36 protein-coding genes, 1 tRNA gene and 1 pseudogene are annotated in these 40,677 nt (G+C 35.2%); 30 read left to right on the plus strand and 8 right to left on the minus strand.

Going from position 1 to position 40,677, the window contains the following annotated elements:
• Window positions 1-215 precede the first annotated feature (215 nt).
• The 18 genes and pseudogenes from trpS (at window position 216) to HPY74_07190 (ending at window position 17,154) form a co-directional block, all read left to right on the plus strand.
• Complete coding sequence (gene trpS / locus HPY74_07105) at window positions 216-1,214, plus strand: tryptophan--tRNA ligase (GenBank protein ID NSW90432.1); 999 nt, start codon at window positions 216-218, stop codon at window positions 1,212-1,214.
• A gap of 18 nt (window positions 1,215-1,232) precedes the next feature.
• Window positions 1,233-2,065, plus strand: a pseudogene (locus HPY74_07110) (segregation/condensation protein A).
• Window positions 2,066-2,678: 613 nt separating this feature from the next.
• Window positions 2,679-3,338 carry a DUF2953 domain-containing protein gene (locus HPY74_07115; GenBank protein ID NSW90433.1) on the plus strand — a complete coding sequence of 220 codons (660 nt, stop codon included), beginning with the start codon at window positions 2,679-2,681 and terminating at the stop codon, window positions 3,336-3,338.
• The gene (gene ytfJ / locus HPY74_07120; GenBank protein NSW90434.1) at window positions 3,320-3,784 is read left to right on the plus strand and encodes a sporulation protein YtfJ; all 465 of its coding nucleotides are present in this window, start codon (window positions 3,320-3,322) and stop codon (window positions 3,782-3,784) included. Before HPY74_07115 ends, ytfJ begins: the two co-directional genes overlap by 19 nt.
• Before the next feature lie 127 nt (window positions 3,785-3,911).
• Window positions 3,912-4,625: an rRNA pseudouridine synthase gene (locus HPY74_07125; GenBank protein ID NSW90435.1), complete on the plus strand. Its 714-nt coding sequence runs from the start codon at window positions 3,912-3,914 to the stop codon at window positions 4,623-4,625.
• A gap of 129 nt (window positions 4,626-4,754) precedes the next feature.
• Window positions 4,755-5,585: a polyamine aminopropyltransferase gene (gene speE / locus HPY74_07130; protein NSW90436.1), complete on the plus strand. Its 831-nt coding sequence runs from the start codon at window positions 4,755-4,757 to the stop codon at window positions 5,583-5,585.
• A gap of 56 nt (window positions 5,586-5,641) precedes the next feature.
• Window positions 5,642-6,511 carry an agmatinase gene (gene speB / locus HPY74_07135; protein ID NSW90437.1) on the plus strand — a complete coding sequence of 290 codons (870 nt, stop codon included), beginning with the start codon at window positions 5,642-5,644 and terminating at the stop codon, window positions 6,509-6,511.
• Window positions 6,512-6,717: 206 nt separating this feature from the next.
• Entirely contained in the window at window positions 6,718-8,268 is a 1,551-nt protein-coding gene (locus tag HPY74_07140; GenBank protein ID NSW90438.1) for a methylmalonyl-CoA carboxyltransferase, read from the plus strand.
• A gap of 36 nt (window positions 8,269-8,304) precedes the next feature.
• Window positions 8,305-8,724: a biotin/lipoyl-binding protein gene (locus HPY74_07145; GenBank protein ID NSW90439.1), complete on the plus strand. Its 420-nt coding sequence runs from the start codon at window positions 8,305-8,307 to the stop codon at window positions 8,722-8,724.
• Between the two features lie 40 nt (window positions 8,725-8,764).
• Complete coding sequence (locus HPY74_07150; GenBank protein ID NSW90440.1) at window positions 8,765-10,162, plus strand: oxaloacetate decarboxylase subunit alpha; 1,398 nt, start codon at window positions 8,765-8,767, stop codon at window positions 10,160-10,162.
• Between the two features lie 121 nt (window positions 10,163-10,283).
• Window positions 10,284-11,177, plus strand: coding sequence for a MurR/RpiR family transcriptional regulator (locus tag HPY74_07155; GenBank protein NSW90441.1), 894 nt, complete (start codon window positions 10,284-10,286; stop codon window positions 11,175-11,177).
• Window positions 11,178-11,311: 134 nt separating this feature from the next.
• Entirely contained in the window at window positions 11,312-11,863 is a 552-nt protein-coding gene (locus tag HPY74_07160) for a hypothetical protein (protein ID NSW90442.1), read from the plus strand.
• 121 nt (window positions 11,864-11,984) lie between these two features.
• Complete coding sequence (locus HPY74_07165) at window positions 11,985-12,407, plus strand: HutP family protein (GenBank protein NSW90443.1); 423 nt, start codon at window positions 11,985-11,987, stop codon at window positions 12,405-12,407.
• A 78-nt stretch (window positions 12,408-12,485) separates the two neighbouring features.
• Entirely contained in the window at window positions 12,486-12,848 is a 363-nt protein-coding gene (gene aroH, locus HPY74_07170; GenBank protein NSW90444.1) for a chorismate mutase, read from the plus strand.
• A 67-nt stretch (window positions 12,849-12,915) separates the two neighbouring features.
• Entirely contained in the window at window positions 12,916-13,590 is a 675-nt protein-coding gene (locus HPY74_07175; GenBank protein NSW90445.1) for a (d)CMP kinase, read from the plus strand.
• Between the two features lie 18 nt (window positions 13,591-13,608).
• A complete protein-coding gene (locus HPY74_07180; protein ID NSW90446.1) occupies window positions 13,609-14,205 on the plus strand; it encodes a 1-acyl-sn-glycerol-3-phosphate acyltransferase in 597 nt (198 codons plus the stop codon).
• 1 nt (window position 14,206) lies between these two features.
• On the plus strand, window positions 14,207-16,270 hold the full coding sequence (locus tag HPY74_07185; GenBank protein ID NSW90447.1) for a bifunctional 4-hydroxy-3-methylbut-2-enyl diphosphate reductase/30S ribosomal protein S1: 2,064 nt from the start codon (window positions 14,207-14,209) through the stop codon (window positions 16,268-16,270).
• 116 nt (window positions 16,271-16,386) lie between these two features.
• The gene (locus HPY74_07190; GenBank protein ID NSW90448.1) at window positions 16,387-17,154 is read left to right on the plus strand and encodes a protein-glutamate O-methyltransferase CheR; all 768 of its coding nucleotides are present in this window, start codon (window positions 16,387-16,389) and stop codon (window positions 17,152-17,154) included.
• Window positions 17,155-17,185: 31 nt separating this feature from the next.
• Here HPY74_07190 and HPY74_07195 read toward each other — a convergent pair.
• Window positions 17,186-17,272: transfer RNA gene (locus HPY74_07195), tRNA-Leu, on the minus strand.
• Window positions 17,273-17,420: 148 nt separating this feature from the next.
• Here HPY74_07195 and HPY74_07200 point away from each other — a divergent pair.
• The 8 genes from HPY74_07200 (at window position 17,421) to HPY74_07235 (ending at window position 26,220) form a co-directional block, all read left to right on the plus strand.
• Window positions 17,421-18,821 carry a UDP-N-acetylmuramoyl-L-alanine--D-glutamate ligase gene (locus HPY74_07200; GenBank protein ID NSW90449.1) on the plus strand — a complete coding sequence of 467 codons (1,401 nt, stop codon included), beginning with the start codon at window positions 17,421-17,423 and terminating at the stop codon, window positions 18,819-18,821.
• Between the two features lie 83 nt (window positions 18,822-18,904).
• Window positions 18,905-19,954: a M42 family metallopeptidase gene (locus HPY74_07205; GenBank protein ID NSW90450.1), complete on the plus strand. Its 1,050-nt coding sequence runs from the start codon at window positions 18,905-18,907 to the stop codon at window positions 19,952-19,954.
• Entirely contained in the window at window positions 19,948-21,009 is a 1,062-nt protein-coding gene (locus HPY74_07210; protein ID NSW90451.1) for a M42 family metallopeptidase, read from the plus strand. The genes HPY74_07205 and HPY74_07210 overlap by 7 nt, the downstream gene beginning before the upstream one ends.
• Window positions 21,002-21,979 carry a M42 family metallopeptidase gene (locus HPY74_07215; protein NSW90452.1) on the plus strand — a complete coding sequence of 326 codons (978 nt, stop codon included), beginning with the start codon at window positions 21,002-21,004 and terminating at the stop codon, window positions 21,977-21,979. The genes HPY74_07210 and HPY74_07215 overlap by 8 nt, the downstream gene beginning before the upstream one ends.
• 137 nt (window positions 21,980-22,116) lie before the next feature.
• Complete coding sequence (gene iorA, locus HPY74_07220) at window positions 22,117-23,868, plus strand: indolepyruvate ferredoxin oxidoreductase subunit alpha (GenBank protein ID NSW90453.1); 1,752 nt, start codon at window positions 22,117-22,119, stop codon at window positions 23,866-23,868.
• The gene (locus tag HPY74_07225) at window positions 23,855-24,427 is read left to right on the plus strand and encodes an indolepyruvate oxidoreductase subunit beta (GenBank protein NSW90454.1); all 573 of its coding nucleotides are present in this window, start codon (window positions 23,855-23,857) and stop codon (window positions 24,425-24,427) included. Before iorA ends, HPY74_07225 begins: the two co-directional genes overlap by 14 nt.
• Before the next feature lie 32 nt (window positions 24,428-24,459).
• Window positions 24,460-25,761: a phenylacetate--CoA ligase gene (locus HPY74_07230; protein ID NSW90455.1), complete on the plus strand. Its 1,302-nt coding sequence runs from the start codon at window positions 24,460-24,462 to the stop codon at window positions 25,759-25,761.
• Between the two features lie 27 nt (window positions 25,762-25,788).
• Window positions 25,789-26,220, plus strand: a complete 432-nt coding sequence (locus HPY74_07235) for an ACT domain-containing protein (protein NSW90456.1) — start codon at window positions 25,789-25,791, stop codon at window positions 26,218-26,220.
• Between the two features lie 9 nt (window positions 26,221-26,229).
• Here HPY74_07235 and HPY74_07240 read toward each other — a convergent pair whose 3' ends face one another.
• The 4 genes from HPY74_07240 to HPY74_07255 form a co-directional block, all read right to left on the minus strand.
• On the minus strand, window positions 26,230-28,758 hold the full coding sequence (locus HPY74_07240; protein ID NSW90457.1) for a transglutaminase domain-containing protein: 2,529 nt from the start codon (window positions 28,756-28,758) through the stop codon (window positions 26,230-26,232).
• Window positions 28,759-28,760: 2 nt separating this feature from the next.
• Complete coding sequence (locus HPY74_07245) at window positions 28,761-29,963, minus strand: DUF58 domain-containing protein (GenBank protein NSW90458.1); 1,203 nt, start codon at window positions 29,961-29,963, stop codon at window positions 28,761-28,763.
• Window positions 29,960-30,907, minus strand: coding sequence for a MoxR family ATPase (locus tag HPY74_07250; GenBank protein ID NSW90459.1), 948 nt, complete (start codon window positions 30,905-30,907; stop codon window positions 29,960-29,962). The genes HPY74_07245 and HPY74_07250 overlap by 4 nt, the downstream gene beginning before the upstream one ends.
• A 208-nt stretch (window positions 30,908-31,115) precedes the next feature.
• Window positions 31,116-32,054, minus strand: coding sequence for an L-lactate dehydrogenase (locus HPY74_07255; protein NSW90460.1), 939 nt, complete (start codon window positions 32,052-32,054; stop codon window positions 31,116-31,118).
• Between the two features lie 270 nt (window positions 32,055-32,324).
• Here HPY74_07255 and HPY74_07260 point away from each other — a divergent pair, with 270 nt between their 5' ends.
• The 4 genes from HPY74_07260 (at window position 32,325) to HPY74_07275 (ending at window position 37,014) form a co-directional block, all read left to right on the plus strand.
• Complete coding sequence (locus HPY74_07260) at window positions 32,325-33,566, plus strand: competence/damage-inducible protein A (GenBank protein ID NSW90461.1); 1,242 nt, start codon at window positions 32,325-32,327, stop codon at window positions 33,564-33,566.
• Window positions 33,567-33,633: 67 nt separating this feature from the next.
• Window positions 33,634-35,199 carry a murein biosynthesis integral membrane protein MurJ gene (murJ, locus tag HPY74_07265; GenBank protein NSW90462.1) on the plus strand — a complete coding sequence of 522 codons (1,566 nt, stop codon included), beginning with the start codon at window positions 33,634-33,636 and terminating at the stop codon, window positions 35,197-35,199.
• A 121-nt stretch (window positions 35,200-35,320) separates the two neighbouring features.
• Window positions 35,321-36,370, plus strand: a complete 1,050-nt coding sequence (gene recA / locus HPY74_07270; protein NSW90463.1) for a recombinase RecA — start codon at window positions 35,321-35,323, stop codon at window positions 36,368-36,370.
• Window positions 36,371-36,396: 26 nt separating this feature from the next.
• A complete protein-coding gene (locus HPY74_07275) occupies window positions 36,397-37,014 on the plus strand; it encodes a RecX family transcriptional regulator (protein ID NSW90464.1) in 618 nt (205 codons plus the stop codon).
• Window positions 37,015-37,151: 137 nt separating this feature from the next.
• Here HPY74_07275 and HPY74_07280 read toward each other — a convergent pair whose 3' ends face one another.
• From HPY74_07280 to HPY74_07290, 3 genes are all read right to left on the minus strand, one after another.
• Window positions 37,152-38,348 (minus strand): 4Fe-4S binding protein, encoded by a 1,197-nt coding sequence (locus HPY74_07280; GenBank protein NSW90465.1) that lies wholly within the window; start codon window positions 38,346-38,348, stop codon window positions 37,152-37,154.
• A 71-nt stretch (window positions 38,349-38,419) separates the two neighbouring features.
• Window positions 38,420-39,202: an electron transfer flavoprotein subunit beta/FixA family protein gene (locus tag HPY74_07285; GenBank protein ID NSW90466.1), complete on the minus strand. Its 783-nt coding sequence runs from the start codon at window positions 39,200-39,202 to the stop codon at window positions 38,420-38,422.
• 69 nt (window positions 39,203-39,271) lie between these two features.
• Window positions 39,272-40,426 carry an acyl-CoA dehydrogenase family protein gene (locus tag HPY74_07290; GenBank protein ID NSW90467.1) on the minus strand — a complete coding sequence of 385 codons (1,155 nt, stop codon included), beginning with the start codon at window positions 40,424-40,426 and terminating at the stop codon, window positions 39,272-39,274.
• Between the last annotated feature and the right edge of the window lie 251 nt (window positions 40,427-40,677).

Below are 40,677 nucleotides of genomic sequence, written 5' to 3' on the forward strand. Positions count from 1 at the left end.
GGTTATAGTGTTATCCGATGACTTAAACGTATGGTTAAATTTATGTAATATTATTATATAATTGGATAAAATTACTAACGCAGCCACTATTAATGGATAAGAATAAAATTTTCATGCTTCAGCTCTGACATTGGCTATAAAATGTTGACAAAGGTATATATTCAAAGTTAAAATAAAGAAAGTTTTATGAAGCAATATAGGAGCGTGATATACAAGTGAAAAATGAAATAATACTTAGCGGAATGAGGCCTACGGGCTTACTCCATTTGGGGAACTATTTTGGTGCCCTCGAAAATTGGATTAAACTACAAGATGAGTATAAATGTTTATTTTTCATTGCTGATTGGCATGCATTGACCACAGGGTATGAAGATACCTCGGAACTTAAAACCAATATTACAAATGTTGTTATAGATTGGCTGAGTGTAGGTCTCGACCCCAATAAATGTACCATTTTTTTGCAATCATCCATAAAAGAACATGCGGAGTTACACTTGTTATTTTCGATGATAACTCCATTGGCATGGCTATTTCGTTGTCCTACCTATAAGGACCAGATTGCACAAATGAAAGATAAAAACATTACAACTTATGGATTTTTAGGTTACCCTTGCTTGCAGGCAGCAGATATATTAATATACAAGGCAAATTATGTTCCTGTAGGTGAAGATCAACTTCCTCATCTTGAGTTAACAAGAGAAATAGCAAGAAGGTTTAACTATATTTATAAAGAAGTATTTCCGGAACCAAAGCCCATATTGACAAAAGCTAAGGTACTTCCCGGCATAGATGGAAAGAAAATGAGTAAAAGCTATGGCAATACAATCTCACTTTCCGATAGCCCGGATGTAGTACAAAAAAAAGTAAGCATGATGATAACAGACCCTGAAAGGATACGGAAAGATGACCCCGGTCATCCTGAAGTTTGTACTGTATTTGCATTCCATAAGGTATTCAGCGAAGAAAATATAAATGAAGTTGAAGAGCAGTGTAAAAAAGGGAAGATTGGATGCGTCCAGTGCAAACGGAATCTAGCCAAAAAAATGGTAGAATACTTGTCACCTATATATGAAAAAAGACAGGAGCTTTTAAATAAGCCAGAGTATGTTAAAGAAATTATTCAGGAAGGTAACCAAGAAGCAGAAAAAATTGCCCAAAAAACGATGGAAGAAATTCGAAATGTAATGGGTATAGATTGGATAAATAACGCATAATAACGGGGGTCAGGAATTATGAAAAGTTCTTTATCCGATGCCTGTACAATAAAGGTAGGAAATTTTGAAGGGCCTTTTGATTTGTTATTTCATCTAATTGAAAAAAATAAGGTTGATATTTACGATATTCCAATTAGTGAAATTACCGATCAATATATGGCCTATCTTTTTTCCATGCAAAAAATGGATTTAGGGGTGGCAAGCGAATTTCTTGTAATGGCAGCCAACTTACTACATATAAAGTCCAGAATGCTTCTTCCCTCCAGAAAAGAAGGAGAAACAGAAGCAGGAGGCCAGGATCCGCGGGATGAACTGGCGGAAAAACTAATAGAATACAAAAAATACAAGGAAATTTCTTTATATTTACAAAAGCTTGAGGCGAAATGGTCTAAAGTATACTATAAATCTCCTGAAATATATACTATTGAAGCTTCTAATGATAAACTGGTAGTATCTGCTGAAACATTAAAAAATGTTTACTTAAAACTATTAAGTAAACATCAGAATAAATTAAACAAAAGAGCAGAAGAAATAGATCAAATTTTCCAAAAAGAAAAAGTGTCAATAAAAAGCAAAATGAAGCAAATACAACAAATATTGATAAGTAAGGGGAAATTTGTTTTTACCAAGCTGTTTTTTCCCGGCAGAAAATCTCTGACTGAAATTGTAACAGCTTTTCTTGCTTTGTTAGTGCTCGTTAAAACAGGGAAAGCAACAATTGAACAAAAAAAGCAGTTTTCTGATATCCTTGTAAGGCGTTTAAATAAAAAACAAGGACGGTAGTTTGAAATATGGACAATAATACTAATATTGACAATAATATTTTTGACAATAATATTTTTAAGCAAAACCTTAATAATAATGAAGGGTTTAATGAAAGAATTGAAGGTATTATAGAAAGTCTGCTTTTTGTGTCCGGAGATCCATTAGCACCTGATAAAATTGCAGATATTTTGAAATTGGACAAAAAATGTGTTAAACAAATAATTGATGGTATGAAAAAAATTTATGAAGCTAAGAGTAGAGGAATCATGATAAGAGAAATAAATGGGTGTTACCAGTTATGTACAAAGTTGGAGCATTTTAAATACGTGAAAAAGCTTTTTGAACCCAGACAAAAACAAGTATTATCACAGGCAGCATATGAGACCCTTGCTATTATTGCATACAACAGGCCTGTTACAAAAGCAAAAATTGATGAGATTAGAGGAGTAAATTCCGACAGTGCAATAGCAAAACTTATGGAACGAAACCTTATAAGAGAAGCAGGACGTATGGATTCCCCCGGGAAGCCTATCCTGTATGAGACGACAGAAGAATTCTTAAGATGTTTTGGATTCGATTCTTATGAAGATTTGCCTCACATAGACGACATTTTAAAAATTGGACAACAAGAATAGGTGTAAATAATATTAACGATTAAAATGCCTATTTTTGGATACAATAACCGGATGAGGTGTAGTAATGATTTATCCGGTTATCATTATTTTTACTATTATATTATTATTGGTTTTTTTAGCCAAATTTAAAGTATTATTAGATTATTCCAAAAAAGGGGAAGATGATAAAATTTCATTAAGGTTATCCTCCCTGGGAGGCCTATTTAAATTAGAATATGAAATCCCAATGGCTGATATATGGAAATTGGGAATCAGAAGTATAAAGATATATAAAGGGTATAAGGAAAAAACAAAAGAAAAGCATATAGATATTAAAGAATTATATGATAGGTATAAACATATCAAAAACATTATTAAAAAATATAGTAATTTTACCAAGAGGATTAAAAACTACTTAATAATTGATAAAAGAATTATAATTGAAAAATTTAGGCTATCCATTATAACAGGTACAGAAGATGCATTTCAGACAGGGATTATTAGTGGTGTAATCTGGACATTATTAGGGAATATAGATTCATTCATTTCAAATAATTTTAGAGTATTGGACAAGTATTTTTTTATAAAGCCGAATTATTTGGAAGAAGTGTTAGAAATTGATTTTTTGTGCATAATAAGTATTAGAGTTGTCCATATTATAGTGGTAGGACTAATATTTTTAATTACAAAGATTAAAGAAGAATTTAACGATAGGCGGTGGTTTAAATGGCACAGCATCCAATAGAGAGTCTGATGACAACAGCAATGGAAAGCATTAAGGAAATGGTGGATGTAAATACAATAGTAGGAGATGCAGTCCAGGCCCCTGACGGGACTGTAATTATTCCAATTTCAAGAGTAGCATTCGGCTTTGCGGCAGGAGGCGGAGAATATGGAATTACTCATGCTAACAAAGGTAAATCCGATTATATGGACGATGAAGCCGGTGGGGAACAAAATAAATACCCCTTTGCAGGGGGAAGCGGGGCAGGTGTAAGTATTAATCCCGTAGCTTTTATGGTGGTAGGAAACGGCCAAATCAGGCTACTTCCCGTTAACCTTAATTCTTCTGTCGACAAAATACTTGACCTTGTCCCTGACTTAATTAATAAACTAAATGAAACTGTAAGGAAAAAAATTATAATAAAAAAAGATTTATCTTCAAAAAACGACCAGGATAAAAAACAATGATCCAATGTATAAGAGAAATTCTATAGAATACATGTTGACCCATTTGACAGTGTACATTACAATGTTAATTGCAGAACGAAAATCCCTGCAATTCATTGCAGGCGTTGGTAAGTAGGTGGGTTTTTACATGTATAAAATTAGATTGCAAAAGTTTATTGCTATATCCGGAGTTAGATCAAGAAGGAAAGCTGAAGAATTAATCAGGCAGGGCAGAGTTGAAGTAAATGGAGAGGTAGTGTTTGAACCATGGTTTCCTGTAGGAGAAGGCGACTGTATAAAAGTTGACGGAAAAAGAATTTCCCTTGAAGAAAAAAAGGTTTATATTATGCTTAATAAACCTGAAGGGTACGTAAGTACGGTAAAAGATCAGTTTTCCAGAAAAACAGTATTAGACCTGGTTAATGGAGTAAAAGGAAGAATCTATCCTGTAGGGAGGCTCGACTATGATACATCGGGCCTTTTATTGCTTACAAATGATGGTGAATTTGCATATAAACTGACACATCCCAAGCATGAAATTAAAAAAGTGTATGTTGCTGAAGTTAAAGGAATCCTTAATAGCGAAGAAATTCAAAAATTTGAAAGCGGCCTTAGGATAGATAACTTTAAAACATCTCCCGCAAAACTTCGAATATTAAAGAAAAAGAACGATGCATGTATTCTTGAAATAACAATACATGAAGGGAAAAACCGCCAGGTAAGGAAAATGTGCGAAGCAATAGGACATCCTGTTATTAGACTGAAGCGCATTGCCGTCGGAAGTTTAAGTATAGGCAAATTACCTGAAGGACAATGGAGATATCTTACTAAAGAAGAAGTGGAAATGCTAATGAGCCTTTAGATAAAATTTCTTTTGACAAATAATTAATTACATTTTAAAATATATTAAAAATTATGAAATATTAAAAATTATGAAATATAAATAACATTGCTTCTTAAATAATACTTTCAAAAGTGGAGGAATATGTATATGGAGCTTTGGTATACAGAATATCAAACCCCGGCAGTGGGTTTAACATGTAAGGTTAAAAAAACTTATTTTACTGAAAAAACAGAATATCAGGAACTAGCATTAATTGAAACGGAACAATTCGGAAAGATGTTGGTGCTTGACGGTACTGTACAGACTACGATAGAGGATGAATTTGTTTATCATGAAATGATAACCCATATACCTCTATTTACCCATAAAAATCCGAAGAATATATTGGTCGTTGGAGGAGGAGATGGAGGGGCAATCAGAGAGGTTCTGAAGCATGAGTCTGTACAAAAGGTAATACTTGCAGAAATTGATAGACAGGTTGTTGAAGTATCAATGGAATTTCTGCCGGAAATAAGTTGCGGCTTGAAAGATAGCAGGGTTGAAGTTAATTTTACCGATGGTATAAAATATGTCAAGGAACACAAGGATGAATTTGATATTATAATTATTGACTCTACAGATCCGGTAGGACCGGCGGTAGGACTTTTTACCTTAGACTTCTATAAGTCCATTTATGAAGCATTAAAACTTGATGGTATATTTGTTGCTCAAACAGAGTCTCCTTTTTTTCATAAAGATTTAATTAGAAAAGTCTTTACGGATGTTAGAGCAGTATTTCCAATTACCAGGTTATATACATGCTCTATACCTACTTACCCAAGCGGCTATTGGAGCTTTACAATGGGGTCGAAAAAATATGACCCCCTGGAAACTGATACATCATTATTACCTTTAATTAATACAAGGTACTATTGCCCTGAAATTCATAAGGCAGTATTTAAGCTTCCAAGGTTTGTATCTGAGATAATTAAACTATAGGCTATGTATATTATAAACTATAAAAAAACAAACTAAATGGTATTTGAGGTAGTAATATGAGTTTAAAAGACGGAAATTCTACTCTTGGAACAAGATTCATGGCTTCGGTTGAAAAATATAATAATGCAGATGTAATTATGGTGGGTGTACCAATGGACTATACTTCCAGTTTTAAGCCCGGTTCTAGGTTTGGACCCCAGAAAATAAGGGAAGTTTCAGTTGGACTTGAAGAATATAGTTTGTATTTAAATAGGAGTATCAGTACTACCGCGTTTTTTGACTGTGGCGATCTGGAACTACCTTTCGGAGATGTCCAAGGAAGTCTTAAAATAATTGAAGAAGCTGCAGAAGAGATACTTAAGGATAATAAAATTCCCTTATTTATAGGTGGAGAGCATCTTATAAGTGTTCCTGCAATAAAACAGGTTTATAAAAAATATGGCAATGATCTAATTGTATTTCACTTTGATGCTCATGCCGATTTAAGGGATGGTTATATAGGGTGTAATAACTCGCATGCTTCAGCTATTAGAAGAATAACGGATTTTATGCCGGGGAAGAATATCTTTCAGTTTGGGGTAAGGTCAGGCACTGAGGAAGAATTCAATTTTGCTATGAAAAATACCAATTTGTATAAATATGATGTTTTACGTCCCCTTGAGGAAGTTATAAAAATAGTTGACAAAAGACCTGTTTATATAACTCTTGATATAGATGTGGTAGATCCGGCTTATGCGAATGGCACAGGTACTCCGGAACCTGGTGGCATAAGCTCAAGAGAAATAATTCAGTCCATAACCCTGTTAAAGGGGCTGAATGTTATAGGTGCTGATGTAGTTGAGGTGTCGCCGGTTTATGACCTTTCTGACAGGACAGCTTTACTTGCTGCTAAAATAATAAGGGAACTATTGTTAATAATTAAATAATTGAAGGAAAATTGAGGGGAAACGAAAAATAAGGTTTGCATATTGTCTTATAATAGATTATAATAACTGTATATGCTATTTGTTAAATAAGTGTCAAAAACATACAAATAAAAATGCATAAATATTGATAAATAAACAAAACTATAATAAATATTAATTATAATTAAGTTTAAAAATATTAAGAATGTGGTGGGGTGAGTAGCTTAATGACAAATGTTGACAAGATAAACCAGCTTAAGGAAAAACGAGCAAAGGTAGAGTTGGGTGGGGGACCGGAAGCTATAGAAAAGCAACACAAGGCAGGAAAGAAAACAGCCAGGGAAAGGATCAACATACTTTTGGATGAAAATAGTTTTGTTGAAATGGATGTGTTTGTAGAAACCAGCAGTGTCGATTTCGGTATGCAGAATAAGAAAGTCCCGGGTGACGGTGTAGTTACAGGTTATGGTACAATTGATGGCCGTCCTGTATATATAGCTGCCCAGGATTTTACTGTAATAGGCGGTACTCTTGGCGAAGCCCATGCAAGAAAAATAGTTAAGGTTATGGATATGGCAATGAAGATGGGAACTCCATTTATAACAATAAATGATTCGGGTGGCGCCAGAATACATGAAGGCATTAACGCGTTAAGCGGATATGGAGACATATTCCTGCGTAACACATTAGCTTCGGGAGTTATTCCTCAAATTTCGTTAATTATGGGTCCCTGCGCAGGTGGGGCATGTTATTCTCCTGCTATAACTGATTTTATTTTTATGGTAGAAAATCAAGGACAAATGTACATAACAGGAAATCAGGTTATTAAAGCAGTAACAGGTGAGGATGTATCTCTTGAGGAACTGGGAGGTGCTTCTGTACACAATTCTATCAGCGGTGTAGCACACTTTAAATATCCATCAGAAGAAGAATGCATAAAAAATGTTAGGAGACTAATAAGTTTTTTACCTGACAATAACCTTTCCGGTGTTCCTTCGTATACTGCGGATGACGATTTAAACAGGCTTGCAGAGGATATGATTGACTTAATTCCGGATGAAGCCAATAAGCCTTATGATATGATGGATGTTATTACAAGGGTTGTAGATAATGGAGACTTTTTTGAAGTACATAAATATTTTGCTCAAAACATTATAGTTGGTTTTGCAAGGATGAACGGGAGGACTATTGGCATAGTTGCCAACCAGCCAAAAGTAATGGCAGGAAGTCTGGATGTTAATTCATCAGATAAGGCAGCCAGGTTTGTAAGGTTCTGTGATGCCTTCAATATTCCATTGGTAACATTTACCGATGTACCTGCATTCTTGCCTGGGGTAGGCCAGGAGCATAGCGGAATAATAAGGCATGGTGCTAAACTATTATATGCTTTTGCTGAAGCAACAGTACCCAAGGTTAATGTTATTGTGAGAAAGGCTTATGGAGGAGCATATATAGCAATGAACAGTAAGACCTTGGGAGCGGACATGGTATTTGCATGGCCTACAGCTGAAATAGCCGTAATGGGAGCAGAAGGAGCAGCAAATATCATATTCAGGAAGGAAATTGCGGAAGCCGATGACCCTGTAGCTACCAGAAAGGCAAAAATAGAGGAATACCGCAATAAGTTTTCTAATCCTTATGTAGCAGCGGCCAGGGGATTTGTGGATGATGTAATTGACCCTGCAGCAACAAGGCCCATAGTTGCAAGTGCCCTTGAAATGCTTGCAGGTAAAAGGGAAAACAGGCCGCCAAAAAAACACGGCAATATACCTTTATAATTACTATAAATAAATTACAGTTTAGGGGGATTTGATATGAAAAAATTTTTAATAAAGGTTAATGGAAATGAATATGAGGTAGAGGTAGAGGAAATAAGACAGGATAGAACAGAAGGACAGGTTATACAGGAGATAAAGAGCGTAAACCCTTCTCCTGTTAAAACAGCACCTGTTTCGCCTGCAGCCGGGGCTGCAACACCTAAAACCGAGGCCCCTAAGGTTAGCAATGAAGTACCGTCCGGTGCTGAAACTGTTAATGCACCAATGCCAGGTGTTATTCTTTCTGTAAATGTAAATACAGGTGATACGGTTAAAAAAGGTGATGTATTATTAATACTTGAAGCTATGAAAATGGAAAACGAAATTGTTTCTCCAAAAGACGGGAAAATTGCGTCGATAAATGTTTCAAAAGGAGCCTCTGTTAATGCAGGAGATGTACTTTTGTCCATAAGTTAATCATATATAGTGAAACTGAGTGAAAGGAGATGATTGTGCGATGGCTAAGGTCCAGATAACTGAAACAGTTTTAAGAGATGCACATCAGTCCCTGATAGCAACAAGAATGAAAACAGAGGATATGCTTCCTATAATAGAAAAGTTAGATAAGGTAGGATATCATTCTCTGGAATGTTGGGGCGGTGCAACCTTTGATGCGTCTCTCAGGTTTTTACAAGAGGATCCGTGGGAAAGATTAAGAACTATTAGAAAGGGCGTTAAGAGCACAAAACTGCAAATGCTTTTAAGGGGGCAAAACCTTTTGGGATATAAGCATTATGCAGATGATGTTGTAGAATACTTTGTACAGAAAGCGATAGCAAATGGTATAGATATTGTCCGCATATTTGATGCCTTGAATGATGTACGGAATATAGAGACGGCAATAAAGGCGTGCAAAAAAGAGAAAGGGCATGCGCAGGCGGCAGTATGTTATACAATAAGTCCTGTGCATGACCTGGAACATTTTGTTAAGGTTGCGAAAGACCTTGTCGACCTTGGTGCAGATTCCATATGTATAAAAGATATGGCAGGCCTGTTACTCCCTTATCCAGCATATGATTTGGTTAAGGCTTTAAAAGAAAATGTTAATGTTCCCATACAATTACATACCCATTACACCAGCGGTGTAGCTTCAATGACTTATTTAAAGGCGATTGAAGCAGGAGTTGATGTTGTAGACTGTGCTATTTCACCTTTGGCTATGGGAACTTCACAGCCCCCTACAGAACCGCTTGTTGCAACTTTGAAAGATACTCAATATGATACGGATTACGATCTTAATTTGTTAAGTGAAATTGCGGATTATTTTAAACCTTTGAAGGAAAAATATATTGAAAATAAGTTATTGGATATAAAGGTTATGGGCGTTGATGTAAATACTTTAAAGTACCAGGTACCCGGCGGCATGCTTTCCAACCTTGTATCACAGCTTAAACAGGCAAATCAGGAGAATAAGTTTGAAGAAGTCCTGAAGGAAGTGCCGAGAGTAAGGGCTGATTTTGGTTATCCTCCCCTGGTAACTCCAACAAGCCAGATAGTTGGTACCCAGGCAGTATTGAATGTTATAAGCGGAGAAAGGTACAAAATGGTTCCTAAAGAATCTAAAGCTCTAGTTAAAGGTGAATACGGCAAGACACCTGCACCAATACCTAAAGAAATCCAAGATTTAATACTAAAAGGTGAAGAACCTATAACATGCAGGCCGGCTGACCTTATAGAGCCTGAATTGGACAAAATTAAAAATCAAATGAAGGTATATATGGAACAAGAGGAAGATATTTTATCTTATGCACTGTTCCCCCAGGTAGCTGAAAATTACTTTAAATATAGGCAGGCTAAAAAATATAAAATAGACAGTAACCTGGTTGATTTTGAAAATCAAACCCATCCGATATAAGTTATATAAGTAATGATAATTATTAAATTAATCATGTATCAAAAAGGGGACATTCCAGTATTAAAATGTAATATTCTTAGTCCAGCAGGCATGTCCCCTTACACAAGTGGAGGGTATCAGGTTGAATAACCAAAAACATGATTTGCTAAAAGAAATACATAATAAGTATACTGAATTTAGTAAAGGGCAAAAAATGATTGCCAACTATATAATCAATAATTATGATAAAGCTGCTTTTATGACTGCCTCAAAATTAGGCCAGGTGGTAGGCGTTAGCGAATCTACTGTGGTAAGATTTGCTACAAAGATCGGATTTGATGGTTATCCGCAGCTCCAAAAAATGTTGCAGGAGCTGGTGAAAAGTAAATTAACTTCCATACAAAGAATAGCCATATCCTCAAGCAAGCTAAGTGAGGAAAATGTGTTAAAAAGTGTACTGCAATCAGATATGGAAAAAATTAAATTAACCCTTGAAGAAATTGATCAGGAAGAGTTTAATAATGTTGTAGAATCTATTTTAAGAGCAAATAGAATATATATATTGGGAGTGAGAAGCTCTGCTTCTCTTGCAAGTTTCCTTGGTTTTTATTTTAACCTAATATTCTCAAATGTGAGGCTTGTCCATACAACAAGCGTTAGTGAAATGTTTGAGCAAATTGTGAGAGCGTCTGAGGGAGATGTGGTCATCGGAATTAGTTTTCCCAGATACTCAAAAAGGACTATCAAAGCAATGCAATTTGCCAGAGATACCGGGGCAACAGTAATAGCAATAACCGACAGTAAAAAATCCCCAATAGCATCCTCTGCCCATTATTCTCTTATTGCCCGAAGTGATATGGCTTCTTTTGCTGATTCCCTAGTTGCCCCATTAAGCGTAATAAATGCACTAATTGTAGCTATAGGAATGAAAAAACACGATGAAGTATATGATATATTTAATAAATTAGAAAAAATATGGGATGAATACCAGGTATATGAAAAATATGATGACACTAGTAATTCGCCATTTGATTAACATAATTAAACTAAAAATAATAATTATGTTAATGGTTTAATTGAAAATATTCCGGGTAACGGAATTTTTTTATATTCTTGTTTCTATACTTTTTTCTATACTTTCTCCACCGCGTATAATGCCGGCATAAGTTGTTGAATAATATAATAAAGGTAATAAGAATAAATAATGAGGCATGGAAAATGAACTCTAAACAATTTAATCAATGTAAAAGAAAACAAAAAAGTTTAAAAATAAAAAGCAAAGTATTAAGAATTAATGTGGAAAAAATTCTATTTGTTTCTTTCATAATATTTTTTACTGTGTTGATTGTAGCTCAAATAGCCCTTACAAAACCTACTATAATGGTAGAGATGACTATGGACACAGGAATAGAAGGAGTACCCTTAAAAAGTGAAGAGTTTTTATATAGTTATGGAGAGTTAACCCTTAAATTAATTGGCAATTGTTTCGGGCAGGATGTAAAAATTCTTGTAAATGGAGATGAAAAGGATTCTTTTTTAAACAGGGAAAAAACAATAAAAGTGAAGAATGGCGATGTAATTGAAATTGATGGTACTGAAATAAATGATTATATTGATGTAATAATTGTTTCAAAGAGCGACAATATAAAGACGAACTGCCTTGGCCAAAAGTTCCGTATAAAATCCGAAGTTAAAAAAATAATTAAAGTAAAAATAGAATAATTTATTGTTTTTAAGATTTTAATCTTATATAATATTTAATTAGTTGATAATCTAACTATCATGGATGGGTAATTTTGACACACAATAAATTATACAATGAAAGGTGTCGAAAGTGTTAATTATGGAAAATATAAGGCAGTATGGCAGTAAGGAAATAGCTGTTGCGGCAATTAAAGTTGCATTAACTTCGGACAGGCGTGAAGAAAAACAGCTTCAGCAGGAGTTCTTGAAAATAGGAATAAGTACTGCAGCTGTTGATTATGGAGGCGAATTTATAAACTCGGTTATGAAAATTGTGGAAAGAGCCGTAGTTTCTTCAAAACGTGAGGGTGTTATAGGCAACAGCCATTCTGAAGAAGGAGCTGTTGCAGGGGCAACACGTGAAGCTATTTCGCAAATCATGCCCAAGGCTATTGGTCTAAATGTTGGAGGTAAAATTGGAATTGCCCGACATGGAGACCATATAAGCGTAGCAATATTCTTTGGGATTGGACTGTTGCATTTAAATGAAGTTGCTATAGGACTGGGACATAGGGTTGTATGATATCCGAGTCATATTAAAATTAAACATATTAAATATAAAATATAAATTTTCGAAGTATGGTATAAAGGAGGAATCAATTTGCCTGTACGGGCTATAAGAGGTGCAACAACGATTGATGAGAATACTGTTGATGAAATAATAAAGGAAACCAAGCATTTATTGCGTAAAATGGTTGAAGAAAATAACATCGAAAAAGATGATATTATAAGTATAATATTTTCAACAACAAGGGATATAAATGCAACATTTCCTGCAGTAGCAGCAAGGGAAATGGGTTGGACTGATATTGCACTAATGTGTACAAATGAGATGGAAGTACCCGGTAGTTTGCAGATGTGTATACGGGTATTAATGCATATAAATACTAAAAAAACCTATAGGAAAATAAAATATGTATATTTAAAGGGGGCAAAGGTTTTAAGGCCCGAATTTGCAGAATAATTAATATAATAAAATAATACATAACGAAATAATAAACGTATAAGGATATAGGAGGTTATACTTATTAATGATTAACGTAGCAATAGATGGGCCGGCAGGAGCTGGAAAAAGTACAATTGCAAAAATAATTGCTGAAATATTGGGAATAGTTTATCTTGATACAGGTGCAATGTATAGAACTGTTGCCGTGAAAGCTATTAGGGAAGGAATAGATACAAAAGACAGGGATAAACTATCTGAGCTTGTTAAAAATATTGATATGGAGATGATATTTGAAGGTAATGAGCAGCACATGATACTGGATAAAGAGGATGTAAGCAAGCTTATTAGAAGTCCGGAGATATCTGTAGAGGCTTCAAATGTAGCTGTAATTCCTGAGGTAAGGCTGAAAATGACAGAACTTCAGAGGGAATTTGCTTCGAGAAACAGTGTTGTTATGGAAGGACGGGATATTGGTACTTACGTACTTCCAGATGCAAAAGTTAAAATATTTTTAACGGCATCTATAGAAGAAAGGGCAAAAAGAAAATATAGCCAGCTTATTGCCAAAGGAATAACCCATATATCGCTAGAAGAAATAAGAAAGGAAATTGAGTATAGAGATAGAAATGACAGCAGCAGAGAGTTTGCACCTTTAATGAAAGCTAAGGATGCAATTGAAATAGATACAACAAATTTGACTATAGGACAAGTTGCCGATAAAATATTGAATTATATAAGGAATATATATAAAAATATTTAGAATACCGAGGAGTAATTGATGAGGGATATGGTATCATTATTCAAACTATTATCCAGTATTATTTTTAAATTATTTTATAAAGTAGAGCTTGTTGGCATTTCGAATGTACCATTAAAAGGCGGAGCAATTCTTTGCGCCAATCATCCCGGTACATTGGATATGTTTTTTATCGGGTATAAATTAAAACGTGTCGTCCATTATATGGCAAAGGAGGAGTTGTTCAAGAATCCAATATTAGCTTTTATATTACGCAAACTTGGAGCTTTCCCCATCAAAAGAGGAAAAGCTGATGTGGAATCTATTAAAACAGCTATTAGGCTAATCAATGAAGGACATATTGTGGGTATACTCCCTGAAGGAACAAGGACAGGATTTAAAAACAAAAAAAAAGTACAACCTAAGCCCGGGGTAGCCATGGTTGCCACAAAAATCAAGACACCTATTATCCCTGTTGCAGTATCGGGAAATTACAGGCTGTTCAGCAAGGTAAGGGTAATATATGGTAAGCCTTTTTATCTTGATTTTGAAGAGAAGAAAAAATATACAATGGATGAGTTAAAAGCAATTAGTCAGAAAATAATGAATAAGATTTATTCTTTATTGGAGGAAAAATGAATTGGAAATCATACTTGCCAAAACGGCCGGTTTTTGTTTCGGAGTAAACAATGCGATAAAAACTATTTTTAATTTACTTGAATATGCAGATAAAAAGATATATACATTGGGACCAATAATTCATAACCAGCCTATGGTAGATTACCTTAAAACCCTTGGAGTTATACCGGTAGACAATATAGATAGCATTGAACCGCCGGCATATGTTATAATAAGGGCTCACGGAGTTGGTCAGGCTATTTATGAAGATATAGAGAAAAGAGGTTTAACACTGGTTGATGCGACATGTCCTTATGTCAAAAAAATCCACAATTTAGTTAGAGATAAATATAACGAAGGTTATAAGATTATAATTGCAGGAGATAAAGAACACCCTGAAGTCATAGGAATTAATGGATGGTGTAACAATCAAGCAATTATAGTAAACAATGTTAATGATCTGTACAATCTTCCAGATAGTGATGAAAGAGTTTTTGCTTCAGCCCAGACTACGTTTAGTTATGAAAACTGGTTATCAATTGTTGAAACATTAAAAACTAAATTTAAAAACATGGAAAAACAGAATACAATATGTAATGCAACAACAAAAAGGCAAAAGGAAGCAGAAGAATTATCAAAAGAAGTGGACATGATGCTGGTTTTAGGAGGTAAAGATAGCTCCAATACTCAAAAATTATTTGAAATATGTAAAATGAATTGTCCTAGGACCTATAAAATTGAAACTCCCGGTGACTTACCGCCGGTAAATATAAAAGAAATAAAAAAAGTTGGTATTACTGCTGGGGCTTCGACACCAGACTGGATTATTAAGGAGGTTTTAAATAAAATGGAAAAATTAAATAAACAGGAAAATGAATTGAGTTTTAAGGAAGCTTTTGAGAGCTCTATGGTAAGATTAAAGGCTGGAGAAGTTGTAAAGGGTAAAGTTATAAGTATAGGGGAAAATGAAGTTTTTATTGACCTCGGCTATAAAAGCGATGGTATTATTCCTTTTGAAGAGATTTCTGCTGACCCGAATGTTAACCCTGAGCAATTATTTAAACCGGGTATGGAAATTGATGTATTTATCGAAAAAGTTAATGATGGAGAAGGAAATGTATTGCTTTCAAAGAAAAAAGTTGATTATATTAAAGGCTGGGACATGCTGGAGGAAGCTTACAAGAACAGGCAACCTGTAAAAGCTACTGTTGTTGAGGTGGTAAATGGTGGTATAATAGCGGTAACCCATGGAATAAGAATATTTGTACCCGCTTCCCAGGTAAGTGATAGATATGTTAAGGACCTCAATGAATTTATAAAGCAGCAGGTAAGTGTAAGGATAATAGAATTTAATAGAAATAAAAATAGAGTTGTGGGGTCGCAAAGAGTAATAATTGAAGAAGAAAAAGAACGCCTTTCCAATGAATTATGGAGTTCTATTGAGGTAGGGAAAAAATATACTGGAAAAGTAAGGAATCTTACCAATTTTGGAGCATTTGTAGATATTGGAGGTGTTGACGGTCTTATACACCTTTCAGAATTGTCCTGGTACAAAATTAAACACCCATCTGAAGTTCTAAATATAGGAGAGGAAGTAGAAGTTACTGTACTGGAATATGATAAAGAAAAGAAAAAAATATCCCTGGGATACAGAAAACCTGAGGATAACCCATGGAATAAGGTAGCTAAAAAATACAAGGTTGGTGATGTAGTAGAGGGAACAGTAGTACGCCTGGTACCTTTCGGTTGTTTTGTAGAGATTGAAGAAAGCATAGACGGTTTGGTACACATTTCACAAATATCTAATAAAAGAATAGCAAAACCGGATGATGTCCTTAAAGTTGGTCAAAAAGTTGAAGCAAAAATTATTGAAATGGACCTGGAAAATAAAAAAATTGGTTTAAGCATAAAGGAAGTAAATCCCATAAATCCGGTTGAAAAAAACATCAAAGACGAAAAAGAAAAAGAAAATGAAAATGAAGCAGAAACAGATGAGGAAACACCCACTGAGCATAAAGAGGAGCTGTCGGTAAAACTCGGGGAGGTTTTGGGGAACTTGGATTTAAATAAAACAGAAATCTGTTAAAGTTAGGTTTAAAGTGAAAAAGCGTGTATTTGTGCACGCTTTTTTTATAACACTATTTCTTAAGAAGATTGTAAAAAAGTGCATGGATGTGTTTTTTGTTATAAGGGGAAGGCAAAATGACATATGAGGATTTTAAAAAAGAGATTTTAAGTATTACCGGTATTAATCTTAGCTTTTATAAAGAAAAACAGATGAAAAGAAGAATTGATTCACTAATTAGAAAAAACAAATTTAATGGATATTATGACTACTTTTCAGCATTAAAAGCAAATAAGGAGTTGTATAATGAATTTATAAACTATTTAACCATCAATGTTTCTGAATTTTACAGAAATCCTGAGCAATGGGAAGTATTGGAAAATGATATACTTCCACAATTGATAAGTAAAAAGGTTAACCTGAAAATATGGAGTGCTGCCTGTTCAACAGGAGATGAACCTTATACCTTGGCAATGATATTAAACAAATTTATACCTTTAAATAGTATTAAAATAATTGCTACTGATATCGATAAGGAGGCCATTGATAAAGCTAAAGCCGGCATATATGTCTATAAAAGTATGGAAAAATTACCCAAAGAGTATTTGGATAAATATTTCATAAAAACAGGAGAGCTTTATAAAATAAAAGATGACTTGAAAAAATGTGTGGAATTCAGCCGCCTAAATCTTCTAAGCGACCTGTATCCGCAAAACTGTGACATGATTGTGTGCAGAAATGTACTTATTTATTTTACTGAAGAAGCTAAAAATATAGTTTATATAAAGGCAAGCCAGGCATTAAATAGCGGAGGAATCTTATTTGTGGGAAGTACAGAGCAGATTATAATGCCGGGGAAGTACAATTTTACACCTGTAAGGACATTTTTCTATATGAAGACATAGAAAAGGCTTTCAAGAAAAACCCTGAAAGCCTTGGTGCGAGAGACAGGACTTGAACCTGCACAGGATTGCTCCCACCAGAACCTGAATCTGGCGCGTCTGCCAATTCCACCACTCTCGCATATAAAACCATTATATCTTAAACGCATTATCAATTGTACAATAAGTAATTGATAATTTCAAGTATATTTTGTGTATTTTTGTTTTTGTATTATAATGATAATATATACTTATTAACAGTAGTATAAGAAGGGTAGATGAGCTTAAATATGAGGAATAAATTAGAGGAATTTAAAAATTTTTTAAAAGATAAAAAAATAGCAGTATTAGGAATAGGTATAAGCAATACTCCTCTTATAAAATATCTAGCTAAAATGGGATTTGATATTGTAGCATTTGATATGGCTGAAAAGGAACAACTGGAGCATGTTATTGGGCAGTTCAAGGATTACGGGAAGATAAGCTATAATCTAGGGAAAGACTATTTAAAGAACTTAAAAGGATTTGACATTATATTCAAAACTCCAAAAATAAGATTCGATATACCGGAATTGGCAAGAGAGAGAGAAAGAGGGGCTGTGGTTACATCCGAGATGGAAGTGTTTATTAAGCTCTGCCCGGCAGAAATTATTGCAATAACAGGAAGTGACGGTAAAACAACAACCACCGCTATTGTCTATAATATTTTGAAAGAAGCAGGGTATAAGTGCTGGCTTGGAGGGAATATTGGTATACCCCTTATTGACAAGATTGAAGAAATTAAAAATACAGATAAAGTTGTATTGGAATTAAGCAGTTTCCAACTCCATACAATGCAAAACAGTCCTAATGTAGCTGCAATTACAAATATTACACCTAATCATCTTGATGTACATAAATCTATGGATGAATATATTGATGCTAAAAAGAATATTTTCCGTTATCAGAAAAAAGAAGATATACTGGTACTAAACTATGAAAATGACATTACCAAGAATTTTGCCGAGGAAGCTAAAGGGAAGGTAAGATACTTCAGCCGTATTCGTGAAGTAGAAACAGGAGCATATGTAAAAAATGGAGTAATATTTTTTAGGGAAAATGGAGTAGAGAGGGAAATTATAGTGGCAGAAAGGATAATGATACCTGGTTTACATAACTTGGAAAATTACTTGACTGCCATAGCTGCTATTGCCCACCTTGTTGACAATTATTCAATTGAGAAGGTAGCATCTACATTCAGAGGAGTGGAACATAGAATTGAGCATGTGAGAGAAATTAACGGCATAAATTTTTATAATGACTCAATAGGAACAAGCCCCACAAGGACCATAGCAAGCCTTAACTCCTTTAACCAAAAAGTTATTCTAATAGCAGGGGGTTACGATAAGAAAATATCATATGACATTATGGGAAAAACCATTGCTGAAAAAGTAAAAACTTTAGTCTTGGTAGGACAGACTGCTCCATTAATTGAAAAATCATTAGAAGCAGAGAGGAATATTTCGGGGAAAGGCAAAGATATTCCTGTTTTTAAATGTAGCACATTGGAAGAAGCAGTCCAAAAAGCATATTCATCTGCCGAAAGAGGAGATGTTATTATTCTTTCTCCTGCAAGTGCAAGTTTTGATATGTTTAAAAATTTCGAGGAAAGAGGAAACAGGTTTAAAGAAATAGTAAATTCCATAGTTTAGTGTTATAATATAATAATGTATGATATAATACCGGAAGTAGATACTACTAAAACAAAACAAATCAAAAAATACGGGGTGAAGATATGGACTTAAAAAACGTGTTAAAAGACATGTCATTGTTGGACGCAGTAAGTGGTAATGAAAAAAACATGTCGGAATTCTTGTGTAGTTTTTTTAAGACCTACTGTGATACAGTAGAAGTTGATAAATTCAGTAATGTGGTTGGTTTAAAGAAAGGCCGGAAGCCGGAAAAAAAGATCATGGTTACATCTCATTATGACGAAATCGGCCTTTTGGTAAAAAGTATTGATGAAAAAGGTTTTATTAGGTTTACGGCTATGGGTGGAGTTGACCCGAAAATATTACTCGCACAGGAAGTAATTATATACGGAAAGAAGAAAGTTTACGGTGTAATTGGTGCAAAACCTCCTCACTTACTGGACCAGGAGGAAGCAAAAAAGGCGCCGGACATACAGAAGCTATATATTGATACGGGAATGAACGCGGAAGAATTAAAAAACTACGTATCTATAGGAGATTATATTACTTTTAAACCAATATTTTTTGAGCTTCAATCAGAACTGATAAGCTCAAAATCCTTTGACAATAGAAGCAGTTTAGCTGCAATGCTTGTTGCAATGGAAGAGTTATCCAATATCAAGCATGACTCTGACATTTATTTTATTGCCACCGTACAGGAAGAAGTCCATTTAACAGGTGCAACGATAGCTTCATTTAATATTAATCCGGACATTGCAGTAGTACTGGATGTATGCAGTGGTGAAACGCCCGATGCCCCAAAGGAAAGGACATCCACTTGTGGGAAAGGTCCTGTTATAGCAAAAGGACCCATTTTAAACAAAGAGCTTACATACAGGTTGATTGAAACAGCAAAAATTGAAAATATACCTCACCAAATTTGTGTAGAACCAGGCAGTACAGGTACTGAGGCCCGAGCAACCCAGGTATCAAGATGTGGAATACCAACAGTGCTTATTTCCATACCTTTAAAATACATGCATACCCCTATAGAAACTATAAGTATAAGTGATACAAGAAATTGTGGAAAACTGGTTGCAAGGTTTATTTCAGCAGTTGAAAAACAGATAAGGGAGGGGGGATATACATGCTAATCTTAAAAGAACTTACAGAGCTGAATGGTGTTTCAGGAAACGAGGATGCGGTAAGGAATTATATCAGAGAACAAATATATTCTTACGCTGATGATGTTAAAGTAGATACTCTAGGTAACTTAATTGCGTTTAAAAAAGGCAAATCATCTTCTGTTAATATAATGCTGGCTGCCCACATGGACGAAGTGGGATTTATAGTAACGGGTTATAATGATATGGGCATGCTGAAGTTCCAAAATGTTGGAGGGATAGATGAGAGAATACTGCCCGGCAAAGTTGTCCTTGTAGGAGATAAAAAAATACCTGGAGTAATAGGTGCAAAAGCAATACATTTACAGGATAGTGAAGAAAGAAAGGCCAGCTGGAAAATGAAAAACATGTATATTGATATTGGGGCTGCAAATAAGGAAGAAGCGGAAAAACTAGCACCATTAGGTGAATATATATCATTTTACAGTGAATTTACAGAATACGGACAGGATTGTATTAAGGCAAAAGCCCTTGACGACAGGGTAGGTTGTGGTGTATTAATGGAAGTATTGAAAGGCAATTATGAGTTCAATTTATATGCCTGTTTTACAGTCCAAGAAGAAATAGGGTTAAGGGGAGCAGAGACAGCTGCCTATAGAATAAAACCTGATATGGCAATAATATTTGAAGGTACTACATGTTCAAATGTACCTGAGACAGAAGAACATGCATATTCCACTAAAATGGGAGAAGGTCCTGCCCTTACACTAATGGACGGAGGTACTTATGCAGATAAAAATTTCGTAAATTACATTTATAGTTTAGCTAAGAGAAAGAATATTGATGTACAGTTTAAACAAACTGCTACAGGCGGAAATGATGGAGCAAAAATACAAAGGACAGGTAAAGGGGCAAAAGTAGCTATAATCTCTGTGCCATGCAGGTATATACATTCCCCGTCATCTATTATGAACAAAAAGGATTATGAAGGTTGTAAAAAACTAGCAAGCTGTATATTAAATGATCTCAGTAATAATTTGCACTTTATAAACAATATATTAAAAGGAGATGAAGTTAATGTTTAATTTATTGGCAAAAGTTACGAATGCTTTTGGAGTATCAGGCAATGAAGAAGAAATAAGAGAAGTTATAATAGGAGAAATTAAAGATAAAATAGATGAGATTAATGTAGACCCTTTAGGGAATCTGCTTGCAATAAAAAAAGGCAAGGGTAAGAAAATTATGGTTGCAGCCCATATGGATGAAATAGGCATTATGGCAACTTATATTGATGAAAAAGGCTTTATAAGATTTACAAACATTGGTGGAGTATCACCATTTAACTCCCTGGGACAAAGAGTAAGGTTTAAAAACGGTACAACCGGCGTAGTCTTTTACGAAGAAAAGCTGGAGGATATAAAAAAACTTAACCTATTAAAAATGTATATAGATATTGGAGCCAAAAGCCGCGAAGAAACGGAAAAGTTGATTAAAATTGGGGATACGGCATGCTTTTGTGGAGATGCAGTGAAGCAAGGTGATTATGCTATTTCAAAGGCAATGGACGACAGAAGTGGTTGTGCTGTTGCTATAGAAGCTTTGAAAAATCTACCTCAAACGGAAAATGAAATATATTTTGTTTTTACCGTACAGGAGGAAATGGGCTTAAGGGGGGCAAAAACAGCTGCATATCAACTAATGCCTGATTTTTCCATTACATTGGACGTAACAGCTACCGGAGATAAACCTGAAAGTCATCTTATGGAAATAAAACTTGGAGCAGGACCTACCATCAAAATAAAAGACAACTCGGTTATATGCCACCCTGAAGTAAAAAGATTGCTTGAAAGTTCTGCGAAAAAGCTGGATATACCTTTTCAATATGAAATACTGGAAAGAGGGGGAACTGATGCGGGAGCTATACATATAACAGGAGGAGGCATACCTTCAGGAGCCATTTCCATACCCTGCAGGTACATCCACACTCCTTCCGAAATGATAAGCATGAGAGATCTTGAAAATGCCGTAAAGCTTCTTATTGAGGCAATTAAATAGCGGAATAAGGTAGTATGGATTTTAGGAAAAATTGATAACAGTTTGCTAAATTGCTTTACAAATTGAGCTTTAAAGTTTACAATATTATTTAAAATAATATTAGGAGAAGCGAATGAAATATATTTGGGGGTTAATTGATGAAAAAGTTGATGCTTGGTAACGAGGCTGTTGCCAGGGGAGCATATGAAGCCGGTGTGACAGTTGCCACTGCTTATCCTGGCACGCCGAGTACCGAAATAACAGAGAACATTGCCAAATATGAAGGTATTTACTCGGAATGGTCTCCGAATGAAAAAGTTGCCCTAGAAGTGGCTATAGGCGCTTCAATTGCCGGAGCGCGTTCTATTTGCTCCATGAAGCATGTAGGACTTAATGTGGCTGCGGATCCGCTTTTTACTGTATCATATACAGGTGTAAATGGCGGACTGGTTATTATGGTTGCCGATGACCCAGGCATGCACAGCTCGCAAAATGAGCAGGACAGCAGGTTTTACGCTAGGGCAGCCAATGTTCCCATTCTTGAGCCTGCAGATAGTATGGAATGTAAAGACTTTGTCAAAGAAGCTTTCAGAATAAGTGAAGAATTTGATTGTCCCGTAATTGTAAGGCTTACAACAAGAATTGCTCATTCTCAAAGCATTGTCGAGTTAGGCGAAAAAGAAGAATATAAACTGAAAGAATACAAAAAAGATCCTGGCAAATATGTTATGATGCCTGTTATGGCAAAAAAAAGGCATGTTGAAGTTGAAAAAAGGATGGCAAGATTAAGGGAATTTAGCAATAAAACCGGACTTAACAGCATTGAATGGGGAAATAAGGATATCGGCATAATTACAAGCGGTATTGCTTACCAGTATTCAAAAGAAGCCTTTGAAAATGCATCTTTTTTAAAACTGGGAATGGTATATCCTTTACCGACAGATTTAATTGTTGAGTTTGCTAGGGAAGTTAAAATCCTGTATGTAATTGAAGAATTGGAACCTTTTATAGAAGATGAAATTAAAAAACTGGGTATCAAAGTGATAGGAAAGGATGTCCTGCCCGTAACAGGAGAACTTAGTGCAAATATATTAAGGGAAAAGCTTCTCGATAAACAATATGAAGGTAAGACTTGTATTGAAGAAAAAATTCCCGCAAGGCCTCCTGTTATGTGCCCTGGATGTCCCCATAGAGGAATGTTTTATGTTTTAAAGAAGCTAAAATTAACCGTGTCAGGTGATATAGGTTGCTACACTCTTGGTGCTTTACCTCCGTTAGAATCCATGGATACTTGCGTTTGCATGGGCGCAAGCATTGGTATGGCCCATGGAATGGAGAAAGCAAGAGGAAAAGATTTTGCCAAAAAGACTGTAGCAGTCATTGGTGATTCTACTTTTATACATTCGGGGATAACAGGATTGATAGATATTGTTTATAATAAAGGAACATCAACTGTTATTATTTTGGACAACTCTATTACTGGTATGACCGGTCACCAGCATAATCCTACATCAGGATATACTATAAAAGGTGAACCTACAAAACAGGTGGATCTGGTAAAACTTGCCCATGCCATTGGCATTGAAAGAGTAAAAATAGCAGACCCTTATGATATTAAAGAATTTGAAAAAGTAGTCAAAGAAGAAATTAGCACTGAAGAACCCTCGTTAATAATTGCCCAAAGGCCATGTGCTTTGCTAAAACATGTAAAGTTTGAAGGCCCGTTAAGAATTAATAAAGAAAAATGTAGAATATGCAGGATGTGTATGAGAATTGGTTGTCCTGCTATAGTGGATAATGGGAATTATATTGAGATTAATGAAGCTCTGTGTGTAGGCTGCGGTCTTTGTACTAAACTATGCAGTTTTGATGCTTTTCAAAAGGCTGGTGATATAAATGGAAAAAATTAATATAATGATAGTTGGAGTGGGAGGACAAGGATCACTTTTAGCCAGTAGGGTGATTGGTACAGCCGCACTAAAGAAATCTTATGATGTAAAGGTTTCTGAAGTTCATGGAATGTCTCAAAGGGGCGGTAGTGTAGTAACATATGTAAAACTGGGCAAAAAAGTTAACTCTCCTCTCGTCGAAAAAGGGGAAGCAGATATCATTATTTCCTTTGAAAAATTGGAAGCTTTAAGATGGATTGACTATTTGAGAAAAGATGGCAGAATGATTGTAAACAGCCAGAGGATAAATCCTATGCCTGTTATAACTGGAAAAGAAAAATATCCTGAAAACGCATTAGAAAAAATAAAATCTCTATGCAGCAATGTTATATTCGTCAATGCTTTGGAAATAGCTAAAGAATTAGGAAATATTAAAGTTGTCAATATGGTTTTAATTGGAATACTTGCAAAATTAATTCCAATTGAAAAAGAGATATGGCTTGAAGCTCTAAAAGAAGTTGTATTAGAAAAATATTACAGTATTAATGAAAAGGCTTTTAAGGCCGGTTATAATATATAACTTTTAATAATTGAGTAAGCGGGGGAAAAGATATGGAATACTGGAATCGTATCTATGAATGTATGCCGAGAGAAGAACTTACAAGAATACAAAGTGAAAGGTTAATCCAAACAGTAAAAAGAGTGTATCATAATGTGCCCCATTATAGAGAAAAAATGCAAAAAGCAGGGATTGAACCTGGAGATATACAGTCACTTGATGACTTAAAAAAACTACCTTTTACCTACAAACAAGATTTGAGGGATACTTATCCTTATGGTATGTTTGCAGTACCTTTAACTGAGATAGTAAGAATTCATGCATCTTCCGGCACCACAGGAAAACCAACAGTTGTAGGTTATACAAGGCGTGATATTGATACGTGGGCGGAAGTTACAGCGCGTACTCTTGTCTGTGCAGGTGCAAATAAGGATTCCGTTGTACAGATAGCCTATGGATATGGCCTTTTTACAGGAGGATTAGGTATACACTACGGTGCGGAAAGGATAGGAGCTTCTGTAATACCAATATCCGGAGGAAATACCAAAAGGCAAATACAGATTATGAAGGATTTTGGTTCAACGATACTTGCATGTACACCTTCTTATGCATTGTATATGGCAGAAGAAATGGAAGCAATGGGAATAAAAAAAGAAGATTTAAAACTTAAAGCAGGCGTTTTTGGAGCAGAACCCTGGTCGGAACAAATGCGTGAAGAAATAGAGAGACGCCTGGGTGTATTAGCTATTGATATATATGGACTTAGCGAAGTTATAGGCCCTGGAGTTGCCAGCGAATGTAAGTTTAAATGCGGTATGCACATTCCTGAAGATCATTTTATTCCGGAAATAATTGATCCTGATACTGAAGAGGTTTTGCCTCCCGGCTCTACAGGAGAGCTTGTCTTTACAACAATAACTAAAGAGGGCTTACCTTTAATAAGATACCGCACCAGGGATATATCTTCACTTAAATATGATATCTGCGAATGTGGAAGAACTTGCGTGAGGATGAGCAAGGTTACAGGCAGGACTGACGATATGCTTATTATAAGAGGGGTAAATGTTTTTCCTTCACAAATTGAAAGTGTGCTTCTTGAAGTTGGTGATACGGCACCCCACTATCAATTGGTTGTAAAAAGGGTGGATAACCTTGACGTACTTGAAATTTTAGTAGAGATTAACCAAAGTCTATTTTCAGATGAAGTAAAGAAACTGGAAACTGTAGAGAAGAAAATTAGAAGCGCAATTGAAAGTGTTCTTGGAATAAGTGCAAAGGTTACATTGGTTGAACCAAAGACCATAGAAAGAAGTGAAGGTAAAGCAAAAAGAGTAATTGATTTACGAAAAATTTAATTTTTATATTATATTAGGGGTGATTATATAATGGTAAAACAGATTTCTGTTTTCCTTGAGAACAAGTCGGGGAGGTTGGCTGCAGTTACACGGGTTTTGGGCTCAAATGATATTGATATTAGTGCTCTTTCAATAGCTGACACTACAGATTTCGGTATTCTAAGACTCATAGTCAATGACCCTGACAAGGCAGTAAGAGTATTGAAAGAACATGGTTTTACAGTTAGAAGTACTGATGTTATAGCGATTTCCGTACCCGATAGGCCTGGAGGATTGGCAAGTGCCCTGGATGTTTTGGAAAGAGAATCTATAGGCATAGAGTATACTTACGCTTTCGTAGGGAAAAAAGCTGATGAGGCACTGGTTATATTGCGCCTTGACAATCCGGAAAAAGCTATCGAAACCTTGAAAAAAAATAATATAAAGGTATTGTCAGCTGAGGATGTTTATAATTTATGAGAGATGCGCTCATATTCTTCCTAATATATACCTATAGATAAAATACTTGATAACTCCCATACTGTCTTTTGTTTCAGCAATTAGCTTATCATAAAAAGCAAGGGCGGTTTCTTTTTGGTTTTGCGTGATTTCAGCAGTGCTATACCTGGCAAAGATGAAAATTTCCATAACTTTACTAAACATGGAATGCTTATATAACTCTTCTACATCACGGATTCTTCTTGTAAAGCTATCTATACTTTCGCCCTTGTAACTATACTTTTCAAAGACAAAATACCTGTTGATTCTTTCGGCATATTCCAATGGTGTTTCACCAGGTGCTACAGGATAACCCTGTGCAGAGAGAATTTTAATATAATGTTCCACAATTGCAATAACACTTTCCTTTGGAGACATTCTTTTTATTCTGTTTAAAATATACTTGCTTCTAGATAAGTTGATTATTAAAAGCAGTACTAATATTAATAACAAAGCAATAACTGTCCAAATTAAAAACAGTCCAAAACTCATTCCTTTATCTTCAGCTTCTTGATTTTCCAAGTGAGGCAATCTATCAAAAATTGACGGTGCATACATTTCAAGCATTTCCATATATTCAAGATAATAAGGATCTTCATAAAAACTTCCGCTTATTGTGCCTGTATATTGGCTGCTGTTATAGAAACTGTATACAAAAGGAGCTGTAGGCTCAAAAGGTATCCATCCGAATCCTTCAAAGTATACTTCCACCCATGCATGGGCATTCTGGTTGGTTACTTCATATATCTTTTCTTCGACAGGTTCCGGAGGCAACATATAGCCTTCAACATATCTTGCAGGTATTCCAATGCTTCTTACCAAAATGACCATAGCAGTAGCGTAATATGTACAATAGCCTTCTTTTAAATCAAACAGAAAATAATCTACAAAATCTCTTCCTCGAGGTGTTGGATTGGGTTTTAATGTATAAGGATAGTTGTTGGATAGATATTCTTCTATTGATTTAACCCTGTCAAAATTGTTATTCTTTTCCGAAGTTATGGCTTTTGCAAGATCCACTACCCTTTGAGGAAGACCTTCAGGTAATTGGATGTATTTGGAATATATTTGTTTTGCCCTTTCAGATAGTCTTCTAATATAATCAAAATTTATTCTGATAGTATCGCCATTTATATCTTTAATCAAAACAGAACTATACTTACTTAACATGTTATTATATAATCCGGTGTAGCTTTTTCTTAGAATATCCTTAAAATTATTGTCCGAATACTTTAAATCGTAAGTGTTTAAAGTGTATTGAAAGCCCTTTCCAAGTTTTTGACCTGAAGAAAAAATACCTTCATTATCTGTATAGATTACTGGTTTCATAGTTGAAGGAAAAATAAGCTTGAGCAGTTTTGAAGGGGTAAATAATGTTTTTGTTCTAAGATTTAAATATGTTATATTAACTGTATTTTCTTCCATAAAGTTTTCTATAGGCTCATTATTATCGGAAAAAAGGTTCAAACCTAATATAGGTTCTAATATTTCATAAAAATGTTCATTTTCCACCACATTATTTTTTATCTCTCTCAAATAATCCGGGTTAAATAAAGTACTTGGGTCCTCCAGAAGATTTAGGGCGTTATTGCTATTGATCCAAGAGTATCCTGTATAGAAGTCTCTACATGCCCCTTTTAGATAAATCCTTTTCTGGGTTTCAACCTTTAACACGGGGGTTTTGTCAATTCGCACCTTTCCACCCAACTTGGCGTCGTCATCTTGTCCAAAACCTGTTGAATTAAAAGAAAAATAATCATAGGAAGTGTACTTGAAGTTGTCGTTTATAAAGTCATATACTTTATTAATTTGTTTATCAAGCCATTCCCATTCAATGGGATTATTGCTTTTAGGAAGCGCAAAAGATATAATAAAAACTGCAAAACTTATGGGTAAAACATATATTGTGAAAACTCCGGAGACTGCGTAATCATTTGCAGGTTCTTGGCCTTTTTTAGAATATACATATTTAAAATAGTATTGGATTATTAAAAATACAAACAGGTAGAATGAAACATAACTAATAGTATATTCCATAATCCATTGAATTACGAAAATTATTATGCCACCGCAAAGTATTACTAAAAAATTGAAGTATTTTATAGTAAAAATATAGACAAGAAAGGATACAAGTATAATTAGAAATAGAGCGGTATAATCCTGGTAAGTGTTGTTAATCCCCTCATAACCATATATATAATTATAGTTCCATGATAAGAAAGTAAGTAGTGCATTTAAAGATTCAAACAAAGTTTTCTTGTAAATCAGGTAGATTAACCGGGAACAAGCAACAATTCCTATCGATATACCTGTTATTATCAGAGTAAGTTTGTTCAAAAAGATTATTGAGTAAATTATTACAGCAAAAAATGTAAATATTAATATCTTAATGGGTGAATAGTCAAACCCAAGAGTAAAAATCAGGGCATAAACAATGCTAAAACTTGTCAATACTGTTAAAACAATATTAATGATATTACTAACAATTAAATTTGTTTTATATTTCCTCAAAATCTTCATCCTTATCTCTCCAGTACAGGCTTTATTTCATCGTTAATACTAATCTTATAAATATGAGCGCCGATTTTAGGAATATTGGATATAATGTTTTCTGCTTCTTCATTTATACTACCTGTAAATTCATCGGGAGAAATATATACTACAATTGCATTAAACCCCGAAAAACTCGCATAGTAAATACTATTATATAAATCATAGTTTAAATTTGATGTAAACACTAAAAGGTTTGTTTTAACAGTGCTGTTTTTTATATATACATCCAATATGTCCGATACATTAAAACCGTGGGTAAATCTTATTTCTGCTAAACGCTTATAAATATTTTGAAAATCAAAAGGATTATTTGCTTTTGTAGCTACAATTTCTTTTGTATAATAGACCAAATTTACAGGCATCCAGCTATACAGGCAATAATAAATAATGGATATGGCACTTTCAATTAATTTATCTTCAATAATTGTGTTTTGTTCAAAAGTATAGTTGCTCTTTTTTAAATCAAGGACAATAATGGCGCTTGCTTCAGTTGCACTCTGAAATTTTCTTATCATTAGTTCATTTAGCTTTGCAGTAAGCTTCCAGTGAACTTTTTTCAAATTATCGCCATACACATACTTGCGAATATCCTGTAGGGCCCCAATATCTTCATATTTACTGTCTAAGACAGAATAGGACTCTGAAACAAAATCTGTTTTTAAGTTAAACCTATCTATCATAACTATTCTAGGATAAACATTTATGCTTAGGGGAAAAGGCACTTTATAAGTAAGTCTGAATATACCTAAAAAATCTTCTATTTCAATCCTGTCAACTCCTATTTCATAATTTCCGCTATATTTACAGGGCAGGTTGAAAGTAAATGTCTTTTCCGTAAAAGGAAGGAGAGACAGAGCCCTTGTTTTAAATTGTTCTGCAAAAATTGTTTCTGTTCCAAAAAATGTAATCTTTAAATAAGGATAAAACAAAAAATCCTCATTGCTGATTATGAAATTATAATTTATATTGTCTCCTTTAATTATAAACTTCTTATCTATTTCCTGGAAATACTTAAAACGTAAATAAATTATGATTGTATATATAAGAGACAGAGCAGGTAATGTCACGGTGGTAAAAAATAACATGTATGGTACTTTTCCACCGTAAAAATAAATAAATATGGTTGATAATAATAAAAGGCAAAAATAAGTAATCCTATTCCTAGTCATCATTTTGAAGCCACCATAGGGACATTTATATTATTTAATGTTGACATTATTATTTGTTCAGTTGTTATTTTTTTGAGTTTTGCTTCTTGCTTAAGAATGATTCTATGAGATAATACAGGTATGGCCATTTTTTTTATGTCATCGGGGATAACATAATCCCTGCCGTTATAGAAAGCCCATGCTTGAGATGCCCTATATAGAGACAAGGACCCTCTTGGACTTGCTCCAAGAAGAACATCCGGATTTTTTCGAGTGGCATCTACTATGTCTACGATATAATGGTTCAGGGAACTATCCACATGAATTTTTCTTACCATTTCTTGTAACTGCAATATGTACTGCCCATCGGTTACAGGAGGTAGAGAAGCAAGAGGATTATCAACTTTAAATCTTGTAAGTATCAAGCTTTCATCAGCAGGAGAAGGATAGCCAATATTTATTTTAAGAGTAAACCTGTCAAGTTGGGCCTCCGGAAGAGGATAGGTACCCAGGTATTCTACAGGATTTTGAGTTGCAAGCACCATAAAGGGTCTTGGAACCTTATAAGTCACTCCATCCACTGTGACTTGTTTTTCTTCCATTACTTCCAGGAGGCTTGCTTGAGTTTTAGGGGAAGTCCTGTTGATCTCATCCGCTAACACTATATTACTCATTACAGCTCCAGGCTTAAATTCAAAATCACCTGTTTTCTGATTATATATTGTAAAGCCCGTGATATCTGAAGGCAAAATATCGGGAGTAAACTGTATCCTTTTAAAAGAACAGTCTATCGATTTTGCAATTGAAGATACGAGACTGGTCTTTCCCACCCCCGGCACGTCTTCTATAAGTGCGTGGCCGTCACAAGCCAAAGCAATTAAAGCAAGTTCAATGGCTTTACGTTTTCCTATTATCACTTTTTCAACATTTTCTATGATTTTTTTTAAAGGCTCAAGAGAGTTGCCCATCATTTTGACACCCTTTAATCAAAAATTAAATTTTATAAATAATCGTATTTATAATTGTATTTTAATTGTATTTTATTTTGAATACATAATCTATTATAATAATCTATAAAATATATATAACAATTTATGATAATATTTACAATAATAATTATATTTAGAGCAATTCATAATATCTGTATCCGTGTTATAAATGATATATAGGATATTATCAAATATCCAACTCCCTTATTACTGCTTTCAAAGAATTAGCCGATTTATTTAGCAAATCTATTTCCTGGCTGTCCAAAGGTATATCCAATATGGTCTCTATTCCTTTACTGTTCACTATTGTAGGTAAACTCAAACATACATCGCTTAACCCATACTGCCCCTTTAACAAGCTGGATACTGTCAGAATTGAGTTTTCATTCCTTACAACAGCCTCCACGATCCGCCTGACTGAAAGAGCAACAGCATAATATGTTGCACTTTTCTTTTCAATTATTTTATATGCAGCGTTTTTTACTTCTTCAAAAATTTCATGCCTTCTAATTTTATCCTCACATTTATGACATTTTTCACAATATTCGTCTACAGGTATTCCGGCAATGTTTGCACTGCTCCAGACAGCTACTTCGGTGTCTCCGTGTTCACCTATTATATAACCATGTATATTTCTGGCATCAATTCCTACGTGATTGGCAAGAAGGTATCTAAACCTGGCAGTATCAAGCACTGTCCCGGAACCTATGACTTTGCTTTCCGGAAAACCTGAAATTTTACAGGTAACATAAGTCAATATGTCTACAGGGTTAGTTACTACCAGCAAAATTGAGTTATTGTTACAGTACTTTACAATATGTGATATTATATCCTTAAATACCTGTGTATTCTTTCTTACCAAGTCTATCCTGGTTTCTCCGGGTTTTTGGTTTGCTCCGGCAGTTATTATTACTATATCCGAATCCTTGCAATCTTCATAAGTTCCTACATGTATTCTTACAGGACTTACAAATGACATGCCGTGATTTAAGTCCATAACTTCGCCTTCGGCCTTTTTCACATTGATGTCAATAATGGCTATTTCCGATATCAAACCGCTTGTCATCAATGTATAGGCTGTTGTTGAGCCAACAAATCCGGCACCTATAATTGTCACTTTTGTTATTGTTTTTTTATTATCCATCTCCAACCACTCTCTTAAAATATTTTAATTTATATTTTTATATAATTAATTTATATTGTACTAAAATTTATATTGTACTAATTAATTTATATTGTACCTCAAAGGAGATTGATTTAAACGAAAAAAGAAATAAATTATTAATAGATTAATAGACGCAAGGTAATAAGGTAATATATTACATAAGTCTGTATTGATTATTAAATGAAAAAGCTGGTATAATAGTGGCATATAGTTAATTTAGGGGATGGGATTATGAATGCTGAAATAATAGCAGTGGGTACAGAATTACTCTTAGGGCAGATTATAAACACCAATGCCCAATATATATCTCAGAGGCTTCCGGAGGTAGGAGTCAATGTCTATTACCATAGTGTTGTAGGTGATAATCCGGAAAGGTTGACAAAATGTTTAAATATTGCAATGGAACGCTCCGACGTTATTATAACGACTGGAGGGTTGGGGCCAACTAAGGATGACCTTACAAAAGAAACAGTAGCCAAAATCCTTGGTAAAAAACTTGTACTTCATGATGAAACCCTTGAAAAAATGAAGGCTTTTTTTAAGAAGTATAACAGGCAGATGACTGCAAACAATATTAAACAGGCCTATTTACCGGAAGGGAGTTTGATTATAAAAAATAAAAACGGTACAGCACCAGGCTGCATTATTGAGTCTGGCGATAAAACTGTTATAATGCTTCCCGGACCACCATCCGAAATGAGGCCTATGTTTGAAGAAAGTGTCTTGCCCTATTTTATGGGAAAATCAAATTACGTGCTGGTGTCTAAATATGTCAGGATATTTGGAATAGGGGAATCTCAAGTTGAGGACAAGATTATGGATATTGTGGAAAATCAGACTAATCCTACGATAGCCCCTTATGCTAAGGAAGGTGAAGTAATGCTTAGAGTTACCGCCAGGTGTAAAAAGGGAGAAGCGCCGGAAGAGCTTATTGATCCGGTAATTAATGAAATTCAAAATAGGTTGGGAGATGCTGTCTACTCAACTGACAACAAGGAATTGGAAGAGGTGGTGGCAGACTTGCTTATTTCCAACAATCTGACGATATCTATTGCAGAATCTTGTACAGGGGGGCTTATATCGAAAAAGCTGACAGATGTTGCAGGTATTTCAAGGGTATTTGAAGGGAGTGTAATTTCATATAGTAATAATCTCAAGAGAAATTTATTGGGAGTTAGTAAAGAAATATTGGAAAAGTATGGTGCTGTAAGCAACTCAACGGCTATTGAGATGGCAAAGGGAATAAGGGAAATAGCAAATACTGATATTGGATTGGCTGTTACCGGAATTGCGGGTCCCGGGGGAGGAACTTCTGAAAAGCCTATAGGTCTTGTTTATGTTGCCCTTGCGCATAATAACGGAGTTGATTCAAAAGAACTTAGACTTTGGGGAGAAAGGAGTAGGATAAGAAATGTAGCATCCCTTTACGCATTGGATATGGTAAGAAGATATACAATCCAAATAAAAGACTAAAAAAATGGAGGATATATAATTGGAAGAGTTTGAAAAAAAACGGCTTACCGGAGCAGCTGCCATTGTTATGTCATCCATGATTGTCAGCAGGATAACAGGTTTTTTGAGGTCTACTCTAATACCTAACATGATGTCAAGAATGGAATCCGATGCTTTATTTGCAGCCTTTAAAACGACAGACTTGATGTATAATCTTCTTGTGGGGGGTTCTATTGCAGCAGCCCTTATACCGGTATTATCAGGTTATCTGGTAAAGGATATGGAAGAAGAAGGGTGGAAAGTCGTAGGGTCTTTCATTAACACAATTTTTCTGATTATGGTAATTGTCAGCAGCCTTGGTATAATATTTGCTCCGCAGGTAGTAAGTTTGACAGCCCCGGGGTATGGACCTGAAACAACTGAATTGACAGTTGCTTTAACGAGAATACTTTTTCCTTCTGTAAGCTTTATAATGCTTGCAGGGCTTACTAACGGTGTGCTGAATTCTTATCAGAGGTTTGCTTCAGCGGCATACGGACCATCCATATATAACCTTGGGAGTGTACTGAGTATCCTGCTTTTTCACAAATCAGGGGTTACAAAAGTGGCGTTTGGTATTATGAGCAGTGCATTAATATATTTTCTATGTCAGGTATCTTTTGCCTTTGGCAATTTAAAATATTACAGGTTAAAAATACACTTAAGTCACCCGGGGTACAAAAGAATTGTAAAGCTTGCAATACCTTCCCTTGCAGCTTCATCGATTGTGCAAATAAATACGGTAATATCCCAGTCATATACTTCAAACTTTGAAAAGGGGAGTGTTACAGCCCTTACAAATGCAAACGACATCTGGCAATTACCCTACGGCATTTTTGCTATGGGAATGGGTACGGCTATTCTTCCTACTCTTTCCGAAAAGCTTGCTATTGGGGAAATTGAGGCTTTTAAAAAGATATTTATCAAAAGTATAAAATCTATTCTTTTATTGGTAGTTCCTTCAGGGGTTGGGTTTATTGTGCTGAGAGGCCCAGTAATAAGCGCTATTTACAAATGGTCGGATAATTTTGGCGCAGATAGGATTCATATGACCGGGAATATACTAATGTTTTTTTCTTTGGCTTTACTTTCCCAATCCATATTGGCCATAATAAACAGGGCATTTTATGCTTGCAATGATACAAAAACACCTCTTTATTCAGGAGCGGTATCTATTTTGGCCAATGCTTTATTTTGCTACATATTTTTTTATTATACCGGTATTGGAGCTTCAGGCATGGCAGTGGCCTATTCCCTTTCAAGTATAATTAATTCGGTTATTTTAATATATGCACTAAATAAGAAAATAAAAGGGATATATTTTGGCCAATGGGTGAAATACACCCTGAAAATATTTATAGCTTCCATGGTAATGGGAGTAATACTTTTTTGGCTAAACAAATTGGTACCTATAGATTTTACGAGGCCATTCGCTTTTAAATCGAAAATATCGGAACTTGCATGCCTTTTCCTGGAAATTGTTTTTGGAGCTTCAGTATACTTTATATCTGTGCTTTTAATGGGTGTAGAAGAAGCTCAATACTTTTTAGGTGTTATAAACGGAAAGTTTAAAAACATATTTAGAACTGTAAAAAACATATTTAAAATTGTATAAATATATAAGTAATAGTAAATTATTGAAAATTTTTGTAAAATATATTGACGAAATTGTTATAATGTTATATAATAGATTAAGAACAGTTGTTCGTGTAATATGTAGGGAGGATGAAAAAATTATGCTTGAAAAAAAGAAAGCTCTTGATATGGCTATAAGTCAGATAGAAAAGCAATTCGGCAAAGGAGCTATAATGAAGCTTGGAGAAAATACACATTTAAATGTTGAAGTAATTCCCACCGGCGCCTTAGGCCTTGACATAGCTCTAGGAGTAGGAGGGGTGCCGAGAGGAAGAATTGTAGAGATATTTGGCCCGGAATCTTCCGGTAAAACTACAGTTGCTCTTCATATTATTGCCGAAGCACAAAAAAATGGCGGAGAAGCAGCTTTTATTGACGCAGAACATGCGCTGGATCCAATTTATGCCAAAAATTTAGGAGTAGATATTGATAACCTCATAGTGTCCCAGCCGGATACGGGAGAACAGGCCCTTGAAATTGCAGAAGCCTTGGTGAGAAGCGGAGCCATTGATGTAATTGTTATAGACTCGGTAGCTGCACTGGTACCAAAAGCCGAGATTGATGGAGAAATGGGAGATCCCCATGTAGGTCTTCAAGCCCGGTTAATGTCTCAAGCCTTGAGGAAACTTGCAGGTGTTATAAGTAAATCAAGAACAACAGCCATATTTATAAACCAGCTTAGGGAAAAAGTTGGAGTTATGTTTGGAAACCCTGAAACTACACCTGGAGGAAGAGCATTAAAATTTTATTCTTCAGTCAGACTTGATGTAAGAAAAGTTGAGACATTAAAACAGGGTACTGAAGTTATTGGCAACAAGACGAGGGTTAAAGTAGTTAAGAATAAAGTAGCTCCACCTTTTAAAGAAGCTGAGTTTGATATAATATACGGGGAAGGAATATCTAAAGAGGGAAGTTTACTTGATGTTGCAGTAAACCTTGATATTATCAACAAAAGCGGTTCCTGGTATTCTTATAACGACCAGAGGATTGGACAGGGAAGGGAAAATGCAAAACAGTTTTTAAAGGAAAATAAAGATGTTGCAGGAGAAATTGAAAACAAAATAAGAGAGAATTTTAAACTGGCTTTCTCCAAGAGCATGGGGGTTCATTCGGAAGGCGGAGAAGATGAAATACCTGAATTTGACGAGTAATTTACTAATTTACCGAAGGTGGGAAGATGCGGATAACTTCAACCGTAAAAGATGAAAGAGAAGAGAGAGTATACAAAATCTATATAGATAATGTATATTCCTTTTCTGTTTCTGAAGAGGATTATTTTAGGTTCAACCTTTATGAAAAATACGAAATATCCGAAGAAGAGATTAATAATATAAAGGAAGCTGCCAACTTTACAGCCGCCAAGTCAAAAGCTTTAATTTACCTTTCTTTTAAATTCCGGACTGAAAAAGAAGTAAGGTTAAAACTTGAAGGTGAAGGATTTAGTTCCGGTATAACTGAAAAAGTAATAAATGACCTTAAGGCGGAAGGTTATATTAATGACAGGCTTTATGTCATGAAATACCTCCATGAGAGAAGAAAACTAAACCCTAAATCAAAGCGGAGGTTAATCCAGGAGCTAAAAAATAAAGGGATAAAAAAGGAGTTAATATTAGAAGGCCTGGAAGAATTAAAAATTGATAATATTTTAGTTGCTGAAGAATTAGTAAGAAAAAAATTTAATAATTTAAACCTGTCCCAAAAAAGAGTGGAAAAAAAAGTTTATCAATACCTGCAATATAGGGGTTTTAGTGCTGACGAAATTAAAACAGTTTTAAGTAAACTGGCACATAATTAAATGTTAGAGGTTAGAAGAGGGAGGAAAAAGCTTGCCTTTCAATTCACCTCCGATATCTAATCTCTAACATCCAACTTCTAAAAAGGATATACCGGTTTACTTATCTTAGTATTATTATAAGTATTATTACCTTAGTATTATTGATTTAACCTTCTCTTAAACTCCTTTATTAGTTCAGGCAACACTTCAAGGACATCTCCTACAATGCCATAAGTTGCAACTTTAAATATCGGCGCTTCAGGGTTCTTATTTATTGCGACAATAACATCGGATGAAGACATTCCTGCAAGATGTTGTACAGCTCCTGAAATTCCACATGCAAAATAAACTTTTGGTCCAACGGTTTTGCCCGTCTGACCCACTTGATGGCTGTAATCAATCCAGCCTGCGTCAACAGTAGCGCGGGATGCTCCTACAGCGCCTCCCAGTACTCTTGCCAATTCTTCCACAAGAGCAAAATTTTTGGGGTCACCTAGACCTCGGCCCCCCGATACAACAATATCCGCTTCTGTAAGACTTACTGCTTCACTAAGAGTTGTTACAACATCTTTAACTTTAACCTTTATATTGCCCGGAATTTTTACTTCAGGTTCTATAATTTCTCCCTTCCTTGAAAGATCTCTTTCAAGCGGCTTCATTACTTTCGGACGTACTGTTGCCATTTGCGGTCTATGGTTGGGACAAATGATTGTTGCCATTAAATTGCCGCCGAATGCCGGCCTGGTTTGCAATAAGTTCCGGCTTTCTTCATCTATTTCCAGCCCTGTGCAGTCTGCCGTCAAGCCGGTATTTAATCTTGAAGCAACTCTAGGAGCCAGTGAACGTCCATAAGTTGTTGCCCCCATGAGCACTATTTCGGGTTTATATCTGGCTATAAGCTGTACTAAAATATCGGCATATGACTCGTCATTATAGTGTTTCAGGGCAGGATTATCAATTAAATACACTGTATCGGCTCCGTGATGAATTAATAATTGTGCGGATTCTTTTACATTTTCTCCTAAAATAACGGCTGAAAGGGTTACTTTTAATTTATCAGCAAGTTTTCTGCCCTCTCCCAGAAGTTCCAGGACAACACCGGCAGGAACTCCGTTTTTATGCTCGCCAAAAACCCATACTCCTTTATATTGGGATAAATTTATACCATTTTTTGTCTCATCTTTTTCAAAGAGTATGGCTTTAAACTTACAAGAAGCAACACATGCCCCGCAAAGTGTACAGTTTTCAAGAATTCTGGCTTTTCTGTCTTCAACTTCTATTGCGCCAAAAGGGCACGCCCGTATGCAAAGTTTACAACCGGTACAATTTTCCACCAATATATTTATACTTGCCATAATCGAGACCTCCGTAAATCTTATTATCTTATTATTCAGATTGACCTGTCTTGAAATAAAACGAACCTAATTTAAAACTGCATTGACAATAATTTATCTACAAGTTTTCTGGCCTGTTCTTCAGGCGTACCCTCTATAATTTCGCTCTTTATGTCGTGGACAGGCGTAAAAGTTTTTATTACCTGTGTAGGTGAACCCTTTAAACCGCATAAATCTTTATCTGCATTAATGTCATCTGCAGTCCATATTTTAATTATAGCTTTTTTTGCCCGCATCATACCCTTAAGAGAAGGAAGGCGGGGTTCGTTTATCTCTTTAACCACAGTTAAAAGTGCCGGGAGAGGCATTTCAATTACTTCATAACCATCATCAGTTAAACGCTGACACCTAATATATCCCTCTTTTATTTCTTCAATTTTCCTGACATATGTGGTATGAGGAATACCCAGCTTCTCTGCCAGGCTTGGGCCAACCTGTGCAGTATCACCATCCGTTGCCTGCTTACCGCATATTATTAAATCATATTCTCCTATCTTTTTTATACCCATGGAAAGGGCATAAGAAGTAGCAAGGGTATCCGACCCTGCAAAAGCTTTGTCGCTTAAGAGTATTGCATCATCAACACCTAAACTGATTGCTTCTTTTAATAGTTCGGCTACACTTGGTATACCCATACTCAATACAGTTACTTTACCGCCCTTTTTATCTTTTATTCTCAATCCTTCTTCTATAGCATACATATCAAAAGGATTGATAATTGCTTCAACACCTTCCCGGATAATGGTATTGGTTTCTTTATTTATTTTAACTTCATTAGTTGCAGGGACCTGTTTAATACAAACAATTATATTCAAAACTCCCACCTCAATTCTTATAGCTAAATATTCACAGTATTATTCCCTATTTTCCGGATAATTATCATGTTACTTGCCGGATAATTCTTTTATTAGCTCAAGGGCAATTATATTTCTCTGGATTTGGTTGGTTCCTTCGTATATCTGGGTAATTTTTGCATCCCTCATTCTTTTTTCTACAGGGTATTCTTTCATATAACCATAACCGCCAAGGATTTGGACAGCATCAGTAGTAACCTTCATTGCAACATCCGATGCCATAACTTTGGCCATTGCAGATTCTTTGGAAATATCCTTTTCACCGCTATCTATATGCCTGCAGGTTTGATAGACCAGGCATCTTGCAGCTTCAATTTGTATTGCCATATCAGCAAGCATATGTTGTATTGCTTGAAATGAAGAAATTGGTTGCCCAAATTGGATTCTTTGCCTGGAATATTTTAAAGCCTCATCAAAAGCCCCCTGGGCAATTCCGAGAGCCTGGGCAGCCACACCGGGCCTTGTCCTGTCAAGAGTTTTCATGGCAACTAAAAACCCCATTCCCTCTCTTCCGAGAAGATTTTCTCTTGGGATCCTACAGTTTTCAAATACCAGTTCACGGGTAGCAGAAGCGCGGATACCCATTTTATTTTCCTTTTTACCAAAAGAAAAACCCGGAGTGCCTTTTTCAACAATAAATGCAGAAAATCCCCTTGCACCCCTTGATCTGTTTGTGCATGCAATAATGGTATAGATATCTGCTTCCCCGCCGTTGGTTATCCATTGTTTAGTGCCGTTCAATATATATTCATCTCCGTCAAGAACCGCGGTAGTCTGAATCCCTGCGGCATCGCTACCTGCATTTGCTTCTGTTAAGCCGAAAGCAGCAAGCTTTTTACCGGCTGCAACATCGGGAAGATATTTTCTTTTTTGCTCTTCTGAGCCAAAAAGAATTATGGGGAATATTCCCAGCCCTGTTCCTGCAAAAGCCAGTGCAATTCCGGCACAAGCCCTGCTTAACTCTTCAACAACCAGGGACATTTCAAACACTCCGCCACCAAGCCCTCCATATTCCTCCGGTATATATACACCGCAGAGGTCGGAATCTGCCAGTATCTTAATAATATCATGGGGGAAAATACCTTCCTCATCATATTTTAAAGCTACCGGTGCAATTTTCTCGTCTGCTATTTTTGCTGCCAGTTCCTTAATCATTTGCTGTTCTTCAGTTAAGAAGTAATTCATAATAATACACACACCCCTCAAATAAATTATAGAATTAGTATTTGATATTATTATCTGGTAATAATTACATTATATTTAAAAGTATATTATAAAATTAAAAGTAATGCAACAATTTAAGAAATAAAGGGCGCATTTTTTATATATGACCCATATAATGACAGAAACATTGCGGAAGGTCTCGTAGAGCCTGTTAATCCGACGAGGGATAAGCAAATCAACTGTATGAGCAAAATAATTACATTGATGTGCTA

It is taken from the genome of Bacillota bacterium, from assembly GCA_013314855.1.
In the GTDB taxonomy this organism is placed as follows: Bacteria; Bacillota; Clostridia; order Acetivibrionales; family DUMC01; genus Ch48.

Coding starts and splice junctions, on each gene's coding strand:
- HPY74_07115 (NSW90433.1), top strand. CDS start 2,679: ATGATTTATCCGGTTATCATTATTTTTACTATTATATTATTATTGGTT.
- ytfJ (NSW90434.1), top strand. CDS start 3,320: ATGGCACAGCATCCAATAGAGAGTCTGATGACAACAGCAATGGAAAGC.
- HPY74_07125 (NSW90435.1), top strand. CDS start 3,912: ATGTATAAAATTAGATTGCAAAAGTTTATTGCTATATCCGGAGTTAGA.
- speE (NSW90436.1), top strand. CDS start 4,755: ATGGAGCTTTGGTATACAGAATATCAAACCCCGGCAGTGGGTTTAACA.
- speB (NSW90437.1), top strand. CDS start 5,642: ATGAGTTTAAAAGACGGAAATTCTACTCTTGGAACAAGATTCATGGCT.
- HPY74_07140 (NSW90438.1), top strand. CDS start 6,718: ATGACAAATGTTGACAAGATAAACCAGCTTAAGGAAAAACGAGCAAAG.
- HPY74_07145 (NSW90439.1), top strand. CDS start 8,305: ATGAAAAAATTTTTAATAAAGGTTAATGGAAATGAATATGAGGTAGAG.
- HPY74_07150 (NSW90440.1), top strand. CDS start 8,765: ATGGCTAAGGTCCAGATAACTGAAACAGTTTTAAGAGATGCACATCAG.
- HPY74_07165 (NSW90443.1), top strand. CDS start 11,985: ATGGAAAATATAAGGCAGTATGGCAGTAAGGAAATAGCTGTTGCGGCA.
- HPY74_07175 (NSW90445.1), top strand. CDS start 12,916: ATGATTAACGTAGCAATAGATGGGCCGGCAGGAGCTGGAAAAAGTACA.
- HPY74_07180 (NSW90446.1), top strand. CDS start 13,609: ATGAGGGATATGGTATCATTATTCAAACTATTATCCAGTATTATTTTT.
- HPY74_07190 (NSW90448.1), top strand. CDS start 16,387: ATGACATATGAGGATTTTAAAAAAGAGATTTTAAGTATTACCGGTATT.
- HPY74_07200 (NSW90449.1), top strand. CDS start 17,421: ATGAGGAATAAATTAGAGGAATTTAAAAATTTTTTAAAAGATAAAAAA.
- HPY74_07205 (NSW90450.1), top strand. CDS start 18,905: ATGGACTTAAAAAACGTGTTAAAAGACATGTCATTGTTGGACGCAGTA.
- HPY74_07210 (NSW90451.1), top strand. CDS start 19,948: ATGCTAATCTTAAAAGAACTTACAGAGCTGAATGGTGTTTCAGGAAAC.
- HPY74_07215 (NSW90452.1), top strand. CDS start 21,002: ATGTTTAATTTATTGGCAAAAGTTACGAATGCTTTTGGAGTATCAGGC.
- iorA (NSW90453.1), top strand. CDS start 22,117: ATGAAAAAGTTGATGCTTGGTAACGAGGCTGTTGCCAGGGGAGCATAT.
- HPY74_07225 (NSW90454.1), top strand. CDS start 23,855: ATGGAAAAAATTAATATAATGATAGTTGGAGTGGGAGGACAAGGATCA.
- HPY74_07230 (NSW90455.1), top strand. CDS start 24,460: ATGGAATACTGGAATCGTATCTATGAATGTATGCCGAGAGAAGAACTT.
- HPY74_07240 (NSW90457.1), bottom strand. CDS start 28,758: ATGAAGATTTTGAGGAAATATAAAACAAATTTAATTGTTAGTAATATC.
- HPY74_07245 (NSW90458.1), bottom strand. CDS start 29,963: ATGATGACTAGGAATAGGATTACTTATTTTTGCCTTTTATTATTATCA.
- HPY74_07250 (NSW90459.1), bottom strand. CDS start 30,907: ATGGGCAACTCTCTTGAGCCTTTAAAAAAAATCATAGAAAATGTTGAA.
- HPY74_07260 (NSW90461.1), top strand. CDS start 32,325: ATGAATGCTGAAATAATAGCAGTGGGTACAGAATTACTCTTAGGGCAG.
- murJ (NSW90462.1), top strand. CDS start 33,634: ATGTCATCCATGATTGTCAGCAGGATAACAGGTTTTTTGAGGTCTACT.
- recA (NSW90463.1), top strand. CDS start 35,321: ATGCTTGAAAAAAAGAAAGCTCTTGATATGGCTATAAGTCAGATAGAA.
- HPY74_07275 (NSW90464.1), top strand. CDS start 36,397: ATGCGGATAACTTCAACCGTAAAAGATGAAAGAGAAGAGAGAGTATAC.
- HPY74_07280 (NSW90465.1), bottom strand. CDS start 38,348: ATGGCAAGTATAAATATATTGGTGGAAAATTGTACCGGTTGTAAACTT.
- HPY74_07290 (NSW90467.1), bottom strand. CDS start 40,426: ATGAATTACTTCTTAACTGAAGAACAGCAAATGATTAAGGAACTGGCA.